51 protein-coding genes and 1 pseudogene (2 of these 52 cut by a window edge) are annotated in these 57,671 nt (G+C 40.0%); 28 read left to right on the top strand and 24 right to left on the bottom strand.

The genetic code is table 11. The features are described 5' to 3' along the window. The 14 genes from BC751_RS06765 to BC751_RS06705 form a co-directional block, all read left to right on the top strand. On the top strand, window positions 1-1,481 hold the 3' portion of the coding sequence (locus BC751_RS06765) for an IS1634 family transposase (RefSeq protein WP_242617395.1). Its footprint begins 406 nt before the window's first position; 1,481 of the gene's 1,887 nt are visible here — the last part of the coding sequence; the start codon falls outside the window, past its left edge; it ends in the stop codon at window positions 1,479-1,481. Then, the gene (locus tag BC751_RS06760) at window positions 1,457-1,930 is read left to right on the top strand and encodes a DsbA family protein (protein WP_341272857.1); all 474 of its coding nucleotides are present in this window, start codon (window positions 1,457-1,459) and stop codon (window positions 1,928-1,930) included. The genes BC751_RS06765 and BC751_RS06760 overlap by 25 nt, the downstream gene beginning before the upstream one ends. 83 nt (window positions 1,931-2,013) lie before the next feature. Continuing rightward, on the top strand, window positions 2,014-2,244 hold the full coding sequence (locus BC751_RS06755; RefSeq protein WP_130274876.1) for a hypothetical protein: 231 nt from the start codon (window positions 2,014-2,016) through the stop codon (window positions 2,242-2,244). A gap of 341 nt (window positions 2,245-2,585) precedes the next feature. Beyond that, a complete protein-coding gene (locus tag BC751_RS06750; protein ID WP_130274875.1) occupies window positions 2,586-3,653 on the top strand; it encodes a 6-bladed beta-propeller in 1,068 nt (355 codons plus the stop codon). Window positions 3,654-3,779: 126 nt separating this feature from the next. Further along, a complete protein-coding gene (locus tag BC751_RS06745) occupies window positions 3,780-4,760 on the top strand; it encodes a cysteine peptidase family C39 domain-containing protein (RefSeq protein ID WP_242617394.1) in 981 nt (326 codons plus the stop codon). A 270-nt stretch (window positions 4,761-5,030) separates the two neighbouring features. After that, entirely contained in the window at window positions 5,031-6,347 is a 1,317-nt protein-coding gene (locus BC751_RS06740) for a cysteine peptidase family C39 domain-containing protein (RefSeq protein ID WP_242617393.1), read from the top strand. Next, window positions 6,338-6,547, top strand: a complete 210-nt coding sequence (locus BC751_RS22335; protein ID WP_242617392.1) for a hypothetical protein — start codon at window positions 6,338-6,340, stop codon at window positions 6,545-6,547. The genes BC751_RS06740 and BC751_RS22335 overlap by 10 nt, the downstream gene beginning before the upstream one ends. 134 nt (window positions 6,548-6,681) lie before the next feature. After that, complete coding sequence (locus BC751_RS06735) at window positions 6,682-6,906, top strand: hypothetical protein (protein ID WP_130274874.1); 225 nt, start codon at window positions 6,682-6,684, stop codon at window positions 6,904-6,906. A 90-nt stretch (window positions 6,907-6,996) separates the two neighbouring features. Then, window positions 6,997-8,130, top strand: a complete 1,134-nt coding sequence (locus tag BC751_RS06730) for a DUF4221 family protein (RefSeq protein ID WP_130274873.1) — start codon at window positions 6,997-6,999, stop codon at window positions 8,128-8,130. A 64-nt stretch (window positions 8,131-8,194) separates the two neighbouring features. Then, window positions 8,195-8,737 (top strand): cysteine peptidase family C39 domain-containing protein, encoded by a 543-nt coding sequence (locus BC751_RS06725; protein WP_242617391.1) that lies wholly within the window; start codon window positions 8,195-8,197, stop codon window positions 8,735-8,737. Then, window positions 8,728-9,174 carry an ABC transporter transmembrane domain-containing protein gene (locus BC751_RS22330; protein WP_242617390.1) on the top strand — a complete coding sequence of 149 codons (447 nt, stop codon included), beginning with the start codon at window positions 8,728-8,730 and terminating at the stop codon, window positions 9,172-9,174. Before BC751_RS06725 ends, BC751_RS22330 begins: the two co-directional genes overlap by 10 nt. Window positions 9,175-9,447: 273 nt before the next feature. Continuing rightward, window positions 9,448-11,019, top strand: a complete 1,572-nt coding sequence (locus BC751_RS06720; RefSeq protein ID WP_130274872.1) for a cysteine peptidase family C39 domain-containing protein — start codon at window positions 9,448-9,450, stop codon at window positions 11,017-11,019. Between the two features lie 573 nt (window positions 11,020-11,592). Continuing rightward, window positions 11,593-12,669: a 6-bladed beta-propeller gene (locus BC751_RS06710; protein WP_130274870.1), complete on the top strand. Its 1,077-nt coding sequence runs from the start codon at window positions 11,593-11,595 to the stop codon at window positions 12,667-12,669. Between the two features lie 83 nt (window positions 12,670-12,752). Beyond that, entirely contained in the window at window positions 12,753-13,550 is a 798-nt protein-coding gene (locus tag BC751_RS06705; protein WP_130274869.1) for a cysteine peptidase family C39 domain-containing protein, read from the top strand. A 31-nt stretch (window positions 13,551-13,581) separates the two neighbouring features. Here the strand turns inward: BC751_RS06705 and BC751_RS06700 are convergent, their stop codons facing one another. Then, a complete protein-coding gene (locus BC751_RS06700; protein WP_130273814.1) occupies window positions 13,582-14,592 on the bottom strand; it encodes an IS30 family transposase in 1,011 nt (336 codons plus the stop codon). Window positions 14,593-14,931: 339 nt separating this feature from the next. Between BC751_RS06700 and BC751_RS06695 the strand changes: the two genes are divergently transcribed. The 7 genes from BC751_RS06695 to BC751_RS06660 all read left to right on the top strand — a co-directional run bounded on the left by BC751_RS06695 (window position 14,932) and on the right by BC751_RS06660 (window position 25,042). Next, window positions 14,932-16,503 carry a cysteine peptidase family C39 domain-containing protein gene (locus BC751_RS06695; RefSeq protein WP_130274868.1) on the top strand — a complete coding sequence of 524 codons (1,572 nt, stop codon included), beginning with the start codon at window positions 14,932-14,934 and terminating at the stop codon, window positions 16,501-16,503. 84 nt (window positions 16,504-16,587) lie between these two features. Then, window positions 16,588-16,830, top strand: a complete 243-nt coding sequence (locus tag BC751_RS06690; RefSeq protein WP_130274867.1) for a hypothetical protein — start codon at window positions 16,588-16,590, stop codon at window positions 16,828-16,830. A gap of 110 nt (window positions 16,831-16,940) precedes the next feature. Beyond that, window positions 16,941-18,179, top strand: coding sequence for a hypothetical protein (locus BC751_RS06685; protein ID WP_130274866.1), 1,239 nt, complete (start codon window positions 16,941-16,943; stop codon window positions 18,177-18,179). A 423-nt stretch (window positions 18,180-18,602) separates the two neighbouring features. Further along, entirely contained in the window at window positions 18,603-19,778 is a 1,176-nt protein-coding gene (locus tag BC751_RS06675; RefSeq protein WP_130274864.1) for a hypothetical protein, read from the top strand. Window positions 19,779-19,810: 32 nt separating this feature from the next. After that, window positions 19,811-22,018, top strand: coding sequence for a peptidase domain-containing ABC transporter (locus BC751_RS06670; protein WP_207226947.1), 2,208 nt, complete (start codon window positions 19,811-19,813; stop codon window positions 22,016-22,018). 2 nt (window positions 22,019-22,020) lie between these two features. After that, on the top strand, window positions 22,021-23,325 hold the full coding sequence (locus tag BC751_RS06665) for an HlyD family secretion protein (protein WP_130274862.1): 1,305 nt from the start codon (window positions 22,021-22,023) through the stop codon (window positions 23,323-23,325). 1 nt (window position 23,326) lies between these two features. Beyond that, the gene (locus BC751_RS06660) at window positions 23,327-25,042 is read left to right on the top strand and encodes a DUF6734 family protein (RefSeq protein ID WP_130274861.1); all 1,716 of its coding nucleotides are present in this window, start codon (window positions 23,327-23,329) and stop codon (window positions 25,040-25,042) included. A 167-nt stretch (window positions 25,043-25,209) separates the two neighbouring features. On the opposite strand, the gene BC751_RS06655 is transcribed toward BC751_RS06660, so the two are convergent. After that, a complete protein-coding gene (locus BC751_RS06655; protein WP_130273823.1) occupies window positions 25,210-26,517 on the bottom strand; it encodes an IS1380 family transposase in 1,308 nt (435 codons plus the stop codon). A gap of 592 nt (window positions 26,518-27,109) precedes the next feature. Here BC751_RS06655 and BC751_RS06645 point away from each other — a divergent pair. Beyond that, window positions 27,110-28,312, top strand: coding sequence for an IS4 family transposase (locus BC751_RS06645; protein ID WP_165389770.1), 1,203 nt, complete (start codon window positions 27,110-27,112; stop codon window positions 28,310-28,312). Window positions 28,313-28,401: 89 nt separating this feature from the next. Beyond that, window positions 28,402-29,538: a DUF4221 family protein gene (locus BC751_RS06640; RefSeq protein WP_130274859.1), complete on the top strand. Its 1,137-nt coding sequence runs from the start codon at window positions 28,402-28,404 to the stop codon at window positions 29,536-29,538. A 547-nt stretch (window positions 29,539-30,085) separates the two neighbouring features. Here BC751_RS06640 and BC751_RS06630 read toward each other — a convergent pair. The 3 genes from BC751_RS06630 to BC751_RS06620 form a co-directional block, all read right to left on the bottom strand. Further along, window positions 30,086-30,415 carry a transposase gene (locus BC751_RS06630; RefSeq protein WP_165389807.1) on the bottom strand — a complete coding sequence of 110 codons (330 nt, stop codon included), beginning with the start codon at window positions 30,413-30,415 and terminating at the stop codon, window positions 30,086-30,088. 41 nt (window positions 30,416-30,456) lie between these two features. After that, window positions 30,457-31,662 (bottom strand): IS256 family transposase, encoded by a 1,206-nt coding sequence (locus BC751_RS06625; RefSeq protein WP_130274857.1) that lies wholly within the window; start codon window positions 31,660-31,662, stop codon window positions 30,457-30,459. Window positions 31,663-31,789: 127 nt separating this feature from the next. Then, window positions 31,790-32,728, bottom strand: a complete 939-nt coding sequence (locus tag BC751_RS06620) for an IS4 family transposase (RefSeq protein WP_130274856.1) — start codon at window positions 32,726-32,728, stop codon at window positions 31,790-31,792. Between the two features lie 231 nt (window positions 32,729-32,959). Between BC751_RS06620 and BC751_RS06615 the strand changes: the two genes are divergently transcribed. Beyond that, window positions 32,960-33,988 carry a hypothetical protein gene (locus BC751_RS06615; RefSeq protein WP_130274855.1) on the top strand — a complete coding sequence of 343 codons (1,029 nt, stop codon included), beginning with the start codon at window positions 32,960-32,962 and terminating at the stop codon, window positions 33,986-33,988. Between the two features lie 297 nt (window positions 33,989-34,285). Here BC751_RS06615 and BC751_RS06610 read toward each other — a convergent pair whose 3' ends face one another. The 5 genes from BC751_RS06610 to BC751_RS06590 all read right to left on the bottom strand — a co-directional run bounded on the left by BC751_RS06610 (window position 34,286) and on the right by BC751_RS06590 (window position 39,760). Beyond that, a complete protein-coding gene (locus tag BC751_RS06610) occupies window positions 34,286-35,560 on the bottom strand; it encodes a TRAP transporter large permease (protein WP_130274854.1) in 1,275 nt (424 codons plus the stop codon). Then, complete coding sequence (locus BC751_RS06605) at window positions 35,557-36,030, bottom strand: TRAP transporter small permease (RefSeq protein WP_130274853.1); 474 nt, start codon at window positions 36,028-36,030, stop codon at window positions 35,557-35,559. The genes BC751_RS06610 and BC751_RS06605 overlap by 4 nt, the downstream gene beginning before the upstream one ends. Beyond that, the gene (locus BC751_RS06600) at window positions 36,005-36,991 is read right to left on the bottom strand and encodes a TRAP transporter substrate-binding protein (protein WP_130274852.1); all 987 of its coding nucleotides are present in this window, start codon (window positions 36,989-36,991) and stop codon (window positions 36,005-36,007) included. Before BC751_RS06600 ends, BC751_RS06605 begins: the two co-directional genes overlap by 26 nt. 110 nt (window positions 36,992-37,101) lie before the next feature. Then, window positions 37,102-39,366 (bottom strand): TonB-dependent receptor, encoded by a 2,265-nt coding sequence (locus BC751_RS06595; RefSeq protein WP_130274851.1) that lies wholly within the window; start codon window positions 39,364-39,366, stop codon window positions 37,102-37,104. Window positions 39,367-39,448: 82 nt separating this feature from the next. Beyond that, window positions 39,449-39,760 carry a hypothetical protein gene (locus BC751_RS06590; protein ID WP_130277520.1) on the bottom strand — a complete coding sequence of 104 codons (312 nt, stop codon included), beginning with the start codon at window positions 39,758-39,760 and terminating at the stop codon, window positions 39,449-39,451. A 201-nt stretch (window positions 39,761-39,961) separates the two neighbouring features. On the opposite strand from BC751_RS06590, the gene BC751_RS06585 reads away from it, so the two are divergent. Further along, window positions 39,962-40,336 carry a UDP-glucuronosyltransferase gene (locus BC751_RS06585; protein ID WP_130274850.1) on the top strand — a complete coding sequence of 125 codons (375 nt, stop codon included), beginning with the start codon at window positions 39,962-39,964 and terminating at the stop codon, window positions 40,334-40,336. Here BC751_RS06585 and BC751_RS06580 read toward each other — a convergent pair. Beyond that, window positions 40,333-40,563, bottom strand: coding sequence for a hypothetical protein (locus BC751_RS06580; protein WP_130274849.1), 231 nt, complete (start codon window positions 40,561-40,563; stop codon window positions 40,333-40,335). The genes BC751_RS06585 and BC751_RS06580 overlap by 4 nt on opposite strands. Before the next feature lie 103 nt (window positions 40,564-40,666). On the opposite strand from BC751_RS06580, the gene BC751_RS06575 reads away from it, so the two are divergent. Further along, the gene (locus BC751_RS06575; protein ID WP_130274848.1) at window positions 40,667-41,572 is read left to right on the top strand and encodes an AEC family transporter; all 906 of its coding nucleotides are present in this window, start codon (window positions 40,667-40,669) and stop codon (window positions 41,570-41,572) included. Here the strand turns inward: BC751_RS06575 and BC751_RS06570 are convergent. After that, complete coding sequence (locus BC751_RS06570; protein WP_130274847.1) at window positions 41,569-41,778, bottom strand: hypothetical protein; 210 nt, start codon at window positions 41,776-41,778, stop codon at window positions 41,569-41,571. The genes BC751_RS06575 and BC751_RS06570 overlap by 4 nt on opposite strands. Before the next feature lie 137 nt (window positions 41,779-41,915). On the opposite strand from BC751_RS06570, the pseudogene BC751_RS06565 reads away from it, so the two are divergent. Then, window positions 41,916-43,427 (top strand): annotated as a pseudogene (locus BC751_RS06565) (IS1634 family transposase). On the opposite strand, the gene BC751_RS06560 reads toward BC751_RS06565, so the two are convergent. The 12 genes from BC751_RS06560 to BC751_RS06505 form a co-directional block, all read right to left on the bottom strand. Then, window positions 43,377-46,277 carry an AsmA-like C-terminal region-containing protein gene (locus tag BC751_RS06560; protein ID WP_130274846.1) on the bottom strand — a complete coding sequence of 967 codons (2,901 nt, stop codon included), beginning with the start codon at window positions 46,275-46,277 and terminating at the stop codon, window positions 43,377-43,379. The pseudogene BC751_RS06565 and the gene BC751_RS06560 overlap by 51 nt on opposite strands. A 78-nt stretch (window positions 46,278-46,355) precedes the next feature. Further along, a complete protein-coding gene (locus BC751_RS06555; protein ID WP_130274845.1) occupies window positions 46,356-47,153 on the bottom strand; it encodes an inositol monophosphatase family protein in 798 nt (265 codons plus the stop codon). Window positions 47,154-47,485: 332 nt separating this feature from the next. Next, window positions 47,486-48,232 (bottom strand): 16S rRNA (cytidine(1402)-2'-O)-methyltransferase, encoded by a 747-nt coding sequence (gene rsmI, locus BC751_RS06550; RefSeq protein WP_130274844.1) that lies wholly within the window; start codon window positions 48,230-48,232, stop codon window positions 47,486-47,488. A 1-nt stretch (window position 48,233) separates the two neighbouring features. Continuing rightward, on the bottom strand, window positions 48,234-48,461 hold the full coding sequence (locus tag BC751_RS06545; RefSeq protein ID WP_130274843.1) for a 4a-hydroxytetrahydrobiopterin dehydratase: 228 nt from the start codon (window positions 48,459-48,461) through the stop codon (window positions 48,234-48,236). Between the two features lie 11 nt (window positions 48,462-48,472). Further along, window positions 48,473-48,739, bottom strand: coding sequence for a DUF493 family protein (locus tag BC751_RS06540; RefSeq protein WP_130274842.1), 267 nt, complete (start codon window positions 48,737-48,739; stop codon window positions 48,473-48,475). Between the two features lie 147 nt (window positions 48,740-48,886). Continuing rightward, window positions 48,887-50,998 carry a SurA N-terminal domain-containing protein gene (locus BC751_RS06535; RefSeq protein WP_130274841.1) on the bottom strand — a complete coding sequence of 704 codons (2,112 nt, stop codon included), beginning with the start codon at window positions 50,996-50,998 and terminating at the stop codon, window positions 48,887-48,889. Between the two features lie 74 nt (window positions 50,999-51,072). Then, window positions 51,073-52,359, bottom strand: coding sequence for a hemolysin family protein (locus BC751_RS06530; protein ID WP_130274840.1), 1,287 nt, complete (start codon window positions 52,357-52,359; stop codon window positions 51,073-51,075). Next, window positions 52,359-52,568 (bottom strand): hypothetical protein, encoded by a 210-nt coding sequence (locus BC751_RS06525; protein WP_130274839.1) that lies wholly within the window; start codon window positions 52,566-52,568, stop codon window positions 52,359-52,361. Before BC751_RS06525 ends, BC751_RS06530 begins: the two co-directional genes overlap by 1 nt. A 1-nt stretch (window position 52,569) precedes the next feature. Beyond that, window positions 52,570-53,115, bottom strand: a complete 546-nt coding sequence (gene lptC / locus BC751_RS06520) for an LPS export ABC transporter periplasmic protein LptC (protein ID WP_130274838.1) — start codon at window positions 53,113-53,115, stop codon at window positions 52,570-52,572. A gap of 165 nt (window positions 53,116-53,280) precedes the next feature. Then, window positions 53,281-54,582, bottom strand: coding sequence for a hypothetical protein (locus BC751_RS06515; protein WP_130274837.1), 1,302 nt, complete (start codon window positions 54,580-54,582; stop codon window positions 53,281-53,283). Between the two features lie 11 nt (window positions 54,583-54,593). Beyond that, window positions 54,594-55,877 carry a BamG family beta-barrel-assembly machinery protein gene (bamG, locus tag BC751_RS06510; RefSeq protein ID WP_130274836.1) on the bottom strand — a complete coding sequence of 428 codons (1,284 nt, stop codon included), beginning with the start codon at window positions 55,875-55,877 and terminating at the stop codon, window positions 54,594-54,596. After that, window positions 55,861-56,586, bottom strand: coding sequence for a type III pantothenate kinase (locus tag BC751_RS06505; protein WP_165389806.1), 726 nt, complete (start codon window positions 56,584-56,586; stop codon window positions 55,861-55,863). The genes bamG and BC751_RS06505 overlap by 17 nt, the downstream gene beginning before the upstream one ends. A gap of 120 nt (window positions 56,587-56,706) precedes the next feature. Between BC751_RS06505 and BC751_RS06500 the strand changes: the two genes are divergently transcribed. Further along, a protein-coding gene (locus BC751_RS06500; RefSeq protein ID WP_130274834.1) for an anhydro-N-acetylmuramic acid kinase crosses the window boundary here: on the top strand, window positions 56,707-57,671 show its 5' portion. It continues 112 nt past the right edge of the window; only the first 965 of its 1,077 coding nucleotides appear in the window; the start codon lies at window positions 56,707-56,709; its stop codon lies off the right edge, out of view.

Below are 57,671 nucleotides of genomic sequence, written 5' to 3'. Positions count from 1 at the left end.
CACCTTTATTACTTTCGGCGGGATTCAGCGCCGAAGATGCAAGTCTTGCAGCCACACAGGTTGTATCCCGTGCGGTATACCCCGCTTCCGAACTCAAAACTGTCCGTTGGATAAAGGAAAACTCGGCAGTCTGTGAGCTTACGGGCTATGATATGGATAAAATAACCAAGGACAAGCTGTACAAAAGTGCGCTTGAGCTATACAAAGTCAAAGATTCACTCGAAAAGCACCTTTCCAAACGTACCAATGAACTCTTTGATCTACAGGATAAGATCATCCTTTATGATCTGACCAACACCTACTTTGAGGGAGAAAAACCGAACAGTAAGCTGGCACAATACGGGAGGAGCAAGGAAAAAAGAAAAGACGCAAAACTTGTTGTGCTGGCACTGGTAGTGAATGTGGAAGGGTTTATCAAGTACTCCTCTATCCTGGAAGGAAACATAGCAGACTGCAACACACTTGCTGCAATGATTGAAAAGCTTTCCGTCCACACCTGTACAGGACCTGCGGTAGTGGTACTCGATGCAGGCATAGCCACCGAAGAAAACCTGCATCTTATCCAGAGCAAAGGATACAGCTACCTCTGTGTAAGCAGGACAAAACTCAAGGATTATAGCTATGTGCCCGACAGGCTTACAACTCTGCTGGAAACAAAATCAAAGCAGAACATCAGACTCAGAGCCGTGTCCACAGAAAAAAACACAGACTATTATTTGGAAGTCAAAAGCCCTTCCAAAGAGAAGAAAGAGGAAGGCATGAAGCTACAGTTCGAACAAAGGTTTGAACAGGAACTGCAAAAAATACAGCATGCCCTCAACAGCAAGGGAGGAGTGAAAAAAACCGATAAAGTCCACCAGCGCATCGGGAGGGCCAAAGAAAAGTATCCATCAGTCCAGTATTATTATGAGATCACTGTTGAAAGTGACCCTAAAACAGAACAGGCGACAGCAATGTCATGGAAGAAAAACCCGGAACGGGAGCAGGCAAAAGCTGATAATCTGGGCATCTATTTTTTACGGACAAACCTGAACGTGCAGGAGGAGTACATCATCTGGAATATCTATAACACTATCAGGGAAATAGAGAATGCCTTCCGTACACTAAAAACCGATCTGGATCTTAGACCGATTTACCATAAAAACGATGATGCCACCATGGCACATCTACATCTGGGAATCCTTGCATATTGGATAGTCAATACAGTGAGGTACCAGCTCAAGCAGAAGGGAATAAAAAGCTGCTGGGGTGAAATAGTGAGAATAGGAAACACACAAAAGGCCATCACTACTTCAGGGAAAAACACCTATGATAAAGTCATTACCACACGCAAGTGTACAGTTCCAAACAAAAACCTAAAAGAAATCTACGACATCCTTCAGACCAAATACCAACCGTTTACAAAAAGAAAATCCGTAGTACACAAACTTGAACTCAAAAAAACAGAAATACCCAGATTACAGCTACTTACAGGCGGATAGCTGCAATCTGGGTTAAAGGGGAAAATGCCAAATATCATGTACTCAAAGTATGCAACCCATACTGTGGGCCATGTGCTAATTCACATCCTATTTTGGAAGAATTGTTTGCTTCAGGAAACATAAACCTGCAGGTTGTATTTCATCCCGGAGGAGGAGATGCCATTAAGTATAAAACAATCAGTCATATTATGGCTGTAGCTGCTCAGGCCAATCAGGAGGAAATCATACAGGCACTTGACGATTGGTACCTGCCAGAGAGGAAGGAGTATGAAACCTTTGCAGCCAAATACCCTATGAACGGGGAACTGAAAGCTCAGGAATCCTGCATAAAAGACATGTTGAATTGGTGTGAACTGGAAAATATCAGCTACACACCAACCATCTTTATCAATGGATATGAATTACCTAAGGCTTACAGTATAGAAGACCTAAAATATATTTTGATATAAAAATATTCAGTCGCGATGGATGGTCAGAAGCTTCGGCTGACCCAAATGTCCGGAGATTTTAATTTTCAATAAATCTTAAAATCATGAAAAAGTTAAGCTTAGAAATGTTAAGACTTCCTTCTGATGAGGTGCTTGGAAGAAGTCAGATGAAGAAGATTACTGGTGGTCGAACTTTCACTTGTTATTGTGGAAATGTTACTCAACCGACAAGTGGAGGATTTTATGTTTGGGCAGGAAATGTACAAGATGCAATTGAAGTGGCACAAGCTCAATGTGGAGGTGATCCTGTAACATGCGGAGGGGCCGTCCAATAAAATATTTAAAAATTTCTTTAGTTAAAACCTTAGGGGAATGGAAGGATGCCTTTGGCCTTTTGAAATTCTCCTAAGGATTTGGGATTTATTTATTACTTTAGATTTTGCTTTAACTAAATCCTCGTACAATTCAGAAAAGCGCAGGGATAAAAGTTTTCAAGAATACAACCACAATGTATTTATTGAAATTCATAACGATAACTTGACTTTAATATAAACTCTTTTATTTGGGTCAAGGGTTGGTTATCAATATAATACCAATAAAATTAGAGTATTCAAAAAAAAGGTTTATTTAACCTGCCTTGGGTAACAGTGTATATAGTAAAAATACGTGATCAACAATGGAAAAAACAAGGATAAGCATATTGATTTTTCTGGGGTTTTTACTGATTGCTTGTAAGGAACTTGAGATTACAGATTTATGGACTGTGGAGGTGCCTAATAAAACTAACCAAGGGATAGAATTACGTTCAATTTCAGATTCAATCACTGAAATTACTCTTGAAAATCATGAAGATGCATTGATAACCAATGTCAAAGAGGTGGTCAGAATCGATTCATACTTTGTTGTTATAACATTTGATCATCGAATATTAATTTTTGAGCATAGTGGGAAGTTTTTTAAAGTTTTGGGGAGACAAGGTGATGGGCCCGGTGAGTACCGATTTGTATCTGCTTTCGGTGTAGACGAGGATTTAAGGAAATTCTACATTGTTTCCTCGAGGAAGGTTCTCGTTTACAATTTCGAATTTGAATTGGTGGATAAATTTACCTTGGACTTTTTTATCAGTAATTTATCTTTTGACAAAGACAAGATTTATGTCATTTCTTACGAATATGAAATACCCGTGGATGGAGGGTTTGCCACTGAAACCTCGATGTATATTCTGGATAAAAACTTTAACGGTTTAGATTCCATTCCTATTAGAAGAGTCGTGAGAAAAGACAAGCAAGCAGGTTGGTTGGGCTATTCTAAATTCATCAGTACTAATGGATTCGATGATTTTATTTATGCACCTGTGGCTACAAATGAGCGCTTTTTACGCGATACTGTTTTTCAATTAGAAACAGATAGAATCATTCCTTATGCTAAATTACGTTTCGCGGAACCCCATTTGGATGAAAGGGGAATCAAAAGATATATGATTGCCAATATTTTTCTGACGGCCAACTATTTGGGTTCGCACTATTATAAGGATGGAAATGATATTTATTTTTTTATCTATAACAGAAAAACTTCAAAAGCTTATAATTTCAAAGGGGGACCACTTGATGATGAAGGCGATACCGTAGTTCTTAATTTATTGGATGCCAAAAGTGATACATTCTATTATGTCAAAACTGATGGATTTTCAAATACATCGAAGGAAGAACAAAACCCCGTTATCGGGATTGTAATGCTGAAATGATTACGAAATATTTAATCAAAGATGGTAAATCTGAATTTATGAACATATTAAAAATAAACAGGGGTTTCTGTTTTTGAGGCTGTCAAGATACAATACACAGAATCATAAAATTAATTTTATAATCTATTGAAAACCATCTTCCCTTTTTACAAACAACCCGACTTTAAAGACTGTGGTCCTACCTGTTTGCGCATCATAGCCAAGCACTGTGGCAAGTTGATATCGTTAAAAGAAATCAGAGAAATATCCGAAACTACGAGGGAAGGAAGTAGTCTATTGAAACTCAGTGATGCAGCAGAGGCTATGGGATTTAAGACCATAGGGGCAAAACTGAATTTTAATAAACTTAGAGAAGCCCCCCTTCCAGTTATTGTCCATTGGAACAAACAGCACTTTGTAGTGGTGTATAAAATCAGAAAAGATACTGTCTATATCTCAGATCCAGCTTATGGTCTGATCAAGTATTCTAAAGAAGAATTTATTTCACGATGGATCGGCAACAATGCCGATGAGCATACCAAAGAGGGAATCACTCTTTTGCTGGAACCTACCCCTACCTTCAGGAAAATGAAATGGGAGGATAAAGAGAAGCGTTCTTTAAGTTTCCTGTTCAAATACCTCTTCAACTATAAAAACCTGATTGCCCAGCTGGCCATCGGATTGCTGGTAGGCAGTCTCTTGCAGTTGATTTTTCCTTTCCTGATCCAGAGCATTGTGGATGTGGGGATCCAGAACCAGGACATCAACTTTATCTATCTGGTGCTTTTTGCCCAGATCATGCTCTTTCTGGGTAGGATGAGCGTGGAAGTGCTTCGCAGCTGGATATTGTTGCACCTGACCACAAGGATTAATATTTCACTTGTTTCGGATTTTTTTATCAAATTGATGAACCTGCCCATTTCCTATTTCGATACCCGCATGACTGGGGATATCATGCAACGTATCGGTGACCACCGCTCCGGGCCATCCCGAGCATGTGGCTTGGTATCATTGGTATTTAAGTCTTTGGCCTATTTTGGAACGGAGTTGAAAATCCTTTACCAGGGGTACGAAGGCGAAGCCTGCAGGCAGCCATGTTATTCAAAGGTACAACCTTCGGACAACTGAATACAGAATTTATTCAAAAACTATAAAAAAAGTTTTAAATTCCGAAAACTTCAAATTCACTTATCAATTAGTTTGGAGGGGGGGGATAAAACGAAGTTTTTAGAATTATCTTTGGTTTATTGCTATTAAAATAATTTAAATGCCTTCAAATTAGTAGGTTATAACGCAATATGGATTTGGTATTTAAAAATTTATTTTTTAGGTTAGACAACGTAATTAATCTTTTGAAAGAGATTATTTCTGATGAAGCTGTTTTTAACCTAAGTTTTTATGGAAAATTCTTATTTGATTTTAAAGAAAGTCCTACTTCTTCTGGATGTTCCTTTTACAAAAGAATACTTGAAAGATCAGGTAGCATCCCATCCCGAGCAGGAATCTTTGCTTACTATTTCAGATACCTTGAATCATTATAAGGTGGACAGCCTTGGGCTCAATATTACGACAGATAAACTGGACCAAATAACCCTGCCCTGCATCGTTCAACTTCAAGGGGATAGTTATCCCTATTTCAGTTGTATATCCGGTATATCTGTAGAAAGTGTGGAGTACACGGATTTAGAAGGCAAGAATGAAAACCTTTCAAAAAATGAGTTTGTAAATAAGTGGACGGGGATTACGCTACTTTTGGAGAAATCAGAAAACGCCTCAGAACCAGGCTATAGTACCAGAAGGAAAGAAAGCTTGATTTTTCGGGCTTTGTTTATTCTTTTTGGTGTTATCGGAGTAGTTTGGTTGATGGATAGCTTTTTGGATTTTTCAGGTGATTTATCCCATTCGATTGGGGCTTTTTCACTTTTCACCTTAAAATCGGCAGGGTTGATTATTTCCTCCATCTTGCTTTGGGCTGAGGTGGACAAAGGCAATTCAGCTATCAAAGAGTTTTGTTCCGGAGGGAAAAACATTGATTGTAATGCTGTCTCCAATTCCTTTTCTCTAAGTGGAGGTATCAGTTTAAGCATTATAGCCTTTTCATATTTTTTATCAGGTAGTCTTCATTTACTGCTGACTTCATTCTCAGGTACAGGATTGCAACTCTTAGCCTATTTAAGCTTTGCAGCGATTGCCATCGTTCCTATCTCCATCTATTATCAGTGGGCAAAAATCAAGAAATGGTGCATGCTGTGCCTTTGGATCTCGGCAATACTGACAGCAGAAATCCTGCTTAGTCAGATTTTTCTGGTGAACACAGTCTCCGTACAATTTCAGGAATTGACTTTGTTTTCCTTTCTATTTATAGGAACTGTTATAGCTTGGCTGAGTCTCAGGCCCTATTTACTGACCAAAAAGGAACTTCAGAAGCAAAAAAGCAAGCTTACCAGATTTTTATCCAACACCGATATTTTCGATCATTTTTTATCGGGTTCAAGAAGAATTTCCAATAATCCAGAAGGATTGGGAATATTGCTTAAAGGGGAAAATGCCAAATATCATGTACTCAAAGTATGCAATCCTTATTGTGGACCATGTGCTAATTCACATCCTATTTTGGAAGAATTGTTTGCTTCCGGAAACATAAACCTACAAGTCGTATTTCATCCCGGCGGAGGAGATGCAATTAAATATAAATCAATCATATTATGGCTGTAGCTGCTCAGGCCAATCAGGAGGAAATAATACAGGCACTTAACAATTGGTACTTGGCAGAGAATAAGGACTATGAAACCTTTGCCGCCAAATACCCCATGAATGGGGAACTAAAAGCACAGGAAGCTCACATACAAGACATGTTGAATTGGTGTGAACAGGAAAACATCAACTATACTCCCACCAGCTTTATCAATGGATAAGAACTTCCTAAAGCTTATACAGTTGAATACCTAAAATATATTTTGATATAAAAATATTCAGTCGCGATGGATGGTCAGAAGCTTCGGCTGACCCAAATGTCCGGAGATTTTAATTTTCAATAAATCTTAAAATCATGAAAAAGTTAAGCTTAGAAATGTTAAGACTTACTTCTGATGAGGTGCTTGGAAGAAGTCAGATGAAGAAGGTTACTGGTGGGGGGCATTATTATAGTTGTCATTGTACAGGAAGTGTAGGGTCTTGGACAGGATACTATGAAACACTTGCACAGAGAAATGCCGCTGTGGTTCGCAACTGCGCAAGTGAAGCTGGGTATTGTATAGGTGGACCAATGCAATAATCTAGAATAGCTAAATTTTTAATCTAATCTAATTGTGTGGCCATATCTCTAGAGATATGGCCACTTTAGAACAAAATAACTAAAACTGAAATGAGGTATTTATACTTATTGATACTTGTTGTGATGGCATTTTGTAAAGAAAAAACCGAGAAAAACAAGTCCGATTATTTTTCAAATCTTCGATTTTCAGCAGATACTGTAATCATTGATCCCCAAGATGAAATAATCTATTTAAAACATGCGCTATTTGGTGCGGACATAAGCAAAGACAAAAAGTACCTTTTTAACTTTAATGCGGAAGATAATACAGTTGAAAAAATAAATCTAGATGAGTTGGTGCTAGAGGAAAAACTACCTTTCGATAAAGAAGGCCCCAATGGGACAGGGGCTTATATAGGAACAGTGAACGTTCAAAACGGAAATCAAATAACTTTCAATGGAATAAACCAAACCGCATTATTTTCTTTGGATGGCAAAAAATTGATGACAGTTTTTTTGGAAAACTTTTCATTGGGAGGGCATACAATGAAAAGTTGGGAGGAATTAAGGCCAAATAGAATACTTGACACAGCTTCCAGTAGATTATATGGGTTAATCTATAGTATTATTGATAAGAGTCTTTTTTTAGGGATACTCCATTTGGACGAGTATGAGATATCAAAAATGGAAATGAAAACCTTTGAGAATTTGCCCAAATTTATCTTCACATTCTCTTCTCCCAATGTTATTAGTACCATATTACCAGGAATGGGAATTGAAAAGTTCGATACGAATTTGATAATATCCAATCAAATAACGAATGCGTTAATTTTGTATAATACCGAATTGGATACTCTAATTATTAAATCATTCAACAGTCAACTTACAGCCAATGAAAAAGTGAAAGAATATCAATTGGAACATGAAACTGATGAAAGTTTTGAAAGAGAATATGGCAGATTCCATCAAGAAATCAATTTCTTACCACCTTTTTGGGATGAAAAAAATCAGATCTTTTATAGGTTTTCCTACAGAGAAACAGCGTCTGAAAATAACCAAGATGAAGAAGCTAAATCGAAAGTATACCTGACGGCTTTTGACAAAGAGCTCAATCAGATAGGGGAAACCTTCGTTCCTAAATTGACAAAAAAGCCAGCAAAACATTTTGCAAAGGACGGCAAAATCTGGATTTATGAGAATATCAATGATGAGATGGGGTTTGTTGTGTTAACTATGTCCAAATAAGCTTTGTGTTGATATTTTTGTTTCCAGGCTTCTATACTTGATTTAAACTTTCCATTCTTTTCTTTTGAAAGCCACCTTCCCCTTCTACAAACAACCCGACTTTAAAGACTGTGGTCCCACCTGCTTGCGCATCATAGCCAAGCACTATGGCAAGCTGATATCGTTAAAAGAAATCAGAGAAATATCCGAAACTACGAGGGAAGGAAGTAGCTTATTGAAACTCAGTGATGCAGCAGAGGCTATGGGATTTAAGACCATAGGGGCAAAACTGAATTTTAATAAACTTAGAGAAGCCCCCCTTCCAGTTATTGTCCATTGGAACAAACAGCACTTTGTAGTGGTGTATAAAATCAGAAAAGATACTGTCTATATCTCAGATCCAGCTTATGGTCTGATCCAGTATTCTAAAGAAGAATTTATTTCACGATGGATCGGCAACAATGCCGATGAGCATACCAAAGAGGGAATCACTCTTTTGCTGGAACCTACCCCTACCTTCAGGAAAATGAAATGGGAGGATAAAGAGAAGCGTTCCCTTAGTTTCCTGTTCAAGTACCTCTTCAACTATAAAACCTCATTGCTTAACTGGCCATCGGATTGCTGGTAGGCAGTCTCTTGCAGCTGATTTTTCCTTTCCTGACCCAAAGCATTGTGGATGTGGGGATCCAAAACCAGGACATCAACTTTATCTATCTGGTCCTTTTTGCCCAGATCATGCTCTTTCTGGGGAGGATGAGTGTGGAAGTGCTCCGCAGTTGGATATTGACGCACCTGACCACAAGGATTAATATTTCACTTGTTTCGGATTTTTTTATCAAATTGATGAACCTGCCCATTTCCTATTTCGATACCCGGATGACTGGGGATATCATGCAAAGGATCGGAGACCACTGCTCCGGGCCATCCGGAGCATGTGGCTTGGTATCATTGGTATTTAAGTCTTTGGCCTATTTTGGAACGGAGTTGAAAATCCTTTACCAGGGGTACGAAGGCGAAACCTGCAGGCAGCCATGTTATTCAAAGGTACAACCTTCGGACAACTGAATACAGAATTTATTCAAAAACTATAAAAAAAGTTTTAAATTCCGAAAACTTCAAATTCACTTATCAATTAGTTTGGAGGAGGGGGGGGTAAAACGAAGCTTTTAGAATATTCTTTGGTAGTTGACTCTTTGAGTGATGTAATTGCCTGTAAAATAGTATGTTATAAACATTTCTAGATTTGGCATTTTAAAATTTATTTTTTTAGGTTAGCCAACGTAATTAATCTTTTGAAAGAGATTATTTCTGATGAAGCTGTTTTTAACCTAAGTTTTTATGGAAAATTCTTATTTGATTTTAAAGAAAGTCCTACTTCTTCTGGATGTTCCTTTTACAAAAGAATACTTGAAAGATCAGGTAGCATCCCATCCCGAGCAGGAATCTTTGCTTACTATTTCAGATACCTTGAATCATTATAAGGTGGACAGCCTTGGACTTAACCTTTCTGTAGAAAAGCTGGATCAAATTCCGCTTCCCTGTATTATACAGATTCAAGAAAATGGACATCCTTATTTTAGCATTCTCACTAAAGCGGAAATAGATTCTGTTGATTACCTGGATGAAAAGGGGAAAATCAAAAACACTTCAAAAGAGGAATTTGCCAAAAACTGGACAGGTGTAACTCTACTTTTGGAGAAGTCTGATAAATCAGGTGAACCTGGATTTAAGGCGAGACAGCAGGATGCTTTCGTCTTCCGGTTTCTGCTTTTTTCCTTAGTACTCATAAGCCTGATTGGGTTACTTGGTTTTTCTCAGCCTATTTTCGTAAATCAAACCCATGCACTTATAATTATGTCACTATTGCTTCTGAAAGCCATTGGATTGTTCATTTCCTCGGTTTTGCTTTGGTCAGAAGTTGATAAGGACAATAAGGCCATAAAAGATTATTGCACAGGAGGCAAAAATACAGACTGTAATTCAGTCATTTCTTCCTTTTCTTTGCCGGGAGGAATAAGCTTAAGCATTATAGCCTTTGCCTATTTCTTTTCAGGTGTTCTCTTTGTGCTTTTGTCTTCTTTCTCCGGATCAGGATTGCATTTACTTGGCTATTTGACTCTGTCCGGAGTATTTATAATTCCCATATCCATCTATTACCAATGGGCAAAAATAAGGAAATGGTGTGTGTTGTGCCTTTGGATTTCGACAGTACTGCTCGCAGAAATATTGCTTAGTCAGATTTTTCTGGTGAACACAGTCTCCGTACAATTTCAGGAATTGGCTTTGTTTTCCTTTCTATTTTTAGGGACAGAAGTGGCTTGGCTGAGTATTAAGCCATATTTTCTGACCAATAAGGAACTTCAAAAGCAAAAAAGTAAGCTTGCCAGATTTCTTTCCAACACAGAAATCTTTGAACATTTTTTATCGGGTTCAAGAAGTATTTCCAATAATCCAGAAGGATTGGGAATATTGCTTAAAGGGAAAAATGCCAAATATCATGTACTCAAAGTGTGTAATCCATACTGTGGGCCATGTGCTAATTCACATCCTATTTTGGAAGAATTGTTTGCTTCCGAAAACATAAACCTACAAGTCGTATTTCATCCCGGTGGAGAAGATGCAATTAAGTATAAAACAATCAGTCATATTATGGCTGTAGCTGCTCAGGCCAATCAGGAGGAAATCATACAGGCACTTGACGATTGGTACCTGCCAGAGAGGAAGGAGTATGAAACCTTTGCAGCCAAATACCCTATGAACGGGGAACTGAAAGCTCAGGAATCCTGCATAAAAGACATGTTGAATTGGTGTGAACTGGAAAATATCAGCTACACACCAACCATCTTTATCAATGGATATGAATTACCTAAGGCTTACAGTATAGAAGACCTAAAATATATTTTGATATAAAAATATTCAGTCGCGATGGATGGTCAGAAGCTTCGGCTGACCCAAATGTCCGGAGATTTTAATTTTCAATAAATCTTAAAATCATGAAAAAGTTAAGCTTAGAAATGTTAAGACTTACTTCTGATGAAGTATTGGAAAGAAGTCAAATGAAGAAGATTACTGGGGGGTATGGAAACAACTGCACTGTATGCTATCGTTATAACTCGAGCGGGCAGATAAATGGAACATATAACACTGCTGGTTCATGTCAAGCAGGAACAGTATGCTTTAATGACCCTTTTTGTTTTACATGGTCTTGTCATTGATCTTGCAGGTTAGGGTATCAGTTCACATCATGTTTAAGTAATGTAAATAAATTGGTTAAATAAGTATGGATTGACTTATGTTAGATAAATAAATTACCGAACTACTTCAAATAATTTTTTTTGGAGTGGTTCGGAATTTCTTGTCTTGTATTTTAAAATAATTTTATGTTTAGGGATCAAATATAGCTCCCTAATTTAAAAGACCTTCTAATTGTAGACTACAGATTTAAAGGGGGAAATCATAAAGAAAAATATACTTATCTCAACTATGAAACATATTACGAGAGTGTTGTTTTTTATTTTTATTTTTCAATTTCAAAATTGTGGAATTAAAGAATTTCCAGATTCTCTTCAATCTACAAAAACAATAGAAATCAAAAGGGATTTTTTAAAGGGAGATTCACCGGAATTTATAATTGAAATAATAGACACTATAAACCTAGAAGTTCCTGGAAATCCACCTCTTACTTCAATCCAAGATTTAGCTTTTTCGCAAGACTTCTTTGTTCTTTTGGACAGAAGGCAGGGTCTATTAAAGTTTGAAAACAATGGTAATTTTCTCGGGAAAATCGGAGGGAATGGAGAGGGACCAGATGAATATACTATGCCCTATGCGATTCACTTAAATGAAAAGGAAAATGTTGTCTTTGTTGCAGATTGGCAGAAAATGACTGTGATTTCTTATAACTTGGAAGGTGAATTTAACTCTGCAAGCAATAAATTGCCAGGGCATCCGATCTCCTTCTATAAAGACAATGATACCCTTCTGGTGGTTCAGGAGACGCTTAATGGTACCAAGGAAAAGCCCCGGCAGGTGTTGATTAGCTCAATTGAACCCAAAACCCTTGAAGTTGAAAACTGGGAAAGGCCACTTTATGGCTTTCATTCTGATTACACCAATATCCATCCAATCCCTAGGATAATAAGTCGGGTAGGCAATGTTCCCCTTTTTTATATGCCAATCATTCGGGGAGATATATCATCGCATAGTGACACGGATACGATTTTTAGAAAACAGGAGGGTCGATTGACCCCAGAATACCTACTTAATTTCATTGGATTTGACAACACACTTCAATTGGGAATGAGGCAAGTTGTGATGTCAAATAGCCATGCGTTTTTACGAATTGTATATGACAATACTTCCTATTTTATAGTAATTGATTTAGAAAGCAATCGTCCCCTAATTCATTTAAGGAAATTATTTGATCAGGCGATGACAGATGAAATGATTCCAAAGCCTTTTAAAGGAAATGTATATTACTCCATTCTTAGGGATAAACAAAATGCCCTAGAAAAAAATCCACTAATCGTTATGTATCGTTTGACATTCGCTAGAAATTAAGTTAAAAAATTTTGCTTATTACCACTGACTTTAGATGTTATAATTCTAAATCTGTTTTAAACTTTCAATACTATTCTATTCCTTTGAAAACCTCCTTCCCCTTCTACAAACAACCCGACACTAAAGACTGCGGTCCTACCTGTTTGCGAATCATTGCCAAGCATTACGGGAAACTGATTTCCCTCAAAGAAATACGGGAAATATCCGAAACTACTAGGGAAGGTAGCAGTTTGCTGAAATTGAGTGATGCTGCAGAGACCATGGGATCCAAAACCATTGGTGCCAAGTTAAGTTTTGAGAAACTCACTCAGGCTCCTTTACCCCTGATAGCCCATTGGGACAGGCAGCACTTTGTGGTAGTGTATAAAATCCGAAAAGATATCGTCTATATTTCTGACCCTGCCTATGGTTTGATCCGATATAATAAGCAGGAGTTTATTTCAAGATGGATCGACAACAATGCCAATGAGCAGACCAAAGAAGGCATCACCCTTCTGTTGGAGCCTACCCCAGTTTTCAGGAAAATGAAATGGGAGGATAAAGAGAAGCGTTCTTTAAGTTTCCTGTTCAAATACCTCTTCAACTATAAAAACCTGATTGCCCAGCTGGCCATCGGATTGCTGGTAGGCAGTCTCTTGCAGTTGATTTTTCCTTTCTTGACCCAGAGTATTGTCGATGTGGGGATCCAGAACCAGGACATCAACTTTATCTATCTGGTGCTTTTTGCCCAGATCATGCTCTTTCTGGGTAGGATGAGTGTGGAAGTGCTTCGCAGCTGGATATTGACGCACCTGATTACCTGGATCAATATTTCATTTGTTTCGGATATTTTCAGTGAACTTACATTCAGATACGTAATTTTTATAAAATTGTACTTTTAGTTTTTTATAAAAACTATGAAAAAAGCCATGTTCAAGTCATAAATGCAACGCCTAATTTTTTCATTAGACATTCGATAGGACTAAGATAATTAAACTTTCTTATTGGCCTGTTATTGATTTTGGTTTCTATATTTTGGATCTGTTCCCGAGAGATTTGATTGAGGTCAGTACCCTTTGGCAGGAAAGCCCTGATAAGTCCGATTCTGTTTTCCACTGTTCCTTTATCCTGTGAAGTGTATGGTCTTGTAAAGAATGTTGGGATATTGAATTTATCTCTGATTTTATAATGGTTTGCGAATGCCATATCATTATCGAAAGTGATTGATTTGAAGAACGAAGCACCAATTCTCTGTATTCTCTTTGCTATTTTCTGTTCAATGATATCTGCATTTTTACCATCAAGTTTCTCTATGGTAGTAACCAAGGTTGCCCTGTCCACCAGTACCAAAAGAGCTGATTTGTGGTTTTTCCCCATCATAAGGTCTACTTCAATATCTCCTATCCTTTGTCTTTTTTCAACTACAGGAGGCCTTTGGTCAATTGGAACTCTCTCCCTGATAATTCCTCTGGTATGCCTGTAATTACCTCTCTTACGCTTTCTTTTACCATGCCGGAGATTCTTGTAAAGCTCCCTGTCCCTTCGGTATCTCCAATGGCTACTTTTTTTGGCAGTAAATATCCAGTTGTAGAGTGTCTCATGACAAACCCCTTCTTTACCTTGTTTCTTCCAGGTGACCGATATTAGCTCTGGGCTCAATTTGTCAACAACAAGGAATTTGCGGGCCTCTTCTTTAAGGGACTCGGTAAATTTGATTCGCTTTCTCTTGAGTCTATGTCTTTCGTCTGTACGGTTCTGGGCAACTGCAGCCTTATATTCACCGCTATAACGGCCCCTCTTGCCGGTATTTCTTTGAAGTTCTCTGGATACAGTACTTTTGTTGACACCGATAATCGCAGCGATTTTGGTCTGGGAAGTTCCGTTTCTAAATAAAGCCTCTATTTGGTACCTTTGTTCCTGGCTGAGATGTTTAAATTTATTCATGACAACACTAAATTAATATTTTCAGCCTAAGGGAAGGAACCTAGGTTCCTTCCCTTAAACCCTTAGTGTTGCATTTATGACTTGAATATAGGAAAGTTAAAAATTCTGTAAATCATCAATTTACTTGTCAATTAGTTTGAATATTGGGGAGGTAAAACGAAAATTTTAAAATATAATTCTGAACTATGAGCTTAGAATATTTCAATTTATTGATTTTCATAGGGTTGTATTGTTTTGTGTTTTTGGAATTTCAAAATCTAATGATTAAGTTCAAAAGTGCTTTTATTATTTTAAAGCACTTGGTAGAATGATTTAGGTATTTTGAAAATTTTAGTTTTTATGGGGAATTCCTTTTTGATTTTGAAGAATATTCTGCTGCTACTGGATGTTCCTTTTACGAATGGCTATCTGAAAGATAAAGTGGCATCCCATCCTGAACAGGAATCCTTGCTTACCATTTCGGATACCTTGAATCATTATATGGTGGATAGCCTTGGACTTAACCTTTCCATAGAAAAGCTGGATCAAATTCCGCTTCCCTGTATTGTACAGATTCAAGAAAATGGACATCCTTTTTTTAGTGTGCTCACTAAATCGGAAATAGATACCGTATCCTACCTGGATGAAAAGGGAAAAATCAAAAACACTTCAAAAGAGGATTTTGCCAAAATTTGGACAGGTGTAACTCTACTTTTGGAGAAGTCTGATAAATCAGGTGAACCTGGATACAAAGAAAGACAGCGGGAAGTTGTAGTGTTCCGATCATTGCTTGGTCTCCTTGGACTAATAAGTCTCATTGGGTTAATTGCTTTTTATCAGCCTATTTTCGCAAACCCATACCAAGCGCTTATAATTTTGTTCCTTTTCCTCCTTAAAGTTACTGGATTGTTCATTTCCTCGGTTTTGCTTTGGTCAGAAGTTGATAAGGACAATAGAGCCATTCAGGATTTTTGTTCAGGAGGAAAAAATATAGACTGTAATTCAGTTACCTCTTCCTTTTCTTTGCCAGGAGGGATAAGTTTAGGCATCATAGCCTTTGCCTATTTCTTTTCTGGAGGTATGCTTTTGCTTTTGACTTCGTTTTCAGGTTCAGGATTGCAGCTGCTTGGCTATTTGAGTCTGTCCGGAGTATTTATAATTCCCATATCCATCTATTACCAATGGGCAAAAATAAGGAAATGGTGTGTGTTGTGCCTTTGGATTTCGACAGTACTGCTCGCAGAAATATTGCTTAGTCAGATTTTTTTGGTAAACTCCGGCTCCGTAAAAATCCAGGATTTGACATTGTTTTCCTTCCTATTTTTAGGGACAGTAGTGGCTTGGCTGAGTCTTAAGCCATATTTCCTGGCTAAAAAGGAACTCCAAAAGCAAAAAAGCAAATTGGCCAGGTTTCTCTCCAATAGTGAAACCTTTGATCATTTTTTATCGGGTTCAAGAAGAATTTCCAATAATCCAGAAGGATTGGGAATAATGCTTAAAGGGGAAAATGCCAAATATCATGTACTTAAAGTATGCAACCCATACTGTGGACCATGTGCTAATTCACATCCTATTTTGGAAGAATTGTTTGCTTCAGGAAACATAAACCTACAAGTCGTATTTCATCCCGGTGGAGAAGATGCAATTAAATACAAAACTATTAGTCATATTATGGCAGTAGCTGCTCAAGCCAATCAAGAGCAGATACAGAAAGTACTTGACGATTGGTACCTGCCTGAGAAGAAGGACTATGAAACCTTTGCCGCCAAATACCCTATGAACGGGGAACTGAAAGCTCAGGAATCCTGCATAAAAGACATGTTGAATTGGTGTGAACTGGAAAATATCAGCTACACACCAACCATCTTTATCAATGGATATGAATTACCTAAGGCTTACAGTATAGAAGACCTAAAATATATTTTGATATAAAAATATTCAGTCGCGATGGATGGTCAGAAACTTCGGCTGACCTTAATGTCCGGGGAGTCTAATATTCAAAAAAATCCAAAGAAAATGAAAAAGTTCAGCTTAGAAATGCTCAGACTTACTTCTGATGAAGTACTTGGGAGAAGTCAGATGAAGAAGATAAGGGGCGGCAGTGATGCTAGTTTACCAGGAGATGGCTTTACTATGTGCGATTGTTCAACTTCTAGTGGAACTAAAATTGCAACTTGTTCTGATGATCTTGTAGCAATGGGCGGAAATTTATGCTGTCAAGCAAGCTATGGATCAGGGTCTCAACAATCAGGTTGTTAATTTAAACTTAGTTGCAATATTCACTAAAAGAGGAGGCTGATTCATATTCAGCCTCTTTTAAGAATTAATTTTCTAATAAGAAAAATAATTTCTTTCAAATACAAGCTTTAATGATATTGATAAAAATAAAATTTCAAAATTATAGTTTTAAGAAACTAAATCGCCTCAGAATTGATGGGAAATGGGAGCCAATTTTCATAGCCTTTGTTTTATTTAATTCTTTTTTTTTCACTTCATGTAACCGGAATGAAAATTCCGAAATTAAGGATTTAGGTTTCTATCTTGAGCTTGTGGATTCTGTAAAAATTGAGATACCCTACGAGTTTGGCTTGGTATTCCCCAAAGTTATTGATGGTAAACTTTTAGCTTATAGCTATCTTGATCAGACTTTCCATGTTCTTGATTCAAAGGGTAGGCTTCAGAACTCATTTAATCATCAGGGAGAGGGGCCTAAAGATTATACCAGGAATCTGTCATTCGTTACGATAAACAACGGACACTTGATTTTCATGGATAATAAAAAGCTATCATATTTCAGTTATCAGGGTGAATGGGTGAAGAGTATCCCCTTTAATGACCCAAACAAAAGCCTAAGGGGAGGAATGCCTTCTAATGAACTGGACTTTGTTGGGGAAAATAAATTTATCGTTCCGAATATTTACCTAGACGGCCTTTCAAGAAGACCAGATCATCGGGCTGTTCTTGATTCTGTGCCAATTTGGCTTCAATATGAATACTCTCAAATAACAAATCAATTTGAAATAACTGAGTTCGGTCACTTAGACACTATGAGTGTTTTTTTCTCTGATTTTAAGTATAACAGTTATTCACCAAAGACTTTTGTGAATGGCGGGAATGTGAATCTTTTTTTCAATTTGACGCCGATCATTTATACGTACAGTATTGGAGAATCAAAGTATCCAATAGAGAAAATAAAATTAGATGTCCCAGGATTTAAAGAGCCTATTGGATTGGATTACAAATCTATGACAATTGATAACTATCGGCATTTTAATAAAGCAAGTGATATAAATAGCCACATCAATGATGTTATATCTTTGGATAATGAGCGGATTTTCTTTGTTTACAATCAAGGTAAAAATATAAGAATGAATGACAGTGAAGCTGATGCCATTGAAGCCCCTGATCCCTTGTTTTACGGTTATTATTATGATTTTTCTTCTAGAAATGGGAGTCAAGTAGTTTTACCAGAGCACAATGGTCATCCTTCATTTTGGAAAAAGGTATCTTATTTGGGAAACAATAAATTTCTTTTCGTTTTTGAAAATGAAATTGAAAGAGACTTTTATTGGGGGAAAATATTTGAATTGAAATCATTTAACCACTAATATTTTTAAGAATTACATATTTTAAATGATTAGTTTTTGGTGTAAAAAATATTCAGTCGCGATGAATGGTCAGAGTCTTCGGCTGACCTTAATGCCCGGAGATGTTAATATTCATTAAAATCTATTATCATGAAAAAGTTAAGTTTAGAAATGCTCAGACTTACTTCTGATGAAGTATTGGAAAGAAGTCAGATGAAGAAGATTACCGGGGGGTACGGAAACTTCAAATGCTGCGTTGGTTCAAGCTGTAGCGCTTGTGTTACCTGTAAATCTGATTGCAGGTGTTCTGTTGGATCTTTAACATCTTGTTAAAAAGTAAATCACAAAACTGTGCGATGAATTCATACTAGTACAGTTTTGTGATCTTTAATATTAAAAATGTAAATAGATATTTTCTGAATTGTTCCCCTAAAATAGAATTATATGATTTTCAAGAATTCATTGTTCTTAATAATTATTTTCATACAGTTTGCCTGCACCACAGGACAAAAAAAAATTGAACTGATTTCAAATGAAGGAGAAGTTGAATTTGAGTTTTTGGATTCTCTTAGGATTGAATCACTGGTTGAACTATATCTTGCTGACAAAAATGAACAAACGCAGCATCTCCTTTTCAATGAGAGGCAAATGGAGGAATTATTGATTACAGATCTTAAGGGAAATATTATTTCACGGTTTGAACCAAAGGGAGAAGGTCCTAATAAGGTAGAAATTCCTTTGGAAGTGGCTTTTTGGCAAGAAGGAATAGTAATCAAGGAAATGTCTCCAGAGCATAAGTTTAATTTTTTCGATGGGAACTTTAAAAAAATAGCCCAAAGTCCAGCACTAACAAAAGGGCTAAATTTTCTTACCATTTACAATTCACACAGGAGTTTTTCAGTCCTTGAAAATGATGGCAAAACCTTTATTATCGGTCAGGATTTAAATCTGATTCCGGATCTATTTTTAGACGAAAAATCCGAGAATTGGAGCTTTTATGAAAATGCTGATATTGGATATATCTATTATAGAGATACTGAAGAATTAAAAACAATTAATTTATATCCAAAAACATGGAGGCCAAGACTAGAAGAGAAATGGGTGGGAAGGGTTTCTTCCTATTTGCAGGTTTCGAAAAGTGATAATAGAGTAGCTGTACTCCCAAGTGTTGGCAATGAGCTGTTTTTTTATGAATTGAAAGACGCAGGCATTTCTCCCCTTTTCCAAATATCGCTTATTCATCCTGAAAGAAAAGTTGATTTTCCCTTCGATCCCAAAAATGACTATGTATTATATCCATTTTTTACACAATTATTCAGTGGAGGCAATTACTTTTTAGCAGAATTTCACACAGAATTACCCCAAGAAATTTATGATTCTTTTCGAGCAAAAGGTGAGGAGTTTCATAGTGATCCGGAATACTGGTCTACATTGGAGAATTTCCGAAAAGTAAAATATATCCTAATCGATAAAAACGGAATTCAGGGTGCAATTTCAGAACTTCCAATTTCTGGTTCAGTACACTTTATGGACTCAAATGATATTTTATACGTAAAGCGTTCTTCAGAAAACGAATTGGATTATAATGTTTATTATCGTTACAGAGTGTTTTTAAAATAATTTTAATGGAAAACATTTCTTAAAAAGAACGGATTATTTTGAAAACCACCTTCCCCTTTTACAAACAACCCGACTTTAAAGACTGTGGTCCCACCTGCTTGCGCATCATAGCCAAGCACTATGGCAAGCTGATTTCCCTCAAAGAAATCAGAGAAATATCCGAAACTACGAGGGAAGGAAGTAGCTTATTGAAACTCAGTGATGCAGCAGAGGCTATGGGACTTAAGTCCATAGGGGCAAAATTGAATTTTAATAAACTTAGTGAAGCCCCCCTTCCAGTTATTGTCCACTGGAACAAACATCACTTTGTAGTGGTGTATAAAATCAGAAAAGATATTGTCTATATCTCAGATCCAGCTTATGGTCTGATCCAGTATTCTAAAGAAGAATTTATTTCACGATGGATCGGCAACAATGCCGATGAGCATACCAAAGAAGGTATTACGCTCCTGCTTGAACCTACCCCTGCCTTCAGAAAAATGAAATGGGAGGATAAGGAAAAACGTTCCCTTAGCTTCCTTTTCAAATACCTCTTCAATTATAAAAACCTGATTGCCCAGCTGGCCATCGGATTGCTGGTAGGCAGTCTCTTGCAGTTGATTTTCCCTTTCCTGACCCAGAGCATTGTGGATGTGGGGATCCAGAACCAGGACATCAACTTTATCTATCTGGTGCTTTTTGCACAGATCATGCTGTTTTTGGGCAGGATGAGCGTGGAAGTGCTCCGAAGTTGGATTTTATTGCACCTCACTACCAGGATCAATATTTCCTTAGTCTCGGATTTTTTTATCAAATTGATGAACCTGCCCATTTCCTACTTTGACACCCGCATGACCGGGGATATCATGCAGAGGATTGGCGACCACCGCAGGATAGAAAACCTGCTTACGGGAACCACGCTCAGTACTTTATTTTCTTTTTTCAATCTGATCGTTTTTGGGGCTGTGCTGATCTATTACAGTTTTACCATTTTTTTGATCTTCCTTGGAGGAAGCGTATTGTACCTTGCATGGGTGCTGTTTTTTATGAAGCGGCGCAGGGAACTGGACTACAAGCGCTTTGCCCAGATGAGCCAGGAACAAAGTACGGTGATCGAACTGATCAACGGCATGCAGGAAATCAAGATGCACAATACCGAAAAGCAAAAGCGCTGGAGCTGGGAATTTGTACAGGCCAGGTTGTTTCAAGTATCTGTCCAGTCTTTATCTCTGGAACAGGCCCAGCAGGTAGGATCTTCAGTCATCAACGAGCTGAAAAACATCCTGATCACTTTCTCTTCCGCCGTATTGGTCATCGAAGGTAATCTCACTCTAGGAATGATGCTGGCCCTACAGTACATCATCGGGCAGTTGAATGGACCGATAACGGAACTTGTGGGCTTTGTCAGGTCCTATCAGGATGCTACTATCAGTCTGGAGCGGCTTAATGAAATCCATGACAGGGAAGATGAGGAAAATACTGAGGTTAAGTTTATCCGGAACATCCTGCCAAATGAGGCAATTGAAGTAAAGGACCTTTCCTTCCGCTATGTGGGAGCAGATGAACCTGTACTATCCGATGTAAACCTGAGCATTCCCCCTCAGCAGGTAACTGCCATAGTGGGTGCAAGTGGAAGTGGGAAAACCACCCTGATGAAGCTCCTGCTGAAATTTTATGAGCCGACATCCGGGGAAATCCGCTATGGGAAGCATGACCTCAAAACCATCAGTGCTAAAAGCTGGCGGGACTTATGCGGGGTGGTGATGCAGGAAGGCTATGTGTTTAATGATACCATTGCAGCCAATATTGCCGTAGGTCAGGACGGAATTGACCAAGAAAGGTTGCTGGAAGCTGCCAGAATCGCTAATATTCTGGATTTCATCCAGTCACTTCCACTTGGCTTTAATACCAAAATCGGCAATGAAGGAATAGGTATGAGTACAGGGCAGAAGCAGCGCCTGTTTATCGCCAGAGCAATTTATAAAAATCCTGATATGCTTTTTTTCGATGAGGCCACCTCGGCCCTTGATGCCAAAAATGAACGTGAGGTCATGGAAAATCTCCGGAGTTTTATACAGGGCAAAACGGTATTTATCATTGCCCACAGGCTGAGTACGGTGCGAAATGCGGATCAGATCATTGTGATCGATCAGGGGAGGATTGTAGAGCAGGGAACTCACATGGAATTGGTCAATGCCCAAGGTATATATTTTGATTTGGTGAAAAACCAGCTGGAACTCGAAAAAATTAACGGAAACTGATTATGCCACTAGCTCCTTCCCAAAACGACAACCTACACCTTCGCTCGGAAGAAGTTCAGGAAATCATCTCCAGGCCCCCTGCCTGGCTGATAGGGTGGGGGATTACCCTTGTGTTTCTGATGCTGTCACTACTGATAGGACTGTCCTTTCTGATCAGGTATCCTGATTTTGTAGAGGCCAAGGTTCTGGTGACCACTGCTGATCCGACCGAACGTATTGCTGCAAGGTTTTCGGGACAGATTGAGACTTTATTTGTGAAAAACGGGGATAAAGTGGGCATAGGGCAGCCCTTGGCAGGAATCAAGAGTACGGCCAAAATAGAAGATGTACTTTTTTTGAAAGCCACGTTGGAACAAGAGCCTTTTGTCGCGGACAATGACTTTTTATTTCCAGTTAATATACTCACTGAATTGGTGCTGGGTGAAATAGGGTTGCCTTTTTTGGAATTCGAAAGGAGCTATATGGAATACAGATTGATAAAAGAACTCCAGCCTTTTGCCGGTCAGATGGAAGGCACCAAAGCTTCGATAGAAGAGATCCAAAAAAGGATAAACAGCCAGCAATCCCAAAAGGAACTTCTTGACCGCAGATTGTATCTGGCCAAGATCGATTATGAGCGGAACAAGGGCCTTCACAAAGATGGTATCATTGCAGACAAGGATTTTGAGTCCAGAGAAATGGAATACCTACAAATTGAAGAACAGGTGAACCTCATGGCCATTTCCATTTCACAATTACATGAAGCGCTTAGCACTGCCAACCAGACCGTCCGGAGCACAAACATCAATAAGGAAGAACAGGAAGCCCGTGCACTTAAAAACCTGATACAATCCTACCAGAGTTTAAAGCGCAGTTTGAGGGACTGGGAATACACCTATCTAATGAAGTCTTCGATCAATGGAAAAGTCAGTTTCCAGAAGGTCTGGGGCGCCAACCAACAGGTCAATGCCGGAGAGTTGGCATTTACGGTATTGCCTGAAAACAAAGCAGAATTGATGGGAGCTATGAAAATATCTCCCCAGAATGCGGGGAAAGTGGGTGTTGGCCAAAAGGTATTGATCAAATTGGACAATTATCCATTTCAGGAATATGGGGCCCTAATCGGAAAGATTTCCAGCATTTCGGTTTCGCCGGACGATGAGTTCAACTACTTGGTATATTCCTCATTGCCTAATGGGACAACAACTTCTTTTAACCGAGAAATCCCATTCAATCAGGAGCTTTTGGGGAATGCGGAAATCATCACGGAAGAATTAAGTGTGGCAGAGCGTTTATTTTTCAAGTTCAGGTCAATAATGATTTATTAGGATGAAAATTGTACACACATTTTGGATAGATGAAGGTAAGGATCCTTTCAAGGACAGCTTTGGATGGTGCAGTGCACAGTACCATGTAATCAGTTGGGCATTGAGCTGCTTACAACTACACAAATTTTACGACAATATAGAATTGATCACAGACCATAAAGGAAAGGATTTACTGATTGACCAACTGAAATTGCCTTACAAGAAAGTAAGAATTGAACTGGATGATCTGGACTTTGTTGATGTCTCCGGCTTGTGGGTAATGAAAAAAATATACTCCTATACCCTTCATGAGGAGCCTTTCCTGAATGTTGACGGGGATGTATATATTTTTAAGCCTTTACCGGATCATCTCTTTTCGGGTCAGTTAATTGCACAAAATATAGAACAGGGATTTGACTATTATAAGGAATTGGTTGATTTGGTTGAAAATACTTTTGACTTTGTGCCTTCTTTTTTTTCTACTCATTACAATCAAGATAAAACCTTAAATGGGTCAAATGCGGGGATTATAGGAGGACAGCATTTCGGCTTTTTTAAACTGTATTTTGAAAACGTAAGAGCCTTCGTAGATTTAAATAAAACTAAAATTAACCAATTGCCTGATACTTTGATTTCAAACTTCAATGCTGTTGTCGAGCAATTTATATTTTACAGATTGAGTCAGGAATTAGAAATTCCAATCCGATACTATCTGCCACCTTCTTTAGACCCTGCCTTTGACGGGTATGCCGACTTCCATTATCTGCCGAAAAATTGCCCCTACATACACGCAATGGGTAGTTTTAAAAAAAATGGATGGGTTTGCGAACAAATGGCTCATAGGCTTAGAGTTGATTATCCGGAGTATTATTACCGCATTCTAAGTCTATTTGAAACTAAGGCGATAGGTGAAAAGGAAAACCAAGCCCAAGAACTGGCCTTTTATTCCCAACCTCATAAATCTAGCTATTCGATAAAATACAACATCAAATCTGAAGAGGAAAAATTCCAAAGAACTTGGCAACTCGCTTCCTTGGTCCTTAATCCTGAAAATAACTCAATGAATGCGAGTGAGATTTCCATATTACAAGCACTGGAGCTTATGGAAAAGGAACCGGACAACAGATCAACGGCGGTTTTGAAAGATGTGTTTGAATTTGAAAATGAAAAGATAAGATTGATCCGTTCCATGCCACATGACGGTCTTATTTGCGAGAATGAACAAAATGCTATTGACAATGCGGACATGGCTTTTTCAGATGATCTATGGAGAGAAAAGGTAAGGTTGAAATTATCCCCACTGACAATGACCATAGAATCCCAATGGGACTGGTCTCAAAATCATGTATTGTTTACCCGATTAAAGCACAATAACATCGAAAACAATTTGACAGCTGAACCTTATTATTACCAGACCTTATTGTTACCTGATAAGCTTCATGGGGAAGTTATAGAATATTTGTTGAACCCCGTAGAGACTTATGTTTTCTCACTGCTATCAAAAGAGAGTTATTTGGCTTTTTCAGAGATCCTATTTCAAGCAGATAGATTCTTCGAAAATGTAAATAAACAAAAGCTATTGGTTTATTTGGAAGAAGCTATAAGATTTCTCGCATACAGTGGGGTACTTATCTTAAAAGTTAATAAAGGCGATCTAAAAACTTATAAAAATCCTAAAATCCGCAGGATTTTAGTTTGGAGATTTGAATCTGCTTGTTTGTGTTCATTTTTGGTCTAGTTCGGGAATTTCTTCCCTTTGATTGAAGAGTGTTCATAGTTTTGAGACAATGGATTTTAGGTTTGAGGATAAAATGGACGGTTTTTTTCCTCAATTTTAATGGAAAAGGCATACCTCTTCCCTGTAAATCTTTATTTTTTGAGCTCCTGAGGGGTTTTTATCTGAATTTAGTTCAAAATCGGCTTGTAATCCTTACTCGTGAACAGTTTGAGCACTTCTCTTCTTCCCGTTCTTATCCACTTGGCTGAAACAGTGATAAATCTGAAGATAAACTTCTTGAGCCTGTCGGTAGGCTTAAGCCAATCAACTTTTCTGGAATACTCTCCAATGATATAGGTGTAAAAATTGGCATACATAGCCGTCATAAGCATAAAGGAGGTATTCTCTGCAAGGAACGAACAGGGCAACTTAGACCAGCCAAAGTCATTGTTGAGTACATCAAACAAGCGTTCGCTTGCACCCCGGGCGTTATAAAACCTTACAACAGCTTCATTGGACGATGTATGTTCATTGGTCAGAATAGCCCTGTAAGTAAATGCATCTCCACTAAACACATCTGCCTGCCCGTCTTTACGCCTGATTCTGGTAATGACCAGCCTGTAAGACCTGTCTTTACCGAAAGGTTTGTAGTCGGATAGGTCAGTAACTTCCATTTCCTGTACACCCAAACGTATTTTCTGCCACTTCTCAGGGGCTATACTTCCAAGGATATTATCCAGTTTGGCACATCTGTTTGCCCGTATATAAAAGCTTTCGGTATGTGCTTCCAGTGTGCGGAGAACTTCTTCCTGATAGGATGCTGAATCGGCTCTGAACCTTCCGATACGGATATTTTCATTGGTAAGCTGCCCAAACATGCGTGTAAGTGTATCAGCCTGCAAATATTTGGCCTGACTGTTGCCATTTCTGCCCTCTACGTACACAGGAATGGCCTGTGAAAATTCAGGATGTGCTATGGAAGCTACACCTGGCTGATATCCATAGACGTGTTTATATGTCTTTTTTGAATCGTACTTTTCAGTTGGAATGACGGTGTTGTCATAATCGAGGTCGTAAGCAACACCTGACTTGAGTAATCCGGTCTTACAAGCTGATTTTAACAACAAGCTGTTGAGTTTTCCATTGATATTAAATTCATGGCTTACTCCACTGGACGGATTTATAAAGAGTTCTGTATCAACAGCAAGCTCTTTGATACCTCTCAGAATTGTATCGGCACTGCATACTGAAAATGAAGGGACCTGTTCAAGTGCGTCTCTCAAGTGAACATTGATATCTTCAGTACAGTCGCCACCATTAAAGAAAATAGCCATATGATTGGCGAAAATGTCACTGTATGAAAACCCTCCCCTTAAGGCTCTAACCCCCAATTGATTATCAATGAGTTCTGGGAGACCAGAATTTTTGAAAGAGTTAAAAACAAAATTAAAACCTCCGAAAGGTGTGATTTTTTCTGTCGAATTCGTAATTTTCATACCGCTTATCAAGGATGTGTGGTAACACCTAAATAAGTGAAAAAAAAACGAGCCGGAAAAGCCTGAATTGAATAAATTCAGCCACTTTTTCGGCTTTTTTTAAATCCGCCCTGCGGATTTAAGGAAAATATTCAATCGCGATGAATGGTCAGATGCTTCGGGTGACTTTAATGTCCGAAGAAAGTAATATTTAATAAAATCTAAAAATCATGAAAAAGTTAAGCTTAGAAATGTTAAGACTTACTTCTGATGAAGTATTGGAAAGAAGTCAAATGAAGAAGATTACTGGGGGGTATGGCACTGGTAATTGTAGTCATTCTGTCTGCTCACCAACACTTCGGTGCTGCAGCGCTCACGATTATTGTAATTCGGCAGGAAATGATCAATGTGTGAGGCGCGGGTGTATCTAATAATTATGATTCAAGAATTAATGCCGTTTAGTTAGTGGTTATTTGAGTGAAATTCATTATATTAGAGGTATAAAATAAGGCTTCCGAAAGCAGGGAGTGCTGGAAGCCTTAAAACTTTAATTGTAAATGAATTCAAGTTAAAACTAAGTTATGAAAAATTTATCATCGAAAGTAGGACTTCGGTGAAAGATTTTCTTCGTGACCGTTTCTTTTCTTTTGAAGTTCTTGTGCTTTTTATTTTGTCAAAGAGCAACAAAGGACTTAATATCTGCCTTGAAGAGTTTTTTGGGGAATCTTTCTTATCGCCCACTAAAAGTGCATTTACCCAGGCCAGGAAAAAACTGTGCTATACAGTTTTCAAAAAGCTTAACAGTTTGATCTGCAGTCTTTTTTACGAACATGCAAAGTTCAAGAAATGGAAGGGTCATAGGGTGCTTTCTGTTGATGGTTCAACGCTTGAACTCCCAGATCATCCCTCCATGTCAGAGAAGTTCAGCTATCATGGTTTTGGGCCCAATGCGGATGCAGGACATTACATGAGCAGGATATCTTACCTGTATGATGTTTACAACGGCCTAGTACTGGATGCCGGTATGGAAAGCTACACCACTTCCGAAGCCACCCTATGTCATGCCCATCTTGGACATATTAAAGAAGGGGATCTTCTTGTGTGCGACAGGTATTATGCATCACTGAGACTTTTTTTCGAGCTGAAAGGAAAGGGGGCCGATTTTCTTTTTAGGATGAAGGACAATTGGTGGAATTGTGTCGAGGATTTTTCCCTGAGCAGTTCCACTGATGCGGAATATACATTAATACTCCCTCCAAAATACGGTTGGCTGCTTGAAAAGTATCCCTCGTTATCCCAAACCATGACCGTAAGACTGATCAAGAAAAAGAATAAGAAGGGTAAGATATCAATATATGCAACTTCGCTGCTGGACAGGAAAAAATATACAGCTTCCTCTCTAATAAACCTGTACAAACAGAGATGGGGAATAGAAGAAGCATATAAACTGATCAAATCAAGACTTGAAGTATCTGATTTTTCCGGCAAAACAGCATGGGCGGTCCAGCAGGACTTCTATGCCAAGACCCTGATCATATCACTCTGCAATATTCTTTGCTATGATGTGGAGCCAAAGACCAAAACAGGACGGACATCAAAGTCAGCAAGGACCTTGATAATCAATAAAACTTATGCACTGTCAAAAACAAAATCCCTGATTCTGAAAATCACAGATTTAAGTGGTGAATTAGAGGAGATTATCCAGAAATATGTAAATAAAATCGCTTCCAAAATAGAATATTCAAGAAGAAACCAGGTATTCAAGCGGAAATTCAGAGCTAAACTGAAATACTCAATGAATTACAAATCTATTTAATCACATTCCTTAACTTAACGGCATTAATTCAAGAATCAGAAAAAGAGTACTGAGCTAATGCTCAGTACTGCTTGTTTAATACATGAAATATGAGAAACACCATGCTTTTGCTGTTGTCTACAGTATTAATTTGTTGTAAACAAGGCCCAAAAGATCAAATAAGCCGTGTTCAGAATTACAATGCGGAAACCGTAACCATTGATTCAAAAGGTAAATTACTTGATCTTGGATATTATTTATTGATTTCAGATGTCAATTTGAACGGTGAAATATTGTATTTGTACAATAGTTATGAGCATTCAATAGACGAAATAGACCTTAGAAAACTAGCATTTAATAAAAGCTATATTTTAGAAAAAGAAGGTCCAAATGGGACTGGAGAGTTTGTTAATAAGCTGAACTTAGTGGATCAGAATATATTTTTTCTGCAATCTTTTGGTAATTCCATTTTGATGGATAAGAAAGGAAATTTAATACAACGGGTAAATTGGAACTTTGCCATTGATTCATCTGGATTGCCTTTTGAAAATACCCCACTGATTGAAATTGCAGTCGGTACTGAAAATATAAAAGTTTTCGGACTGAGTTTTGATTATTCATCAAGACAGGTTTTCCTAAATGTTTTAGATGTGGGAAATAATAGGGTAAGCCAGTTTGATATAGAACAAGAAAATTCATACGGTAATTTTGTATTAGCTATTGACGATCCAGCAGCTTACACTTACTTAGATCCGATTGTTTATATTGGTGAAGAAAATGAATTGGTAATTGTAAGTCATCAATTCTCCAATGAATTGTTTCTTTTTGACAATAAAGGAAATTTTATTAGGAAGGTAAATTATCAACCAAAGCTTACACAAAAAAAAGCTGAAAGACATCTTCTTAAGCCACTTTCTACACATTCTGAGCTGGGCAAAACTTACCAATCATTACTGGAACAAGTCATATTTGGTCCTCCGGTTTGGGATAATGTAAATAAAAGATATTTACGTTTATCTGCCCAAAGATCATTTTCTGATAAGAAGTCTAAGGATAACTCCCTTTTGCCGGACATAAAGGAAGTAAAGGTGTTTTTATCATTATTTGATCAGAATTTCAACTTAACCAGTGAATTACTCATTGAGGAATTAACTACTGAATATGTAAAGTATTTTATCCAAGGTGGGAAACTTTGGGTGTTTCAAAATATAGATGATGAGCTTGGGTTTATAGTTATTGACATTTAATTCCTTAAATGAAGTGAATCTTTTAAAAAAATGCAGCAATTGTTGACCATAAAATATTCAAACGCGATGAATGGTCACAGACTTCGGGTGACTTTAATGTCCGAGGAAAGTAATATTTAATAAAATCTAAAAATCATGAAAAGTTTAAGCTTAGAAATGTTAAGACTTACTTCTGATGAAGTATTGGAAAGAAGTCAGATGAAAACAATAATGGGAGCGACGGATTGTTCCCATACAACTACATGTGGAAATGGAACGCAAACCTCAGGTTCTGGTCCATGTCCAAACGCAAATGATGCTTCTCTTGAATGCTCAGGTAATGGAGGAGCAATTAGCTGTGTTGCAACTGGATGTTCATGATAAATGAGGGATTAGTTAAGGTTTATAACTAATCCCTATTTTCTCCTTAAACAAAAATATCCTAAGAATAAAATTGTTTTGCCATTATTAAAAATCACTAGTGTCCGACTAAAGTTGGCCTTTAGTGAAAAACATTTGAATGGAATAAATATAAGTACTTTTTCTGATCAGAATGAAAAGTAAGCCCCTACGTTGGGAATAATGAGGTTTGACCTTGATTTTTGATGCTTTCTTTTAATTCTTTTTCGGGATCGTTGAGGAAGTTGATTAGATGGACATAGCTTACCATATGAAACCTGACTAAAGCTACCATATTTGAGAATGCCCACTTTCTTTTAATGTTCTTTCGGACAACCTCCATCAGGAGAAGAGAGATAAGCGAACACCAAATTTGTATTTCAATCGCATTCTGGTTGTCCCCTAGAAAATATTTGAGAGGGAAGTTTTGCTTCAGTTTTTTAAACAGAAGTTCAATTTGCCATCTGTACTTATAGATCCCTGCTATTGTAGCGGACACTATCCCGATAAGTGTGTAAACTTCAAATTATGGTTTTATGGTCAGGTATCAAGAAGCCTGACCCTATCACCAAATATAAGCAGGAAACTGTTAAGAATAGCTCCCCAGTCTCTGATAGGCATAGTCCATTTTTTCGATGCTTCTCTTGCAGCGAGAAAAACAGACTTCATTACGGCATCATCTGTCGGGAAAGAGAGCTTGTTTTTGGTGTATTTTCTGATCTTTCCATTGAGATTTTCAATCAGGTTGGTGGTATAGATGATTTTACGGATTTCAGCCGGGTAATCGAAGAAAACGGTGAGTTCATCCCAGTTGTCCCTCCAGCTTTTGATGGCATAAGCGTATTTGGATTCCCATTTTTTGGCAAAATCGTTCAGGGCAGCCCAAGCAGCATCTTTTGTAGGGGCGGTATAAATTTCCTTCATATCCCTTGTAAACGCCCTGCGGTCTTTCCATGCGACATATCTACATGCGTTTCTGATCTGGTGGACGACACATATCTGAGTGACTGATTGGGGGAATGAAGCTTTTATCGTATCAGTAAACCCGTTCAGGTTGTCAGTTGCCGTTATGAGAATATCTTCAACCCCTCTGGCTTTCAGATCAGTAAGTACCCCCATCCAGAAAGCCGAAGATTCATTCTTGCCAAGCCAAAGGCCTAGGATCTCTTTAAGGCCGTTAGTTCTGAGGCCAACGGCAATGTAAACGGTCTTGTTGACCACTTTGGAGTTCTCCCTGACTTTGAAGGATATACCGTCCATCCAAACGATCAGGTATACAGGGTCAAGCGGCCTGTTTCTCCATGCAACAATATCCTCCGCTACGGCACCGGTAACCCTTGAGATGGTGGAAGTGGATACATTGATGTCATAAAGCTCGCGGATCTGCTCTTCGATGTCCTGGTTTGACATTCCCTTGGCATACATGGATATGATCACGTTTTCAACGCCCTCCGCCATGCTTCTGCGTTTGGGCACGAGAGCAGGCTCAAAGCTACCCTCCCTGTCTCTTGGAACTTTGATTTCAGCTTCCCCAAATGTGTTTTTTATTGTTTTGGTGGAATAGCCGTTCCTTGAATTGGGATTATCGGAATTCTGATGCTTTTCATAGCCAAGATGGGCATCCAGCTCGCCTTCAAGCATTTTCTCAACGGCTCTTTTCTGAAGCTGTTGAAGGAAGGAATTAAGCTCCCCGGCAGTCCTGAACTGCTTGAGGAAGTCATCATTTAGGAGATCTTCTTTTTTCATTTTTGTAATCTGTGTGTTATAAAGGTAAGAAATTGTCCACACACAGACCGGGGGGCGCCTACCGCGGGTTCCTCAAATTCCCTGTGCGATTTCTTCTAAATCACACAGAGAATTTCGAGGTTTAACTTTAACTTCGTAAGTAGTGAAACCAACTTACACAGTTTGTGTCATAGTCCCTTGTAGCGGCTTCTTGGTCGAAACTGTTAGTCAAAAACACCATGACCTTGGATTTAGTATCATCCCAAAGTACCACTCTACGAAGTTTCAAAGTCTCTTTATTTCCGTTTGCGGTATATTCCAGCGTTATTGTTTCATCTTTAATAATTTCCTGGTCCTTATCATCTGGCAGATCAATGTCATCTATACTTTCATAAACAGCATTGTCTTTCATTCTTGTAATAAAATAGATACCTCTGTCACTCCATTGTGCATACTGCAGATAGTCTGTATATCCCTTGTCCATGACAATATAAGAGCCCTCGGGCACATTGAGATGTTTGAGGAAAGTATGATCGTGCCTGACTCCCTCTGTAAACCTTATCAGACAAGGCATAAGTTCTGCGGCATGTATCATCACATGGGCTTTAATGCCACCTTTACTCTTCCCGTCTTTTCTAGGCCTCCCTGCAACTTTGAGAATATCTTTAAAAAGGCTTATGACAGTGGAATCAACAATAAATAGCTTTTTGATCACCTCCATTTTAAGTCGGCTGTCCGGTAAAATATGACGGTGTTTTTCAAAAAGCCCCATGTAGATGTCTCTGAACACTGCACTAGGTCTTTTACTGTTCCCGTCAGATATGGTAGATCGTTTTGGAGAAGTCTTAATTCCAATATGGACCAGCTTATTTTGCCAGGCTAAAAGCCCCGTAGAGAGCTCCCTCAACGATGTTGCACCACTCAAAGAACAGAAAAGCATTGTCACCAAATGCTGCCAGGTGTCGAACTTCTTGTAGTATCTGTCTGATTGATGTTTGGATCTGACTTGAGACAAAACAGTTTTGTCAACAAAAGAAAGTACCTGTGAAAAAATCGGCTGTCCGAAGAAATGTGTATTTTTACCCATGTGTAATTTATGTTGTCGTAAACACAAAGTACACAAAACAGGGTAGGTTCAAGCAATTGAATCTACCCTTATTTTAAAATCGTTTCTCGGACACTAGTGATTAAAAATAAAATCATGATTATCATTTTCAATTTAAGTAGAGTTGCTTATTCAATTTTTATTGTGTTGACAACAATCATTTTTTTTTCTTGTAAAGAAAATGGTATCCAATCTCAAATCCCCCAAGCTGAATTGCATAAAACTAACGAAATGGTCATTGAAAGGGATACCCGGTTTATTATCCTAGACCATCATCTAGAAAAGAATGTTTTTCTGGCTTATGATGCTATTACCAAAAGCTTTATACGCATAGATGGCAAAGGAAAGGTCATAGATGAAATAGAAAGAGCAGGTGAGGGCCCAAACGAATATTTCACAAATATACTTTCCGCTGCATTCAATGAAAGAGGAGACGGTTTTTTCCTTCAAAGTTCAAATGAATTATTATGGTATAATGAAAATTGGGAAGTGATAAATCGGTGGAGATTCAGCTCCTTTTTCAATATTATTTTCTATGGAGGACCTAAAATCAAAACTCCCTATTTCTTTCTCAATGGTGCAACATATCCTCAAGTTTTGCCCTCTTTTTACTCAAATATTAAGATTCCAATTGCAGATGTAGACCCCTCAATATCTTCCCAAAATTTGCTCGAGGTTTTTGATCCATCAGACGGATCTTTGACCTGGAAGCTTCCAATCCAATTTGGTTTCTTCAGCCCCTATAAACCCGCAGACAAAGAGTTTGACTTGACACAGGTGTATTTTCTGGATGACAATCAGAAATTACTCCACCTTACATTTGATAATTCCCTTACCATTGGGATTTATGATTTAACCAAGAATTTTGAATTGGTCAAATATGTCCAAATAGTCGAACAAAGCCTGGAAGATAAGGGAAAAGGTAAAACAGTTAGTTTATTCCCTGCGGATGAAAGTGGCTACATCCTACTCAGGTACTCAGGAATCAGTGAAGTGGAATTGGAAAAGAAAAAAGTCAATAATGAATATTATTTCCCTCTTACGGATCCTACCTTGTATAAATTTTACTTTTTGGATAAGGGTCATCTAGTTTCCCCTCCCATTAGTTTTCCTGAAAATTTTGACCCAAATGCAGAGATTATCCTGTTGGAGAATGGTAAGATCTTAATGCGTGAAAAAGATAAAGATGACGAAGAATCGACTTATTCAAAATATGCTGTTTTTGAATTTAGATTGAATTAAAAAATCTAAAGGTTAGATTATGGTTTAGTTAGATGTAATAACATATTGCTTGCATCTTGGTTGCCCAGTAATTCTATTCAAATCTACTTTTGAAAATGGAAAATTGAAATTTAAACCGTCATCAACACCGAATTATGAAAATTTCCATTAAAACCACTAATATGTTACAATTTAATTTTTTTAATATTTTAGTTTGGTGAATAAAGTTAAGCTCAAAATGCTCAGACTTACTTCTGATGAAGTATTGGAAAGAAGTCAGATGAAGAAGATTACTGGGGGTATGGAGTTTCATGGTATTCAATCATAAAACAAACCCGGCAAAAATAACGAAACCTCTGGCACATAAGTCACCAGCAGAAGAATAATCAGGCTGACCAAGAGAAATGGGAAGCCTGCCCTGGTAATTTTCTCCAAAGAAATATTTCCTATACTGGGGGCCACAAACAAGCAGACACCTACCGGAGGAGTGGTCAGACCAATGACCAAATTCATGACCATGATGATGGCAAACTGTACCGGATCCACTCCGACATGCACCGCCACTCCCAAGAGCACCGGAAATAAAATCAGCAAGGCTGCAATGGTCTCCATAAAGGCACCTACAAACAGCAACAGGATATTGATCAGCAAAAGGATCAGAAACTTATTTTCCGTGAACCCAAGTAGCCCGGATGCTATCAGCTGCGGGATTTCCTCCACTGTCATGATCCAGGCAAAGAGATTGGCGAAGCCCACCAAAACCATCAAAGAAGCAGTCATCTTCGCAGAATCCAGAATGACTTTGGGTATTTGGGCCCACTTGAGCTCCTTATACACCAACAAACCAATCAACAAGGCATAAATTACTGCCATGATAGAGGCCTCGGTTGGGGTAAAGACTCCTCCTATAATGCCAAACAAGATCAACAGCGTCATCATTAAAACCCAGAAAGCCTGATAAAAACTCTTGACCATTACCATCAGGGAAGCTCTTTTCTTCTTTGGATACTTCCGCTTAACAGAAATAAAATACGTCAGTCCAAGCAAACCTAAGCCAAGAAGTAAACCGGGAATGATTCCTGCGATAAACAGTTTACCAACGGACAATCCCGTCATGGTAGCAGCAATGATCATGGGCAAACTGGGAGGAATAATCGGGCCTAAGGTGGAAGAGGTAGCCGTCACTGCGCAGGAAAACCCTTTATCATACCCTTCCTTTTCCATGGCGGGAATCATCACCGATCCAATACTGGCAGTATCGGCAATAGCTGTTCCGGAAATCCCCCCAAACAGCATGGAAGCCCCCACATTGGCCAATCCCAAGCCTCCCCTGATATGGCCAAGCAGGGCATTGCAGAAAGCTATGATCCTTTGGGTGATTCCTGCAGCATTCATCAGGTTACCCGCAAGAATAAACCCCGGAATGGAAAGTAGCACAAAGACATCCAATCCTGCATACATCTTTTGGGGAATCACGATCAAAGGAATGTCTGAAAAAAGCAAATACACCATGGATGACAATCCCAAAGCAAAGGCTATAGGAATACCAATAATCAGGAAAATCAGAAAGGCCAAAAACAGAAGTAAGATCATCTGGAATTTCTAAGACGGTTGATATTTTTTTGAAACTCCCTTATCCCATAAAGTAAGACCAATGCGGACATACAAAACATCGAAAAGTAAATCAAGGCCATGTTTACTTTCAGGGAAGCTGAAAGCTGCAACTGTACAATTTTTATCAATGGAATAGAAAACCATAACATCAATCCCATCAACATAAGGATCATCAAGAGGATGAAACTATCCATAATTATTCTTTGCTTGGGTCCCATTGACTCCAATAGGATATCCACATTCACATAAGACCTGTCCTTTATCGCCAATCCCGCTCCCAAACTCACCATGTAGATGAAACAAAACCTGGCCAACTCCTCCGTCCAGGGAGGAGACCATGGAAGCGCATAGCGGGCAAAAACCTGCAGGCACACCGTCAGGATCATTAGGATAAATGACCCGATCACTGCCCACTCCAAAGCCTTATCTAACCTGTTGAATCCGCTCATACAATGCCATTTGTTCTTTGGTAAAACTCTCCCGGACAGCCTTTTTTGCCAGCTTCTCAAATGCCTCTTTGTCCACCTCAATAAATTCCATGCCCTTGTTCTTTAAGAATTGGACGTCAAGCGCTTCCTGTTCCAAAAAAAGTGAATGCTCATACTCCTGCATGATCTTAGCCGATACCATGATCACTTGCTGCAAGTCCTCAGGTAACTTCTCAAACTGCTTATTCCCCATTACTACGTAAGCCCAGCCCTTCACATGTTCGGTAAGATTGACATATTTTTGAACCTCAAAGAGTCCCGCATTCCTGATCAGTGCGAAGGGATTTTCCTGACCGTGAATGGTGGATTGCTGCAAAGCAGTAAAAACTTCAGAAAAAGCCATGGGCGTAGGCTTGGCTCCCAAGGCCGACCAAGTTGAAACATATAGAGAAACATTGGGTACCCGGATAATCAGCCCTTTTAGGTCATCAGGATGCCTGACAGGCACATTGCTGGTCAGATTACGGGCACCCCTTTCAAAATAGGCGATGGGCTTTAATCCCGCCACATCGATGATATGCTGTTCCATTTCCTTACCAATTGCTCCTCCTGCCACCTTATGAAGGTGATCCGAGTCCCTGATGGCATAGGGGGTAGCACAGAGAATGGCGTATGGAAGGCTCCAGTTTTCCAAAGATTCTGCAGTGATCATGATATCTATCACCTCAGCCAATATCCCGGTGATCATATCCATCTCTTTACCCAATTGCTCATTGGGATATACTTTGACGAGGATTCTCCCGTCAGAGCGCTGCTTTACCTCTTCGGCAAACTTGAGTGCAGCTTTGTGCCAAATGTTCTGCTCATTGGCCAAGTGACCAAAACGGAGAACGAACTCTGCATTTTCCCGGGAAGAATTATCTACACAGGAAAATAATAAAACTGAAATCAAACAAAAACCAATAAGCCGCAGAACTTGCATAGAACCGATGAAAAGCAGTCCTATAAGATATCAAAAAATAATAAAAAAGTTCCTGATTTTATGAGGAGTGGACCCTCCAAGGGTTTGGAACTCTTGGAGGGTTTTACTTATCAAAATGGAATTCTAACGTTCAATGCAATATTCCTACCCATCTGATGCACGCCAAATGGCCTGAACAGGGACATGTGGTCCAGGTAAGTTTTGTTCAACAAGTTGGTTCCACTGAGGTACACATCCAATAGATTATTGGAAACTTTGAGGTTGCCTCCAATATTCAATCCCAAAAGATAGTAACCTGGCGTGGCTTCTTCCAAAGGAGCGGCCCTATCCTGATCAAATACCAATGAACCTAAGATACTGACATAGGGTCTTTGAATCCTACCGACTGTTTTCAACCTGAAATCTACAGTTTGTGTCCAACGGAATGCCGGAATGTAAGGCAAGAAAGAATTGTCAGACCTCCTCTGACCTATCACCCAACTGTAATTGGTCCCGAAATTCACCCATTTTGCAGAAGTGGGTTGGTAATCCAGTTCTAACTCACCACCATACAACCTGGCATCAGCCTGCTCAAAGGTCCAAACGGTCAGGTCTTCCACCCGCTCATCGGTTGGTGAAAAGAAGATATAATTGTTGATATGGTTATAAAAGACCTCTCCGGCAATGGAAAAACCATTATTGGTATACCTGATTCCAAAATCTGTCTGCAGGTTCTGTTCCCGGACAAAATCGGCATTTCCTCTTTCGAAACGACTGGTACCAGGATGTGGGCCATTTGAAAACAATTCGGCAAGGTCAGGCGCACGGAATCCCTGAGCGATATTCAATCGGAATCTCCAATGGGAATCCGGTCTAAATGTGGCCCCTCCACTGGCAGTCACCCCATCAAAAGTCCGTTCCATCATCCTGTTGGCAGGTTCGCCCGGTAGAATAAAACCATAATCTATCAAATGTGGAGCACTTGCGTCAGCCGTAACTTTCCTAAAATCATAGCGCAGACCGCCCTGTATTACCCATTTATCCTTGTTGTAATTCAACAAACCATAAACGGAGCGGTCATCTTTTGTTGCATCCGGGATTAGAAATTCCCCAGCATTTTCAAAGTTGGTATTTTTCAAATAGAAACCCTGAACCCCAAAAATCGCCTCTACATGAGGCCCAAATCCTTTGTAATATTTCACATCATACATGAAGTTGGAAAGGTTGATCCCCAGATCCACTTCATCAAAATCTTCTTCAATTTCCTTTCTTCTATTGAGGTGATAGCCAAAGGTAGCTTTCAATTTGTCTTCTCCTAAGAAAATATTGGTTTCTGAATTGAAAAAATGGTCCCTGACATCCTGAAAAGGCAACTGCATAGCCCTGTCATTTCTTGTAGTGACCAACTCGTCCATTTCCTCCTCATCAAGAATCCCGAGACGCTGCTGAAGGTAAGTATAGCGGATTCTCGTATCTCCCCATTTTTTCTGAAGGCCTACGCCTGCCTTGATATTTTGTGTGTTGAACCTGGTATTGCCCACTGCGTTGCCGTCCCCGTCCAAATAGTCCGCATGGGATTCTGCAGCCCCACGAAGAGACCAGACAAATCCCTTTTCAGTTGCTCCTTTCACTCCGGCCTCAGACCTCAATCCTAAGGAATTACTGAAGGCCCTGAATACCGCATCACCTTCCACTTGGCCAGCTATGGCATCTTTTTCTTCTACCAAATGTACCACACCGGCCATGGCTCCAGATCCATAAATTATGGAAGCCGGACCCTTGATCATTTCTACATTCGCAATTCCAGTTTCAGTCATTCCCAGTCCATGGTCAGCTCCCCACTGCTGATTCTCAAACCTTGCACCTTGGTAAAGTGAAAGCACCCTGCTGAAGGATAGCCCACGGATGACAGGCTTGCTGATACCTGGGCCAAGGGAAATCTCACTCACACCCGGTGTCCTTGCCAAAGCCGACATCAAGTTGGGGGCAGGCATTTTCATCAAGTCTGTACGGTCCACTTTTTCTATGCTGATCGGTGAACTTTCCTTGCTCATGATATAAGCCCCTGATACTACTACTTCATCGATATTGGTGGCGGTTTCTTCCAGAACGAATACAAGGTTCCTATCCGAACCAGGCCTGATAGTTTTGATAAGGGTAGAATACCCCACAAATGAAACCTGAAGGGTGATATTGCCTGAAGGAATGGCCGTAATCTTAAAGCTACCATCCAGGTCAGTAACTGTCCCCCTGTTGAGCTCAGGGATGAATACAGTAACTCCCGGAAGCGGAGCATTGGTGTTTTTATCTAAAACCTTACCATTGATACTAAGGTCTTGAGCTGCCAGTACAATCGTAGATACCATGTACATGGACAGCAGCAATATATATCGCATGCTAATACGTCTTTAAATTTTGTGGTAATAAAAAGGATTTGTGGAATACGCCCGTCTTAAAAGACGGAGAGCTGAACAAAATTTAGACGTAGTATGGGGGGCCCCGCAGGTCAAACCCTAAAACAACTTCCTGAGAAAACTCCTGTGCAATGAAAGTAGGGTTGATATTAAGTTCTACTCCGGAAAATTCGGGTATTTCAATCGAAAAGTTATAAACAAAATAATCTGCATGGGCTATCAGGTCCAAAATAATCAACTCCATTTCGGAGTGACCATGGTCAGGCAAATTCTTCTGTTCTTGGGTCAGGATGGGATGGGCATGGGTAATGATTTTCCCATTTTCCAATTCATGAGAGTGGAAAAACAAAACCCCGTTGGCCAAAATGGTCAACATCAAAGCCAAACAGAAATGGCTAAAAAGGGGCAATATGTTCCTGAAAAATCTCAATTTGAAAATTAATTTTCCGAATAAACGCGAATATAAGAAAGAAAGTTAGATTAGTTTGCCTATTTTTTATTTTAAAGGCGAACGAAAATATTTTTTTAGCCATCTCTAAAAATTAATTCTGATTCCTTAATTCTGTAATTTTCAGCCATGATAGACTTCAATTTCAGGCCTGAAACCTATTTTGACGGAACAGGGCCTACTGCATTACTGGCCAAATTAACCTATCCTGAAAGCCGATGGGGAGAGGAAATAAATGTTTACTGCAATGTGATTGACGGCGAGTACCATTTCGAAGCCATAGACTTTTATGGGAATGACCTGATGCTCAGGCATGAAAAGTCACAAAAGCCTCTAAGCCTTCAGGAGATGATTGTGTTGATTGAAACCATGGAGGCCAAGGCTTCCAGCTCACAGGGCAATGTAGAACTTACCCTATGTGGGATTCCTGAAGTACAAAGCCACCACTATCCTGATCTGGAAAAATATTTTACTGAAAAAAGAAAAAATTTTGGATTGAATTAAAAATCCAAGATGGTCTCATAAGCCCTGCTCAACACATGGTGGGTCCTGAACCAGTAATCATAAGTTTCAAACGGAATACATTCATTGAAACGCAAGCCCTGAAATTGAATTTGCTGAATGCTGTCCTTTGGCAACCAGCTCCTCAGGTCATTGGCCTGGTCAATGGTGAGTTGGTCCAATTGGATCATTTTACGGCCTTCTACTTGGATGGGTATCAGTTTGGTCATATCGGTTTATTTTTACGCAAAGAAAAAAATAATACCGAAGGATTTGATTAATAGGAAATTACCCTTTTGTTAAGTTTATTGTGCAGCTTCAAGCGATCCCCATATGCTACAAATCCTTTCGATTCCTGCTTTTCTTCTCTTCGGAATCCTTTTACAAAACATCCAAAATCTTCCTTCAAATCTCCCAAAGATTCTCAACAACTACCTGATATACATTGTCTTACCGGCTTTGGCATTAAAATATCTGCCAATTGTTGATTTACAGATGGAGCTGGCCTTGCCAATAGCTTCCGCCTGGATCAGCTTTGGGCTTTCCTGGCTGCTTTTCGGAACTTTAGGTAAATACCTTAACTGGACCAATTCTCTCACTGGTTGTCTTATCATTACTGCAGGACTGGCCAACACTTCTTTTGTGGGCATTCCTATTGTCCGCGCAATTTATGGGGAGGAAGCCGTAAAAATAGCCCTGCTCATTGATCAGGGAGGTTCATTTATTTTGGTAAGCAGCTTTGCGGTAATTGTGGCTTCTATTTACAGTGTAGGTAAAAAAAGAAAGAGGGATATCACTAAGAAAATCCTGACGTTCCCTCCTTTTATATTTTTTATTCTGGCGATAACAATGAACCTCAGCAATATCAAAACCCCTGAATTCTTAGCACTACCTTTAGATTGGATCGCCCTATCCTTGACCCCTGTTGCGTTGACATCTGTGGGTTTACAGGTCAAAATCAACTGGCAGGCTATCCGGAACCCCTTCCTCTGGGCAGGTCTTGGATACAAGCTGCTTTTTATCCCTTTGGTGATATTATTGCTTTTTAAATACCTTTTCCAATTGGAGGGGCTACTGCTTCAGGTATCAGTGATAGAAGCGGCAATGGCGCCGATGATTACAGGTTCTATTATTGCGATAAGCCATGATCTTGAACCAAAATTAGCTTCCCTTTTGGTGGGAGTGGGCATACCCCTCTCCTTCCTTACCATAGCAGCCTGGTATTGGATTTTGGCCTAATTATCATTTTTCTTGGTCGTATCCGGCTTGGTGGTCCTTGGCCGGATCAAACCTTTGAGGACATTTTTGGCTTCTTCTGTCACTTTTTCTTTGGTATCTGACACCCGTCTTTCCGCCTCTCTTTTCACACTGTCCTGTACCATTTCGGCCTTTAACTGAAGTTCCTTTTTGATACTGTCCTCTGCGGCCTTGAACTGTTGGGTCACTTGTTGCTCTATGTTTTCTTTTTCCTGACTTCGACAGTCGTCAGTCCCATTTTTACATAAAGTATTGAAATATAGATCATTATAATTTTCAGATTCTCAATTTGGGTGTCCCGGGGTGGTTTTTTGTACTTTTAGGCATGTTTGTTCGGAGAAAACCCAATAAAAGTGGCAAGATCAGTGTTCAGGTAATTGAGAAGATCAAAGGTAAAAGCAAGGTTGTAAAAACGATCGGAAGCAGTTCTGATCGATCTGAGGTTGAAAGACTTTTTATTCTTGGGGAGGAATGGATAAAAAACCATAAAGGAGCACTTGAAATCCCCTTCAGTGATGAAGAACGGATTGCCGATTCTGTTCTGGAAAGTGTTGAAAACATCACTGTTTCAGGTACCGAGCTGCTTTTGGACAGGATTTTCAATGATATTGGGTTCAGCGCAATCCAAGATGATATCTTCAGGTGGCTGGTATATTCCAGGATCTGTTTTCCTGCCAGCAAGCTGAAAACCTGTGATTACCTGCTCACCTACCACGGCCTCGAATTCCAGGTTCAGGACCTTTACAGGTACATGGACAAGCTTTACAACAACTATAAGGAAACGGTCCAGCTGATCAGCTTTGAAAATACCAAGAGAATACTCGGAGGGAGTATCAATATCGTTTTCTATGATGTTACTACGCTTTATTTTGAAGTGGATCATGAAGATGATCTTAGAAAGAGTGGTTTTTCCAAGGAGGGAAAGCATCAAAATCCACAGATTGTTTTGGGTCTGCTGGTTGGACTAGAGGGATATCCTCTGGCTTATGAGATTTTTGAGGGAAACAAGTTTGAAGGGCATACGATGATCCCTGTGATAGAAGCTTTTAGAAAGAAGTATAGCTTACCTGCTCCGATTGTTGTTGCCGATTCAGGTTTACTGTCAAAAAGCAATGTAAAAGAGTTACGGGACAACGGTTACGAGTTTATTCTGGGAGCAAGGCTGAAAGCTTCCCCTGATAAAAGTAAAGAGAGGATATTGGCTTTTGAACTTGAAAACGGCGAGAGCAGGCTGCTGGATTGGGAGGACGGGCTCAGAATGGTTGTCAGTTATTCAGACAGAAGAGCCAAAAAAGACAGGATCAACAGGGAGAAAGGTCTTAAAAAGCTCGAGAAACAGTTAAAATCAGGAAAGCTCAACAAAAGCCACATCAACAACAGGGGCTATAACAAGTATCTTAAAATGGAAGGGGAGGTAAAGATTGCCCTTGATATTGAAAAGTTTGAACAGGATGGGAAATGGGACGGTCTCAAAGGGTATATTACCAACACAAACCTTGACAAAGACGAGGTCATTGAGAATTACAACAACCTTTGGAAAATAGAAAAGGCCTTCAGGATAACCAAAAATGAAATCAAAGTCAGGCCTGTTTTCCATTATAAACAACGCAGGATCGAAGCACATATAAGCATCGCATTCGTCGCTTACAAAGTGTTTAAGGAACTGGAAAGGCAGTAATTGGAAAAAGGACCAAAACTTTCTCCTCAGAAAGCCATAGAAATAGCAAAAGGGATTTACACTGTTGAAATACAGCTCAAATCTTCAGGTAAAAAGCTGAGAAAGACCCTATTTTTGAACGAAAGTCAACAAAAACTCGCAAAAATGTTCGGTTTTTGATTTTGGGTGTCCCAGTGTCGAAGTCAGGTGAAGTTCCTTTTTGATACTGTCCTCTGCGGCCTTGAACTGTTGGGTCACTTGTTGCTCTATGTTTTCTTTTTCACTTCTCACCCTGGATTGTAAGGCGGTCGCCAAAAGATTTTCTATACTATTGCCCCCGGCAAGTGAAATCCTGGGATTATTATAATTCCCTCCCAAACTGATGGCAACAGGAATCAAAGTAGAAGCATTTGCCTCTGTTCCTGAAATGCTGGCAAGGAGTGCATTGGCCTGGGCACCGAATCTTCCGGCCGGAACCTGCATGTTGATCAGGTAATTGATGGTACCATCAAAACCGGTACTTCCCTGAATATTGGCCTGATAATCCCATAACCTTACATCAAAGGGCTTCACCTCCATGATACCGTTTTTGATTTCAATAGGTATGGATACATTTCTGAACTGAATGGTATTGGTATCATTCAATTTGGTCAGGCTAGTAATGCCCTGAAGCAACTGGCTGTTCTGATAGGCTGCCTCCGCTACCCTCAACAGACCTTTGGCGTTCAAAGAGGAAAGAATAGGCATCATGTCCTGGCCCAAAATTCCAGAAAAACTCAGGTTACTGTTGAAATTCCCAGTAAGGTGTTGGGCTACCGGAGCAAATGCTTTCACCGTATTCAATGTTTCAAAAGCCTGTGCAATGCTGAGATTGGCAAGGTTAACCCCCAAGTCAAATTTTGGGGCCGTTAAATCCCTTGGATCATAGGTGCCATTAAGGCTTATCTGACCACCAAGTGCCCTCATCCCTGCATCACGGAAGGTCAGTACTCCATCCTTGAGATTCAAGGTACCTTTGACTTCTTTCAGGTTCATATTGTCGTAGATCACCTCATTAGCAGCTACGGACATGCTGAAATCTATATTTTTTGGAAGTTCCAAAACCGTGAGTTCTTCGCTGTCACTACTTTCACTCATCCATTCATTGACATCAAACCTGGAAGAATTAAGAGAAAGCTGCCCTTTAAGCACTTCATTTTCCTTCAAAACAAAATTCAGGTAATTGGAAAGGAACCCGGTAGCCTGAACCGGACTTTGACCAACCCTGGAGTCAAATTTGGTCAAATTGATACGCTCAGGTGAAAAATCAGCTTTGGCTTCATGGATCCTTACACCCTGCGGCAAGTCCGAAGAGGTAAAGTAAAACTTACTGACTTCCATACTTCCTCTTGTGTCCAACCTATTATACCTGCCTTCTTCTACATCTTTGTAAGAACCTTTGGTCAATAAGTCGGCACGGACCAAACCTTCCATGATGATGTTTTCCATAGGAAAGATCGCCAACATCTTGCCCAGATCTACAGCACCTTTTACAGCACCGTCCCAATTCAATAGGGAAAAATCTGTAACCTTTAACCTTCCGGAAATGGCTTCATCTTCAAGCTCGAAACCAAATTGACTGAGGTCAAGCAAAAAGTCATTCATCCTGCCTGATTTATTCTGGACAGTGGCCCTTATATTCAGTTTTTCTATTGGCGAAGGATATTCACTTGTCCTGACAAATCCATTGCTCAAAAGCATCTGGGCATCAATGGCAGGAATTACTTTGGCAACAGAATCATACCTTCCTTTAGCAGTAGCATTGATGTCCAACAAGCCCTTCAAGGTCATTCCCTCAATCGGGAAAATAGAAGTAAGTTCTTCCAGATTCAGCTTTCCCTTAAGAGCACCTTCCATATCGTAGTTCACCAAATTCTCCAGTATAAAGCGTCCTGAAATCGGGTTGCTTCCAAAGTTGAGGTTAAAAACGGGAATCTGAACACTGGTATTGTCCAGGTTTGCTGTTTCATTTTTAATCCTGACATCCATATTGACATCGCTGACCGGACGGGGAAGATCAGGATATTGGAAAAATCCATCGTTTATGTTTAATCCTATATCAAAAGAAGGAAAGGTATTGTCTGAATAAAGCCCTTTAAAATAGCCCTGAAAGTCCATTGTCCCGGAAGTCCTTAGACTGCCAAAGCTTTCGGTATACATCCCCGGAACAAGAGAAAGGATACTCCTGAAGCTATTGTCCTTCCCTCCAAAATTTATATCAAATTCAACCCCTTCTTCAGGTAGGGCTATATAACCCCCAAAATCAAAGAAAAAATCATTCAGGGCAAAGTCTCCTTCTCCAAAACCGAACTTCATCTGATCCATATCAATGTTCATCAGGGTTTCACCCTTAAAACTCTTATTTCTCAGATAATTCACGCCTTCATAAGTGATGTCGGCTATAAAGGCCTCCGCTTTTACGGGCAATTCATATTGTGAAAGGGTAAATTCTCCCTGACCTTCGGCTTTGACCTTTGCTAAGGCCATGAAATATTTCAATTGGCGGTCATCATAGATCAGGTCCACATCATTTACCCTGATGATATCTATGGCCATTTTGAAATTGCTCTCAGCGGCCTCTTCTTCAGCAGGATAGGTAATATCATAATTTGCAGTTCCGTCTTCCAAAACTTTGATATAAACACTGCCTCCGTCCAAATGCACTCCGGTAAGGGTAGGATAATCATCAAAAATAACCGACTTCAGGTTGAAATCCACCTGCAACTTGTCCATATGGATCAAGGTGTCATTTTGAAAGGGTGGGTTGCCAATGATACCCAATTCCTCTACAGTCGCAGAAATATGGGGAAAGCGCTTGAAAATACTCAGGCTGATTTTATTGATATCGAAATAAACCTGGGCATTGATGGAATTGCTGATCTCACGGTCTATCCTTTCGGCAATCTTATCCTTGAAAATAAAAGGCAAGGACACTAACGCAAGGAGTAAAAAAACAAAAATCCCAAGGCTGATGAGAATGACTTTTTTCATGGCTGTGTGGTAATGTTATAAACTATTAAACGAAAATTTACTTAAAAAGATGTCACAATCCGCATTTTCAAGCCTTTCTTATTTCCTCCAAACCTTCTGGATTTCAGCATCCAATTCTTCATGGATGTGGTTATTGGAAGCCAAAACATCACCCCCAAAAAGATAATCCTTACCTTGTCTGAAGTCTGTCATTTTACCTCCTGCTTCCATGACAATGATAGCACCTGCTGCCACATCATAAGGCTTAAGGTTGTACTCAAAAAAGCCTTCAGCCCTTCCGCTTGCTACATAACACAAATCCATTGCGGCACTGCCCACCCTTCTTACGCCATGGCATTTCTCCATCAATGACCGCAATATTTTCAGGTAATCGTCAATCTTGGAAAATCCACTGTACGGAAAACCGGTAGCTATCAAGCTCTCTCCAAGACTTTTGGCCTTGCTTACATGAATCCGATTTCCATTGAGGTAAGCACCTTGGCCTTTGACCGCATAAAAACACTCATCTTGATTGATTTCATACACCACGCCCAGCACTATTTCATCTTCATACCTCAAACCTATACTCACCGCAAAAACTGGCAATCCATGGATAAAATTGGTCGTACCGTCCAAAGGGTCAATGATCCAGGTATAGGCTTTTCCATCCCTTGATGCAGTCCCCTCTTCGGTAATAAAATCTGCCTCAGGCAAAATGACCTCCAACTTACTTACAATGATCTTTTCTGCTTCCTTGTCCACATAGGAAACCAGGTCATTCAGCCCTTTTTGTTCCACTTTATTCAGGTCAAAATTTTTACGTTCTTCCCGTATGAAGGCCCCGGCTTCCTTGGCTACTGCTTTGGTGTGTTCTAAAACTTGTAATAAATCAACCATATCTTTTATTGATTTTTTTAATGTCTCCTTAATGACGGAAAATCCTACTCGGTTTTTATATTCTGCCTTTAGTCCTAGGGCCTTACCCTAAGCTATTACAAGTCGGCCCTTCAGGCCTTGATTACCAACCGTATTTGCCTATCGCCTAAATAAACCCCGGGTTGTACCCGGGGCTATTACTCTAAAGGGATTAAACCCCTATCTGGGTTTTCAATGTCTCCATTTTAGGTAATTACCTTAATGAATTCCTTAATTCCTAAACTCCTCAATGGTTCAAAAACTTCAACCTCCCGCTTCCGACATCCGACTTTCGAACTATTTACCTCTTAGGCCTAGCCTCTCGATTCTCGCTTCTCATCTCTCGCCTCTCTTTTCTCGCTCCTACCCTCACTTTTGCCTTCCACCACCAGTACAATCTCCCCCTTGATGGGATGTTCTATGTAATAGTCTATGAGTTCAGCCAAAGTCCCCCTGACATTTTCCTCAAATACTTTGGTAAGCTCTCTGGACACAGAAGCCATACGTTCAGGACCAAAAGCTTCTGCAAACTGTTCCAAGGTCTTCATCAACCGGTGCGGAGATTCATAAAAGACCATCGTCCTGCTTTCTTCCAACAAAGACTGAATCCTGGTCTGTCTCCCTTTTTTGTGGGGCAAAAACCCTTCAAAGGTAAAGCGGTCATTGGGAAGGCCTGAATTCACCAAAGCAGGCACAAAAGCCGTAGGTCCCGGAAGGCAATTCACTTCCAGTCCGGCATCCTTAGCCGCACGGACCAATAAAAACCCGGGATCAGAAATTCCAGGAGTCCCTGCATCACTAATGAGGGCCATCACCTCTCCTTTCTTCAGCCTTTCCACCAGTTTTTCCACTGCTTTATGCTCGTTGAAAATATGGTAACTTTGGAGAGGGCGATTGATTTCCAAATGCTTGAGCAGTTTCCCCGAAGTCCTGGTATCCTCTGCCAATATCACATCCACAGATTTCAACACCTCAATGGCCCTTAAGGTAATGTCCTTCAGGTTGCCAATCGGCGTAGGAACCAGGTAAAGTTGTACGGACTTGTCTTCCAATTCCGACATTTTACAACTTATCTATGGCTTCTGCCAATTTCCTATCCTTCTCTGTGACAACATTGCCCGCATCATGGGTAGTCAGTTCAATATGTACCGTATTGTATACATTGCTCCAATTGGGATGGTGGTTATGGGCTTCGGCCAGGAAAGCAACCCTGGTCATAAAGGCAAATGCCTCCTGAAAGTCCTTAAACGTAAAAGTTTTCTTCAAACAGTTGTTCTCTTCTTTCCACATAGGGACAATAATTAAAGTGAAATGACTCCTTCGATTTTGGCAGCACGTTCGTAAACTTCCAAGATGGCCTCACTGCTCGGCATCATGGCCTTGATGGTAGCAGAGACATATTTACCTTTGGAAGATTCCTTTAAGGTCATCTTATTGTTGGGCAAAAGTGCCGCAACCTGATCTTCCCTGCCGCTCAACACGATAAATTTGAACATATACAAAGTCGGAAATGCAGTCTGTGATTCCAGCTTTTCCTTAAATGCCTTCTTGTCAAATGTAAATTTCATATCCTGCGAATTTATAGTTTTAACCCGAATTTTGCATTAGGTTTCATAATGCATATTTCGGGTTTAACAAAATTCCTCCCAAAATAAATCCCAAACAAAAAAACCCATGGATGGCTCCATGGGTTTCGATCCTCCAGTCAGGAAATATTAGAAGAATTTGTATCTGTAATCTTTGACATTCGCCAAGTCTTCCAAAGCCATCATGATCATGTAAGCTGTTCTTTGGGAAGCATTCAAAGTCAATTGTCTTTGATATCCACTGTAGTCAGCTAATTCAGCAGCTGGAGTAAGGGAATTCAGCTTCAACACAATGATACCTACATCCTCGTGGACAGGCTTGCTGATTTTGCCCGATTCCTTCAGACCAAAAACGGTACCAATAGCTTTAGGAGCAAAACCAACACCTGGCAATACAGAAGCGCTCAATCTCAGGTCAGGAATATTGTCCAAAGAAGCTTCATTAGGAAATACAGCCTGCATTTCTTCCAAAGTGGCCTTCCCCTCCAATTGCTTCTTAATCATCTCTGCTTTCTTGTCATTTCTCACTTGGCTCAATACCTGTGCTCTTACCTGATCCAAGGAAGCTGTTCCTTCTTCATACCTGTTTCTCAAGGTAGCCACAATGTAGCTGTTGTCAAGTTCAAACACCTGGGATACTTTTCCTACAGATGCATCATTGAAGGCCCACCTGATTACTTCTCTTGCACCCTGAAGGTTGTTAAGGTTTCTATCAAATGCCCCTACATTGTTGGCCTGAATGATTCTGTAACCTTCTTTTTCGGCATTTTCTGCAAATTGCTTCGCATTGGAAGCGTTGGCTGCAAAGAAGTCAGCCCTTCTGAAAATTTCATTTCTTGTCGCATCACTAGGGATCAATTCCAATTCCAATGTGGCGATTTTGTAAGTCTCAGCCTTTGGCATTTCGGTCACCTCAATGATATGGTAACCATACTCTGTCTCAACCAGTCTATTGATCAATCCTGTAGATCTAACAGCAAATGCTGCCTCAGCAAATTCTTCTACGAAATCCTCTTTTGCAAACCAGCCCAAATCACCGCCTCTTTGCGCGGTGGCATCCTGACCATATTGTGCAGCTGCTGCAGCAAAGCTCAACCCATCCTGGATTTCTTTCAGTACATTTTGAGCATTTGTTCTTACTTCTGCTTTTGCATCATCACTCAGCTCTTGGGTACCGAATAAGATATGGCTGGCCCTCATTCTAGGAGTGCCGTTGAATTTATCGGTAATCTTATAAGATACGTAAGTCGACCTATTGGTCAGGAAAGGTCCATAAGTCTCTCCTACCTGAATGTCATCCACATTAGAAGTAAGGGAGGCTGGAAGGGCATCTCCGGGAAGGATAGTGGCAAAAGGCCTTGCTGCTTCAGAATTTCTCAATACAAAAACAGAGTCATTGCTGGCATTTCTCAATTCCTCTGTCAATTTTCTGATTTCAGAGATTACTGCTGCAGAGTCTTCACCACTTGGTACCAGATTGAAAGAAACATAGTCCAAATCCACCGCATTGGATACTTTGAATTTGTCTTTGTTTTTGTTGATATAGTCTCTCAACTCATTGTCAGATACCTGTACATCATTGTCAGATATGGCATAGAAAGGAATAAAAACATAATCCACATCGGCAAGAGAGTTCTGCATCTTATGCTCCAACCTTCCTTCTGCTGAAGTAGCAAATTCAGATGTGGAAAGCAGGTTGTCATATTTTACCCTCAATCTTGCATCTGCAAACAATTTTTCCTGCTGCGCCCAGAAAGCCCTTTGTTCAGGACCTGCGTTTTCCAAAGACTGAAGGAAGGTGACCAATTGGTCCCTGTCAAACTCCCCCGTCATTGGGTTGGTCAACTGCTGCCTGAGTTCAGCGATGATGTTTTTACCTTGTACCATGTCCACCAATTCCGCGTCGGAAATGGTCAGGCCCAAGGCCTCATATTGAGAAGCAAAAACTTTTTCTACAATCAGGGCCTGCCAGGCCTGCTCTCTGATTGTATACATTTCATTTTCGGAAGGAGTTCTTCCGGTGTTTTGCTGGAAAGAAAATTTGATCTCTTCGATTTTACGAATGTATTCCTCATAGGAAATACTTTCACCTGCAATCTCACCAACCTTGTTTGAACTGCCACCTAATATGGTGGAATTGGGGCTTAAAATATCTCCCCCAACTATAAACAATATCAAACCCACTGCGATAACGCCGATTGCAAGACCTGTTTTCTGTCTGATTTTTTTAATTAATGCCATTCTACTGGATTTTTGAAGTGCCGCAAAATAATTACATCTAAGGCTAAATTCAAAATAATATGACTGTCAATAAATCACTTATTCGGATTAAGGGCAGGATTGTGCTTCACTTTTAGGGTTTCTATGCGGTGATCCTGCTTTGCCACGATAGTAAAAGTCAGATTCCCAAAGGTGATACTCTGTCCTTTTTGGGGTATGTCTTCTGTCAATGAGAGTATAAAACCTGCTAAAGTTTCGAATTCCCCATAGGGAAGTTCCCATCCGTATTTCTCATTCAGATAGTCGATTTCATGACGGGCACTGATCAGGTATTCATTTTCCGAAATCTTCTGCTCCGTCAGGTCATCTGTATCGTATTCATCCTGAATCTCCCCAAAAATCTCCTCGATGATATCTTCCATACTCACTATGCCGCTGGTCCCGCCGAATTCATCCACTACCAAAGCCAGACTTTTTCTTTCTTTGATAAATTGGATCAAAAGCTCATTGGCTAGGGCAGATTCGGGCACAATGATGATGGGGGTAAGGATATCCCTGATCTTTTTGGGTTTTTTGAAAAGCTCCAACTGGTGGCAATAACCGATCACATCATCAATGGAGTCTTCATAGACGATGATTTTGGAATGTCCGCTCTCTGCAAATACCTGCTTCAGATCCTCAATGCTGTCTTCTACATCCACGGCTACGATATCCGTCCTGGGCACCATACATTCCCGTATCCTGATGGTCTTGAACTCTACTGCATTGTCAAAAATCTTGGTGTCTATTTCGACTTTGACATCCTGACTGCTATGCTGTAGGTTATTTTTTATGAAGCTGTTCAGGTCGGTGACTTTGAAAACAGGTTTGTCTTCACTGTAATCTAATCCCAGCACTTTGGTAATAAAGAAGCGGGACAATCCCACAACCAGCCATACGATCGGATACATCAGGTAATAGATCACCTGAAAGGGTACAGAAAGGGCTGAAAGCAATCTGTTGGGGTTGAGCAAAAAAATACTTTTTGGCAGAAACTCAGCAGTCACCAAGACCAGGATGGTGGAAAGGACTGTCTGAATGATCATGATACTGGCCTGATTTACCAGATTGTACGGTAACCATGCCGCTATCCAAGGTTCCAGCAGATTGGCCATAAAGATGCCGTAAAGCACCAGTGCTATGGTATTCCCGATCAGGGTGGTACCGATGAACTGACCTGGTTTTTGGAGAAAATTGGACAGAATCCTGCCGGAAAGGAGCCCCTGCTTATTCTGAAGCTCGATGTGTAATTTATTGGCGGAGACAAATGCGATCTCTACCCCCGAAAAAAAAGCGGAAAACAGCAAGGTGATGACCACATAAAGCAAATAGTCTGTTTCCATTATTTTCTTTTCCGTTTTAGGTCTGACTTATCAGGATCCTCTTCTTGGCCTGTCCTTTGGTTTTGTCTGAATTTGTACCAAAACAAAAAAACCACCGCCAACATAAAAATGGGGTAGGAAGCCACAATACCATTGGTAATGGTCTGATGTGTCCCGATGATGACAAAGGCTGCCGAGAGTGAAAGTAATATTATATCGCTTGCTTTCATTTTAGAGTGATTCACCAGGTAAAATGGTTCTGCTGTTCGTCACCTTAAAGAGTTTGTATTCATTAAAACCCTCATCAGCTTCCATACCCGTTCCGTTAAAGATAGTTTCCCTTTCCTGAATCGTGACAAACTTTTCTGTATAAATTTTTTTGGTATTGGGATCCCAAAACAATTCTTCTGAAGAAAGGCTTTGGTCTTTTTCAAGGTTTTTGACCTTCACATCTCCCTCTCCTCTGTACAGGTTGCTGGTTCGGCTGTAAAAGCCCTTATCTGCCCTCATCGTGGTAGTCACATTTCCCTCCTTGTCGAAAAAAACAATTTCTATCCCCTCAGGAAACTCCAGGTCACCGGATTCAAATTCCATTTGTTTTTTAGACTTCAGATGCGTTCTTACAATGGCCGAATCACTGTGATAGAGGTCAATGTCATAAGCGGTGCTGATCGGACCTGTGTACCTCTCAAACATGCTACTATCCACCTCAGTCCCACAGGACATCAGATGAAGGATGAAAAAAAGACCAATAATCAAGTGTGGCAATTGTTTCATTTTTGCAAAGATATCAAAAGTTTTTTTACCCCTATGTGTCCACTCAACCCGATTTACGTATTAGGGCTCCTTGTATCCTGTCCAAATGGACATAAAGAAGAGTCCAAAGACAATAAAAAAGGCAGCCCAAAGGCTGCCTTTCCTATTTACAAATCAATATTTGGATCAATCTCTTGTAGCTAAGGTTACGGTCTCACCTACCCAGCATCCTGTGTTGATACTTTCACCTGCCTGCCTGCCTTCTGTGAAAAGTTCTTCCTTGGATGGGAATCTGGATCTGGCTTCCCTCATTCCCTCACTGTTACCAGCCCTTTGGAAGGCATTGTACGCAGCGATAAACACCGAGTAGTCCTTTGCTCTACTTTCTCCACCTTTACAATCATTGAATGCACCCATATACAGGTACCCGATCAAAGTATAAGCTTCAGAAGCCTTTTCAGAGTCCAATCTGGCAGCCTCCTGGGCAGCAGATCTTGCGGCAGACTTCCTTCCCAACTGGGCATGAACTTTAGCCAAGTCCAACTGAACATCTGCTTTTTGTTTGTCATTTTCTGCCAAAGTCAGCGCTTTTTCCAATACTGGCTGCGCTTTTTCATACTCTCTGTTCTGCATATACCTCATTGCTCTTACCTGAGAAGTAGAGAAAGTAGGTTTATCAGAGTCTATGATTTCCAATGCAGTAAGGAAGGAATTGGATCCAAGGCACTTATACTGTACAGAGTATTTGAATATCTGCTGCGCCAAAACCAAATTGGAAGGATCTGCCTTCAGTTTAGGCCCCAAAGTGTTTTCGATGAAATCACAGTTGATCAATTCCATAGCGATCAATAAGGTCTCTACGTTGGATTTAGGAGTACTCACATCCGTACCTTTGGCTTCAGCTTCTTCAAGCAGTTTGGATATTTTATCATGGATAGCCAATACCTGCTCAGGAGTGTAAGCTTTGTTCAATAGATAGTGTCTTCTCACCAAATCAAAGTAAGCTGCGGTATAAGCAGGATTGATGCTTCCATTTACTTCAAAAGCTCTTTCATAAAAACTTACAGCTTCTGCCAGTTTGGTTTTATCATCTCTGAAGTACTGATACCCGTAGTAAGCTTTATTTTCAATCCACCTATTTTCATTATCGAAGTACTGCTTTCTCAGGTCATAGATTTTCATCACTGAATCCTGGTAAACCCTTTTCTGGGCAGGATCACTAGCTCCAACAGCAGCGCCATTGTAAACGGTAACCCCATTGATATAAATGGACTCGTTCAGGTCAGGCGCATTGACCAGTAGCCAATGCAAAGGCCTGGTCGCCTCCACAAATTGTTCTGACTTCATGTAATCCACGTAGGCAGCATTATACTCCCTCGCTTTAGCTTCTTTAGCTGGGTCGGAAGGCCACTTCCAACCATCTTGGGCTTGAGCATAACCCGCTACTAAAAGGGTAAGCAACCCGGCTAGTACATTTTTAACTTTCATGTCCGTTAAATTTATTCAAATACTCGTTTGTAAAACCATGTGTTATCGTTGAGAGAAAATCCTAAGCTGAAATTGACATAGTTTTCTCTGATCAATCCATTGTCTGTGGTACCGCGGGTTCCCAGCTGTATGGCGAAGTTTGCTAACGACAAACTGTTTACAGGAACTGATCCTCCAAAATTGATGCCAATATCTCTGATCTGTGTATTGGCTACAACAAAAGGAGTTTGTTCGTAGGCGCCACCAAATCTATAAGTGATTCTTTTGAAGAGATTGTCCACCGCAGAAAAATCAGGAGCAAGCTGAACCCCTAATCCAACACGGTAAGAATCACCCAAATCCCCTGAATTTCCTTCAAGATTTCTGTACTGACTCAAAGGCTGCTGCTGAATATCCAGGCCTACTACAAATTTATTAATTTTTTCGTAGGTTATCCCATATCCGATATTGGTAGGAACATAAACTGATACCCTTTCATTGTCCCTAATGACATCTCCTTCACCGCCGGGCCTGCTAGCTTGGCCAAAATCCCCAACCTTCGCAAATTCTTTTCCATTAATATTTCCATAGGCCTGATAAATGGCACCCAAATGCAGGTTGCTTTTGTCCCCAATCTTGAAAAAGTAATGACCTCCCAGTTTGAAAGCCACATCAGATACGGTAAACCTCTGGTAAAATTCCGAAGAAATACCGGTAGGCAAACCATCCTCACCCAATAGGGAAAGTTGGTTGGTCCTGATGGTGGATCCAAACAAATAAGAGCCATGAACTCCTAAACTTAGGTTTTTTGCCACCAGGAATCCGGTAGAAAGGTAGGCTTCTGAAACACCACCGTCTCCATCTATCCTGTTCAGTGAACCCAGATTGGAATTGGTTACCTGACCCCTTACCAAAATATTGTAATTGACACTGGTAAGCTGGTTCAATCCCAAACCTATGGTCCTTTTACCAGATATAACAGGTAGGGAAACCCCGACATAGGAAAGTCCTCCTCCGTCAAGCGCTTCTGAATCATTGGCATTTTGGGCATTGATACGGGAGTAGTTAAATGCCGCCTGAAAGTTGAAGATCGTATTCCTGGTAGTCAGAGCTGGGTTCATGTAATTGAGCCCCCATCCTGTACCAAAACTTATCCCAGTGCCTCCCATGCCACGGTTTTGGGTCAGCCCGCCATTATTAAAATTACCTATACCCAATGCACTGTAAGTGGAAACACTCGATTGGGAAAATGATTCGGAAAATATAAAGAAGACACAAAGTGTGCCGAGGAATTTCAGCCTATTGGAGATTGACATTGTAAGTTAATATTCTGTTTAGGCCATAAAGGACCAAATTAGGGATTACAAATATGTGGTCTTTTGTTAAGCTTTCAAAAATTTTTGAATCACCTCCACAAATAATGACCCTCAAACCAGGATATTTGCCCTGATATTCCGAAATAAATCCTTGCATCTCGTGCAGGATACCATAATACACGCCGCTTTTCATTCCCTTTTCGGTGGAATTTCCGATAAGCTCGGGCTTTTCTCCCCATATCAGGTTTACCAAAGGCAACCTTGCTGTCTGTTGGTGCATGGCCCTGAAGCGCATTTGAAGTCCCGGAGAAATCGCCCCGCCAAAGTAACGGTCCTCCTCATCCAAAAACTCATAAGTGATACAGCTTCCCAGGTCAATTGCCAAAAGTGGGCCTTTTTCAAATATACATCTGGCTCCTATTGCAGCAGCCTTTCTGTCCACGCCAAGCGTTTCGGGTGTAGCATAGAGATTTTTGATGGGCACCAAGGTACTTTTGCTCAGGAAAATAAACTCAAAACCAAGCAATTTCTTTAATTCCTCTTCCCCAAGTGTCACCGAACTGATGATGGCATGGTCAAACACTAATGTAGCTGCATATTCCAAGAAAGATGGCATCTCCTCAAAATAGGTCTCGTGGATCAATCGCTCCCCTTCAAACTGGGCCGTCTTGACTCTGGTATTGCCAATATCCACCACAAATTGTTTCAAGTCCCTCAACAATTACTTTACATATATTTATTCGCTACGAAATTACTGAAATTCAAACAGCGCGCTTTTTGAATAAAATAAATTTAACTTTAGCCCTGATTATTTAACAAAATTTAACCCATGGACAAGCGCTCTTCCTACAAAATGATAGGACTTATGTCAGGCACCTCAGGTGATGGTTTGGATATTGCCTATTGTGACTTTCAGCTTGACAGCGGGAAATGGAGCTATCGACTGCACCTATATGAGACCATAGCTTTTCCTGAATCTTTGGCCAAAAATCTGATGCAGGCCCATGAATTGAGCGGATTGGACTTAAGCCTTCTCGATGTATCTTTTGGAAAATGGATGGGAGAACAGGTCCGGTTTTTTTTCGGCAAACACCAATTGAAAATAGATGCGGTGGCCTCCCATGGCCATACCGTATTCCATCAGCCTGACAAGAGGCTTACCTTACAGATCGGAAATGGCTGGGCATTGCATAAAGCCTGTGGCCTGCCTGTCATCAATGACTTCAGGATGCTGGATGTGCAGCTTGGGGGTCAGGGCGCACCTTTGGTGCCCATTGGGGACCGCCTTTTGTTTGGAGAATTTGATTATTGCATCAATCTGGGAGGGATAGCCAATGTATCTATGGAATACTCAGGCATCAGGTTGGCATTTGACATCTGCCCTTTTAACCTGCTGCTCAACCATTTTGCCGGTTTAAAAGGCAAAGCCTATGATGAAGATGGAAATCTTGCCAGATCGGGGAGATTGATCCCGGAGGTTTTGGAGCAACTCAATCAAATCCGGTTTTATGACATTCAGGGTTCCAAGTCCTTGGGAAGGGAAGACATGGATCAGTTTTTAGCCATTCTTCAGGAACAAGCCTACAGGCCGGAAGATATCCTGCACACTTTGGTCCAGCATTATGCTTTTCAGATCAAAAATTCGGTAAGGCCTCTTGAAAAGAGCATTGCCAAAGTCCTGGTTACAGGTGGCGGTGCTTTCAATTTGTATTTCATGGAAATCCTTGAAAAGACCTTGGGCAGGGCATTTGAAATTATTCCGGCCCCAAAATCCCTCATTAACTATAAGGAGGC

This window comes from Cecembia calidifontis (assembly GCF_004216715.1).
Taxonomy (GTDB): Bacteria; Bacteroidota; Bacteroidia; order Cytophagales; family Cyclobacteriaceae; genus Cecembia_A; species Cecembia_A calidifontis.
The sequence above is the reverse complement of the archived record's forward strand: the minus strand, read 5'-3'. Positions and strand labels throughout refer to the sequence as shown.

What these genes read in the sequence shown, in the direction of transcription:
- BC751_RS06590 (WP_130277520.1), bottom strand. Translation starts at nt 39,760, where the DNA reads ATGTTGACCATTTTGGCCAACGGGGTTTTGTTTTTCCACTCTCATGAA.
- BC751_RS06740 (WP_242617393.1), top strand. Translation starts at nt 5,031, where the DNA reads ATGGAAAATTCTTATTTGATTTTAAAGAAAGTCCTACTTCTTCTGGAT.
- BC751_RS06685 (WP_130274866.1), top strand. Translation starts at nt 16,941, where the DNA reads ATGATATTGATAAAAATAAAATTTCAAAATTATAGTTTTAAGAAACTA.
- BC751_RS06660 (WP_130274861.1), top strand. Translation starts at nt 23,327, where the DNA reads ATGAAAATTGTACACACATTTTGGATAGATGAAGGTAAGGATCCTTTC.
- BC751_RS06655 (WP_130273823.1), bottom strand. Translation starts at nt 26,517, where the DNA reads ATGAAAATTACGAATTCGACAGAAAAAATCACACCTTTCGGAGGTTTT.
- BC751_RS06580 (WP_130274849.1), bottom strand. Translation starts at nt 40,563, where the DNA reads ATGACCAAACTGATACCCATCCAAGTAGAAGGCCGTAAAATGATCCAA.
- BC751_RS06575 (WP_130274848.1), top strand. Translation starts at nt 40,667, where the DNA reads ATGCTACAAATCCTTTCGATTCCTGCTTTTCTTCTCTTCGGAATCCTT.
- BC751_RS06750 (WP_130274875.1), top strand. Translation starts at nt 2,586, where the DNA reads ATGGAAAAAACAAGGATAAGCATATTGATTTTTCTGGGGTTTTTACTG.
- BC751_RS06600 (WP_130274852.1), bottom strand. Translation starts at nt 36,991, where the DNA reads ATGCAAGTTCTGCGGCTTATTGGTTTTTGTTTGATTTCAGTTTTATTA.
- BC751_RS06585 (WP_130274850.1), top strand. Translation starts at nt 39,962, where the DNA reads ATGATAGACTTCAATTTCAGGCCTGAAACCTATTTTGACGGAACAGGG.
- BC751_RS06720 (WP_130274872.1), top strand. Translation starts at nt 9,448, where the DNA reads ATGGAAAATTCTTATTTGATTTTAAAGAAAGTCCTACTTCTTCTGGAT.
- BC751_RS06730 (WP_130274873.1), top strand. Translation starts at nt 6,997, where the DNA reads ATGAGGTATTTATACTTATTGATACTTGTTGTGATGGCATTTTGTAAA.
- BC751_RS06610 (WP_130274854.1), bottom strand. Translation starts at nt 35,560, where the DNA reads ATGATCTTACTTCTGTTTTTGGCCTTTCTGATTTTCCTGATTATTGGT.
- BC751_RS06540 (WP_130274842.1), bottom strand. Translation starts at nt 48,739, where the DNA reads ATGAAATTTACATTTGACAAGAAGGCATTTAAGGAAAAGCTGGAATCA.
- BC751_RS06560 (WP_130274846.1), bottom strand. Translation starts at nt 46,277, where the DNA reads ATGAAAAAAGTCATTCTCATCAGCCTTGGGATTTTTGTTTTTTTACTC.
- BC751_RS06605 (WP_130274853.1), bottom strand. Translation starts at nt 36,030, where the DNA reads ATGAGCGGATTCAACAGGTTAGATAAGGCTTTGGAGTGGGCAGTGATC.
- BC751_RS06595 (WP_130274851.1), bottom strand. Translation starts at nt 39,366, where the DNA reads ATGCGATATATATTGCTGCTGTCCATGTACATGGTATCTACGATTGTA.
- BC751_RS06640 (WP_130274859.1), top strand. Translation starts at nt 28,402, where the DNA reads ATGAGAAACACCATGCTTTTGCTGTTGTCTACAGTATTAATTTGTTGT.
- rsmI (WP_130274844.1), bottom strand. Translation starts at nt 48,232, where the DNA reads ATGTCGGAATTGGAAGACAAGTCCGTACAACTTTACCTGGTTCCTACG.
- BC751_RS06515 (WP_130274837.1), bottom strand. Translation starts at nt 54,582, where the DNA reads ATGAAAGTTAAAAATGTACTAGCCGGGTTGCTTACCCTTTTAGTAGCG.
- BC751_RS06675 (WP_130274864.1), top strand. Translation starts at nt 18,603, where the DNA reads ATGATTTTCAAGAATTCATTGTTCTTAATAATTATTTTCATACAGTTT.
- BC751_RS06535 (WP_130274841.1), bottom strand. Translation starts at nt 50,998, where the DNA reads ATGGCATTAATTAAAAAAATCAGACAGAAAACAGGTCTTGCAATCGGC.
- BC751_RS06710 (WP_130274870.1), top strand. Translation starts at nt 11,593, where the DNA reads ATGAAACATATTACGAGAGTGTTGTTTTTTATTTTTATTTTTCAATTT.
- lptC (WP_130274838.1), bottom strand. Translation starts at nt 53,115, where the DNA reads ATGAAACAATTGCCACACTTGATTATTGGTCTTTTTTTCATCCTTCAT.
- BC751_RS06620 (WP_130274856.1), bottom strand. Translation starts at nt 32,728, where the DNA reads ATGGGTAAAAATACACATTTCTTCGGACAGCCGATTTTTTCACAGGTA.
- BC751_RS06525 (WP_130274839.1), bottom strand. Translation starts at nt 52,568, where the DNA reads ATGAAAGCAAGCGATATAATATTACTTTCACTCTCGGCAGCCTTTGTC.
- BC751_RS06545 (WP_130274843.1), bottom strand. Translation starts at nt 48,461, where the DNA reads ATGTGGAAAGAAGAGAACAACTGTTTGAAGAAAACTTTTACGTTTAAG.
- BC751_RS06695 (WP_130274868.1), top strand. Translation starts at nt 14,932, where the DNA reads ATGGGGAATTCCTTTTTGATTTTGAAGAATATTCTGCTGCTACTGGAT.
- BC751_RS06625 (WP_130274857.1), bottom strand. Translation starts at nt 31,662, where the DNA reads ATGAAAAAAGAAGATCTCCTAAATGATGACTTCCTCAAGCAGTTCAGG.
- BC751_RS22335 (WP_242617392.1), top strand. Translation starts at nt 6,338, where the DNA reads ATGGCTGTAGCTGCTCAGGCCAATCAGGAGGAAATAATACAGGCACTT.
- BC751_RS06665 (WP_130274862.1), top strand. Translation starts at nt 22,021, where the DNA reads ATGCCACTAGCTCCTTCCCAAAACGACAACCTACACCTTCGCTCGGAA.
- BC751_RS06700 (WP_130273814.1), bottom strand. Translation starts at nt 14,592, where the DNA reads ATGAATAAATTTAAACATCTCAGCCAGGAACAAAGGTACCAAATAGAG.
- BC751_RS06755 (WP_130274876.1), top strand. Translation starts at nt 2,014, where the DNA reads ATGAAAAAGTTAAGCTTAGAAATGTTAAGACTTCCTTCTGATGAGGTG.
- BC751_RS06530 (WP_130274840.1), bottom strand. Translation starts at nt 52,359, where the DNA reads ATGGAAACAGACTATTTGCTTTATGTGGTCATCACCTTGCTGTTTTCC.
- BC751_RS06690 (WP_130274867.1), top strand. Translation starts at nt 16,588, where the DNA reads ATGAAAAAGTTCAGCTTAGAAATGCTCAGACTTACTTCTGATGAAGTA.
- bamG (WP_130274836.1), bottom strand. Translation starts at nt 55,877, where the DNA reads ATGTCAATCTCCAATAGGCTGAAATTCCTCGGCACACTTTGTGTCTTC.
- BC751_RS06555 (WP_130274845.1), bottom strand. Translation starts at nt 47,153, where the DNA reads ATGGTTGATTTATTACAAGTTTTAGAACACACCAAAGCAGTAGCCAAG.
- BC751_RS06735 (WP_130274874.1), top strand. Translation starts at nt 6,682, where the DNA reads ATGAAAAAGTTAAGCTTAGAAATGTTAAGACTTACTTCTGATGAGGTG.